At 62.3% G+C, this 54,670-nt stretch carries 58 protein-coding genes, 2 tRNA genes and 1 pseudogene (2 of these 61 running past the window's edge); 30 read left to right on the plus strand and 31 right to left on the minus strand.

Annotated features, from left to right (window positions below):
* Positions 1 to 1,523 carry the 3' portion of a tRNA uridine(34) 5-carboxymethylaminomethyl modification radical SAM/GNAT enzyme Elp3 gene (locus tag ACFQJC_RS00305; protein ID WP_390221250.1) on the plus strand. 124 nt of this gene lie to the left of the window's left edge, so the window shows 1,523 of its 1,647 coding nt (coding positions 125–1,647); its start codon lies beyond the left edge, outside the window; it ends in the stop codon at positions 1,521 to 1,523.
* Between the two features lie 66 nt (positions 1,524 to 1,589).
* Here ACFQJC_RS00305 and ACFQJC_RS00310 read toward each other — a convergent pair whose 3' ends face one another.
* Complete coding sequence (locus tag ACFQJC_RS00310) at positions 1,590 to 2,180, minus strand: hypothetical protein (RefSeq protein ID WP_390221251.1); 591 nt, start codon at positions 2,178 to 2,180, stop codon at positions 1,590 to 1,592.
* 195 nt (positions 2,181 to 2,375) lie between these two features.
* On the opposite strand from ACFQJC_RS00310, the gene ACFQJC_RS00315 reads away from it, so the two are divergent.
* Positions 2,376 to 3,569: a mechanosensitive ion channel family protein gene (locus ACFQJC_RS00315; protein WP_390221252.1), complete on the plus strand. Its 1,194-nt coding sequence runs from the start codon at positions 2,376 to 2,378 to the stop codon at positions 3,567 to 3,569.
* Positions 3,570 to 3,676: 107 nt separating this feature from the next.
* On the opposite strand, the gene ACFQJC_RS00320 is transcribed toward ACFQJC_RS00315, so the two are convergent.
* Both ACFQJC_RS00320 and ACFQJC_RS00325 read right to left on the minus strand, forming a co-directional pair.
* Positions 3,677 to 3,844, minus strand: a complete 168-nt coding sequence (locus tag ACFQJC_RS00320; protein ID WP_390221253.1) for an FmdB family zinc ribbon protein — start codon at positions 3,842 to 3,844, stop codon at positions 3,677 to 3,679.
* 88 nt (positions 3,845 to 3,932) lie between these two features.
* Positions 3,933 to 4,441, minus strand: a pseudogene (locus tag ACFQJC_RS00325) (GNAT family N-acetyltransferase).
* A 90-nt stretch (positions 4,442 to 4,531) separates the two neighbouring features.
* On the opposite strand from ACFQJC_RS00325, the gene rqcH reads away from it, so the two are divergent.
* The 5 genes from rqcH to ACFQJC_RS00350 all read left to right on the plus strand — a co-directional run bounded on the left by rqcH (position 4,532) and on the right by ACFQJC_RS00350 (position 9,918).
* Positions 4,532 to 6,637 carry a ribosome rescue protein RqcH gene (gene rqcH / locus ACFQJC_RS00330; RefSeq protein WP_390221254.1) on the plus strand — a complete coding sequence of 702 codons (2,106 nt, stop codon included), beginning with the start codon at positions 4,532 to 4,534 and terminating at the stop codon, positions 6,635 to 6,637.
* A gap of 174 nt (positions 6,638 to 6,811) precedes the next feature.
* Positions 6,812 to 7,528: a DUF4013 domain-containing protein gene (locus ACFQJC_RS00335; RefSeq protein ID WP_390221255.1), complete on the plus strand. Its 717-nt coding sequence runs from the start codon at positions 6,812 to 6,814 to the stop codon at positions 7,526 to 7,528.
* A gap of 59 nt (positions 7,529 to 7,587) precedes the next feature.
* Positions 7,588 to 8,298, plus strand: coding sequence for a DUF4013 domain-containing protein (locus ACFQJC_RS00340; protein ID WP_390221256.1), 711 nt, complete (start codon positions 7,588 to 7,590; stop codon positions 8,296 to 8,298).
* Positions 8,299 to 8,343: 45 nt separating this feature from the next.
* Complete coding sequence (locus ACFQJC_RS00345; protein ID WP_390221257.1) at positions 8,344 to 9,414, plus strand: mRNA surveillance protein pelota; 1,071 nt, start codon at positions 8,344 to 8,346, stop codon at positions 9,412 to 9,414.
* Between the two features lie 78 nt (positions 9,415 to 9,492).
* Positions 9,493 to 9,918 carry a hypothetical protein gene (locus ACFQJC_RS00350; protein WP_390222312.1) on the plus strand — a complete coding sequence of 142 codons (426 nt, stop codon included), beginning with the start codon at positions 9,493 to 9,495 and terminating at the stop codon, positions 9,916 to 9,918.
* A gap of 10 nt (positions 9,919 to 9,928) precedes the next feature.
* Here the strand turns inward: ACFQJC_RS00350 and ACFQJC_RS00355 are convergent, their stop codons facing one another.
* The 3 genes from ACFQJC_RS00355 to ACFQJC_RS00365 form a co-directional block, all read right to left on the minus strand.
* Positions 9,929 to 10,192, minus strand: coding sequence for a hypothetical protein (locus tag ACFQJC_RS00355; protein ID WP_390221258.1), 264 nt, complete (start codon positions 10,190 to 10,192; stop codon positions 9,929 to 9,931).
* Between the two features lie 53 nt (positions 10,193 to 10,245).
* A complete protein-coding gene (locus ACFQJC_RS00360; protein WP_390221259.1) occupies positions 10,246 to 11,244 on the minus strand; it encodes an ornithine cyclodeaminase family protein in 999 nt (332 codons plus the stop codon).
* Between the two features lie 75 nt (positions 11,245 to 11,319).
* Positions 11,320 to 11,565, minus strand: coding sequence for a DUF8015 family protein (locus ACFQJC_RS00365; protein ID WP_390221261.1), 246 nt, complete (start codon positions 11,563 to 11,565; stop codon positions 11,320 to 11,322).
* A 258-nt stretch (positions 11,566 to 11,823) separates the two neighbouring features.
* On the opposite strand from ACFQJC_RS00365, the gene ACFQJC_RS00370 reads away from it, so the two are divergent.
* Positions 11,824 to 13,137, plus strand: coding sequence for an MFS transporter (locus ACFQJC_RS00370; protein ID WP_390221262.1), 1,314 nt, complete (start codon positions 11,824 to 11,826; stop codon positions 13,135 to 13,137).
* A 42-nt stretch (positions 13,138 to 13,179) separates the two neighbouring features.
* On the opposite strand, the gene ACFQJC_RS00375 is transcribed toward ACFQJC_RS00370, so the two are convergent.
* A complete protein-coding gene (locus ACFQJC_RS00375) occupies positions 13,180 to 13,596 on the minus strand; it encodes a DUF3054 domain-containing protein (protein ID WP_390221263.1) in 417 nt (138 codons plus the stop codon).
* A gap of 21 nt (positions 13,597 to 13,617) precedes the next feature.
* Positions 13,618 to 14,199, minus strand: a complete 582-nt coding sequence (locus tag ACFQJC_RS00380; RefSeq protein WP_390221264.1) for a class I SAM-dependent methyltransferase — start codon at positions 14,197 to 14,199, stop codon at positions 13,618 to 13,620.
* 59 nt (positions 14,200 to 14,258) lie between these two features.
* On the opposite strand from ACFQJC_RS00380, the gene ACFQJC_RS00385 reads away from it, so the two are divergent.
* On the plus strand, positions 14,259 to 14,867 hold the full coding sequence (locus tag ACFQJC_RS00385; protein WP_390221265.1) for a GNAT family N-acetyltransferase: 609 nt from the start codon (positions 14,259 to 14,261) through the stop codon (positions 14,865 to 14,867).
* 53 nt (positions 14,868 to 14,920) lie between these two features.
* Positions 14,921 to 15,901: a flap endonuclease-1 gene (gene fen / locus ACFQJC_RS00390; RefSeq protein ID WP_390221266.1), complete on the plus strand. Its 981-nt coding sequence runs from the start codon at positions 14,921 to 14,923 to the stop codon at positions 15,899 to 15,901.
* Here fen and ACFQJC_RS00395 read toward each other — a convergent pair whose 3' ends face one another.
* On the minus strand, positions 15,902 to 17,254 hold the full coding sequence (locus ACFQJC_RS00395; RefSeq protein WP_390221267.1) for an aminotransferase class III-fold pyridoxal phosphate-dependent enzyme: 1,353 nt from the start codon (positions 17,252 to 17,254) through the stop codon (positions 15,902 to 15,904).
* Positions 17,255 to 17,470: 216 nt separating this feature from the next.
* On the opposite strand from ACFQJC_RS00395, the gene ACFQJC_RS00400 reads away from it, so the two are divergent.
* Positions 17,471 to 18,691, plus strand: coding sequence for an AI-2E family transporter (locus ACFQJC_RS00400; RefSeq protein ID WP_390222313.1), 1,221 nt, complete (start codon positions 17,471 to 17,473; stop codon positions 18,689 to 18,691).
* Positions 18,692 to 18,693: 2 nt separating this feature from the next.
* Here ACFQJC_RS00400 and ACFQJC_RS00405 read toward each other — a convergent pair whose 3' ends face one another.
* Positions 18,694 to 18,981 carry a PadR family transcriptional regulator gene (locus ACFQJC_RS00405; RefSeq protein ID WP_390221268.1) on the minus strand — a complete coding sequence of 96 codons (288 nt, stop codon included), beginning with the start codon at positions 18,979 to 18,981 and terminating at the stop codon, positions 18,694 to 18,696.
* 217 nt (positions 18,982 to 19,198) lie between these two features.
* On the opposite strand from ACFQJC_RS00405, the gene ACFQJC_RS00410 reads away from it, so the two are divergent.
* The gene (locus ACFQJC_RS00410; protein WP_390221269.1) at positions 19,199 to 19,477 is read left to right on the plus strand and encodes an amphi-Trp domain-containing protein; all 279 of its coding nucleotides are present in this window, start codon (positions 19,199 to 19,201) and stop codon (positions 19,475 to 19,477) included.
* Between the two features lie 221 nt (positions 19,478 to 19,698).
* Here the strand turns inward: ACFQJC_RS00410 and ACFQJC_RS00415 are convergent, their stop codons facing one another.
* Entirely contained in the window at positions 19,699 to 19,845 is a 147-nt protein-coding gene (locus ACFQJC_RS00415; RefSeq protein WP_390221270.1) for a hypothetical protein, read from the minus strand.
* A 151-nt stretch (positions 19,846 to 19,996) separates the two neighbouring features.
* Between ACFQJC_RS00415 and ACFQJC_RS00420 the strand changes: the two genes are divergently transcribed.
* Both ACFQJC_RS00420 and ACFQJC_RS00425 read left to right on the plus strand, forming a co-directional pair.
* The gene (locus tag ACFQJC_RS00420; RefSeq protein WP_390221271.1) at positions 19,997 to 20,707 is read left to right on the plus strand and encodes a DUF7117 family protein; all 711 of its coding nucleotides are present in this window, start codon (positions 19,997 to 19,999) and stop codon (positions 20,705 to 20,707) included.
* 41 nt (positions 20,708 to 20,748) lie between these two features.
* Positions 20,749 to 20,988, plus strand: coding sequence for a DUF7385 family protein (locus ACFQJC_RS00425; RefSeq protein ID WP_390221272.1), 240 nt, complete (start codon positions 20,749 to 20,751; stop codon positions 20,986 to 20,988).
* A 62-nt stretch (positions 20,989 to 21,050) separates the two neighbouring features.
* Here the strand turns inward: ACFQJC_RS00425 and ACFQJC_RS00430 are convergent, their stop codons facing one another.
* The 6 genes from ACFQJC_RS00430 to glyA all read right to left on the minus strand — a co-directional run bounded on the left by ACFQJC_RS00430 (position 21,051) and on the right by glyA (position 25,370).
* Positions 21,051 to 21,566, minus strand: a complete 516-nt coding sequence (locus ACFQJC_RS00430) for an NUDIX domain-containing protein (RefSeq protein WP_390221273.1) — start codon at positions 21,564 to 21,566, stop codon at positions 21,051 to 21,053.
* The gene (gene folD / locus ACFQJC_RS00435) at positions 21,567 to 22,460 is read right to left on the minus strand and encodes a bifunctional methylenetetrahydrofolate dehydrogenase/methenyltetrahydrofolate cyclohydrolase FolD (RefSeq protein WP_390221275.1); all 894 of its coding nucleotides are present in this window, start codon (positions 22,458 to 22,460) and stop codon (positions 21,567 to 21,569) included. It abuts the gene before it with no gap.
* A gap of 105 nt (positions 22,461 to 22,565) precedes the next feature.
* Positions 22,566 to 23,141 (minus strand): VIT1/CCC1 transporter family protein, encoded by a 576-nt coding sequence (locus ACFQJC_RS00440; RefSeq protein WP_390221276.1) that lies wholly within the window; start codon positions 23,139 to 23,141, stop codon positions 22,566 to 22,568.
* Complete coding sequence (locus ACFQJC_RS00445; RefSeq protein WP_390221277.1) at positions 23,138 to 23,437, minus strand: DUF211 domain-containing protein; 300 nt, start codon at positions 23,435 to 23,437, stop codon at positions 23,138 to 23,140. The genes ACFQJC_RS00440 and ACFQJC_RS00445 overlap by 4 nt, the downstream gene beginning before the upstream one ends.
* Positions 23,438 to 23,496: 59 nt before the next feature.
* Positions 23,497 to 24,060 (minus strand): hypothetical protein, encoded by a 564-nt coding sequence (locus ACFQJC_RS00450; protein ID WP_390221278.1) that lies wholly within the window; start codon positions 24,058 to 24,060, stop codon positions 23,497 to 23,499.
* A gap of 62 nt (positions 24,061 to 24,122) precedes the next feature.
* Positions 24,123 to 25,370, minus strand: a complete 1,248-nt coding sequence (gene glyA / locus ACFQJC_RS00455) for a serine hydroxymethyltransferase (protein ID WP_390221279.1) — start codon at positions 25,368 to 25,370, stop codon at positions 24,123 to 24,125.
* A gap of 363 nt (positions 25,371 to 25,733) precedes the next feature.
* Between glyA and tbsP the strand changes: the two genes are divergently transcribed.
* Positions 25,734 to 26,561, plus strand: coding sequence for a transcriptional regulator TbsP (tbsP, locus tag ACFQJC_RS00460; protein ID WP_390221280.1), 828 nt, complete (start codon positions 25,734 to 25,736; stop codon positions 26,559 to 26,561).
* 46 nt (positions 26,562 to 26,607) lie between these two features.
* The gene (locus ACFQJC_RS00465; protein ID WP_390221281.1) at positions 26,608 to 28,299 is read left to right on the plus strand and encodes a YcaO-like family protein; all 1,692 of its coding nucleotides are present in this window, start codon (positions 26,608 to 26,610) and stop codon (positions 28,297 to 28,299) included.
* Positions 28,300 to 28,437: 138 nt separating this feature from the next.
* On the opposite strand, the gene ACFQJC_RS00470 is transcribed toward ACFQJC_RS00465, so the two are convergent.
* From ACFQJC_RS00470 to ACFQJC_RS00480, 3 genes are all read right to left on the minus strand, one after another.
* Positions 28,438 to 29,577, minus strand: a complete 1,140-nt coding sequence (locus tag ACFQJC_RS00470) for a DUF63 family protein (RefSeq protein ID WP_390221282.1) — start codon at positions 29,575 to 29,577, stop codon at positions 28,438 to 28,440.
* A 129-nt stretch (positions 29,578 to 29,706) separates the two neighbouring features.
* Complete coding sequence (locus ACFQJC_RS00475) at positions 29,707 to 30,174, minus strand: Lrp/AsnC family transcriptional regulator (RefSeq protein WP_390221283.1); 468 nt, start codon at positions 30,172 to 30,174, stop codon at positions 29,707 to 29,709.
* Positions 30,175 to 30,240: 66 nt separating this feature from the next.
* Positions 30,241 to 31,044, minus strand: a complete 804-nt coding sequence (locus tag ACFQJC_RS00480) for an inositol monophosphatase family protein (protein WP_390221284.1) — start codon at positions 31,042 to 31,044, stop codon at positions 30,241 to 30,243.
* Positions 31,045 to 31,148: 104 nt separating this feature from the next.
* On the opposite strand from ACFQJC_RS00480, the gene ACFQJC_RS00485 reads away from it, so the two are divergent.
* A complete protein-coding gene (locus ACFQJC_RS00485; RefSeq protein ID WP_390221285.1) occupies positions 31,149 to 31,418 on the plus strand; it encodes a DUF8101 family protein in 270 nt (89 codons plus the stop codon).
* A 589-nt stretch (positions 31,419 to 32,007) separates the two neighbouring features.
* Here ACFQJC_RS00485 and ACFQJC_RS00490 read toward each other — a convergent pair.
* From ACFQJC_RS00490 to ACFQJC_RS00505, 4 genes are all read right to left on the minus strand, one after another.
* Positions 32,008 to 32,208, minus strand: coding sequence for a hypothetical protein (locus ACFQJC_RS00490; protein ID WP_390221286.1), 201 nt, complete (start codon positions 32,206 to 32,208; stop codon positions 32,008 to 32,010).
* A 318-nt stretch (positions 32,209 to 32,526) separates the two neighbouring features.
* Positions 32,527 to 32,610: transfer RNA gene (locus tag ACFQJC_RS00495), tRNA-Leu, on the minus strand.
* A 45-nt stretch (positions 32,611 to 32,655) separates the two neighbouring features.
* A complete protein-coding gene (locus tag ACFQJC_RS00500) occupies positions 32,656 to 33,318 on the minus strand; it encodes a high-affinity nickel-transporter protein (protein WP_390221287.1) in 663 nt (220 codons plus the stop codon).
* 51 nt (positions 33,319 to 33,369) lie between these two features.
* Positions 33,370 to 33,528: a hypothetical protein gene (locus ACFQJC_RS00505; protein WP_390221288.1), complete on the minus strand. Its 159-nt coding sequence runs from the start codon at positions 33,526 to 33,528 to the stop codon at positions 33,370 to 33,372.
* Between the two features lie 109 nt (positions 33,529 to 33,637).
* On the opposite strand from ACFQJC_RS00505, the gene ACFQJC_RS00510 reads away from it, so the two are divergent.
* Both ACFQJC_RS00510 and ACFQJC_RS00515 read left to right on the plus strand, forming a co-directional pair.
* On the plus strand, positions 33,638 to 34,123 hold the full coding sequence (locus ACFQJC_RS00510) for a DUF309 domain-containing protein (protein WP_390221289.1): 486 nt from the start codon (positions 33,638 to 33,640) through the stop codon (positions 34,121 to 34,123).
* Between the two features lie 81 nt (positions 34,124 to 34,204).
* Positions 34,205 to 35,050: a M14 family metallopeptidase gene (locus ACFQJC_RS00515; RefSeq protein ID WP_390221290.1), complete on the plus strand. Its 846-nt coding sequence runs from the start codon at positions 34,205 to 34,207 to the stop codon at positions 35,048 to 35,050.
* Positions 35,051 to 35,069: 19 nt separating this feature from the next.
* Here ACFQJC_RS00515 and ACFQJC_RS00520 read toward each other — a convergent pair whose 3' ends face one another.
* Together ACFQJC_RS00520 and ACFQJC_RS00525 are read right to left on the minus strand one after the other, a co-directional pair.
* A complete protein-coding gene (locus ACFQJC_RS00520; protein ID WP_390221291.1) occupies positions 35,070 to 35,519 on the minus strand; it encodes a UPF0179 family protein in 450 nt (149 codons plus the stop codon).
* 25 nt (positions 35,520 to 35,544) lie between these two features.
* Positions 35,545 to 35,925 (minus strand): DUF5820 family protein, encoded by a 381-nt coding sequence (locus tag ACFQJC_RS00525; protein ID WP_390221292.1) that lies wholly within the window; start codon positions 35,923 to 35,925, stop codon positions 35,545 to 35,547.
* Positions 35,926 to 36,419: 494 nt separating this feature from the next.
* Here ACFQJC_RS00525 and ACFQJC_RS00530 point away from each other — a divergent pair, with 494 nt between their 5' ends.
* Genes ACFQJC_RS00530 through ACFQJC_RS00555 form a run of 6 tightly spaced genes read left to right on the plus strand, consistent with a single transcriptional unit; the run spans position 36,420 to position 46,129 of the window.
* The gene (locus ACFQJC_RS00530) at positions 36,420 to 38,492 is read left to right on the plus strand and encodes a PrkA family serine protein kinase (protein WP_390221293.1); all 2,073 of its coding nucleotides are present in this window, start codon (positions 36,420 to 36,422) and stop codon (positions 38,490 to 38,492) included.
* Position 38,493: 1 nt separating this feature from the next.
* Positions 38,494 to 40,770, plus strand: coding sequence for a PrkA family serine protein kinase (locus ACFQJC_RS00535; protein WP_390221294.1), 2,277 nt, complete (start codon positions 38,494 to 38,496; stop codon positions 40,768 to 40,770).
* Complete coding sequence (locus ACFQJC_RS00540) at positions 40,761 to 42,080, plus strand: YeaH/YhbH family protein (RefSeq protein WP_390221296.1); 1,320 nt, start codon at positions 40,761 to 40,763, stop codon at positions 42,078 to 42,080. The genes ACFQJC_RS00535 and ACFQJC_RS00540 overlap by 10 nt, the downstream gene beginning before the upstream one ends.
* Positions 42,077 to 44,083, plus strand: a complete 2,007-nt coding sequence (locus tag ACFQJC_RS00545) for a SpoVR family protein (protein ID WP_390221297.1) — start codon at positions 42,077 to 42,079, stop codon at positions 44,081 to 44,083. The genes ACFQJC_RS00540 and ACFQJC_RS00545 overlap by 4 nt, the downstream gene beginning before the upstream one ends.
* Before the next feature lie 8 nt (positions 44,084 to 44,091).
* A complete protein-coding gene (locus tag ACFQJC_RS00550; RefSeq protein ID WP_390221298.1) occupies positions 44,092 to 44,601 on the plus strand; it encodes a DUF7344 domain-containing protein in 510 nt (169 codons plus the stop codon).
* Positions 44,602 to 44,656: 55 nt separating this feature from the next.
* Positions 44,657 to 46,129 carry a DASH family cryptochrome gene (locus ACFQJC_RS00555; RefSeq protein ID WP_390221299.1) on the plus strand — a complete coding sequence of 491 codons (1,473 nt, stop codon included), beginning with the start codon at positions 44,657 to 44,659 and terminating at the stop codon, positions 46,127 to 46,129.
* A 28-nt stretch (positions 46,130 to 46,157) separates the two neighbouring features.
* Here ACFQJC_RS00555 and ACFQJC_RS00560 read toward each other — a convergent pair whose 3' ends face one another.
* Positions 46,158 to 46,589 (minus strand): disulfide bond formation protein B, encoded by a 432-nt coding sequence (locus ACFQJC_RS00560; protein WP_390221300.1) that lies wholly within the window; start codon positions 46,587 to 46,589, stop codon positions 46,158 to 46,160.
* A 409-nt stretch (positions 46,590 to 46,998) separates the two neighbouring features.
* On the opposite strand from ACFQJC_RS00560, the gene ACFQJC_RS00565 reads away from it, so the two are divergent.
* Positions 46,999 to 47,328, plus strand: a complete 330-nt coding sequence (locus tag ACFQJC_RS00565) for a DUF7344 domain-containing protein (RefSeq protein WP_390221301.1) — start codon at positions 46,999 to 47,001, stop codon at positions 47,326 to 47,328.
* Between the two features lie 328 nt (positions 47,329 to 47,656).
* On the opposite strand, the gene ACFQJC_RS00570 is transcribed toward ACFQJC_RS00565, so the two are convergent.
* The 4 genes from ACFQJC_RS00570 to ACFQJC_RS00585 all read right to left on the minus strand — a co-directional run bounded on the left by ACFQJC_RS00570 (position 47,657) and on the right by ACFQJC_RS00585 (position 51,904).
* Positions 47,657 to 47,731 (minus strand) — tRNA-Glu (locus tag ACFQJC_RS00570).
* A gap of 87 nt (positions 47,732 to 47,818) precedes the next feature.
* Positions 47,819 to 49,795: a 3-hydroxyacyl-CoA dehydrogenase/enoyl-CoA hydratase family protein gene (locus ACFQJC_RS00575; protein ID WP_390221302.1), complete on the minus strand. Its 1,977-nt coding sequence runs from the start codon at positions 49,793 to 49,795 to the stop codon at positions 47,819 to 47,821.
* Between the two features lie 81 nt (positions 49,796 to 49,876).
* A complete protein-coding gene (locus tag ACFQJC_RS00580; RefSeq protein ID WP_390221303.1) occupies positions 49,877 to 50,458 on the minus strand; it encodes a DNA-3-methyladenine glycosylase family protein in 582 nt (193 codons plus the stop codon).
* A gap of 81 nt (positions 50,459 to 50,539) precedes the next feature.
* Positions 50,540 to 51,904 (minus strand): putative ATP-dependent zinc protease, encoded by a 1,365-nt coding sequence (locus ACFQJC_RS00585; protein ID WP_390221304.1) that lies wholly within the window; start codon positions 51,902 to 51,904, stop codon positions 50,540 to 50,542.
* Between the two features lie 118 nt (positions 51,905 to 52,022).
* On the opposite strand from ACFQJC_RS00585, the gene ACFQJC_RS00590 reads away from it, so the two are divergent.
* The 4 genes from ACFQJC_RS00590 to ACFQJC_RS00605 form a co-directional block, all read left to right on the plus strand.
* Complete coding sequence (locus ACFQJC_RS00590) at positions 52,023 to 53,048, plus strand: succinylglutamate desuccinylase/aspartoacylase family protein (protein WP_390221305.1); 1,026 nt, start codon at positions 52,023 to 52,025, stop codon at positions 53,046 to 53,048.
* Positions 53,049 to 53,157: 109 nt separating this feature from the next.
* Positions 53,158 to 53,553 (plus strand): succinate dehydrogenase, cytochrome b556 subunit, encoded by a 396-nt coding sequence (sdhC, locus tag ACFQJC_RS00595; RefSeq protein WP_390221306.1) that lies wholly within the window; start codon positions 53,158 to 53,160, stop codon positions 53,551 to 53,553.
* Entirely contained in the window at positions 53,553 to 53,924 is a 372-nt protein-coding gene (locus tag ACFQJC_RS00600; RefSeq protein WP_390221307.1) for a succinate dehydrogenase hydrophobic membrane anchor subunit, read from the plus strand. The genes sdhC and ACFQJC_RS00600 overlap by 1 nt, the downstream gene beginning before the upstream one ends.
* Positions 53,924 to 54,670, plus strand: the 5' portion of a protein-coding gene (locus tag ACFQJC_RS00605; RefSeq protein WP_390221308.1) for a succinate dehydrogenase/fumarate reductase iron-sulfur subunit. It continues 138 nt past the right edge of the window; the window shows 747 of its 885 coding nt (coding positions 1–747); its start codon is at positions 53,924 to 53,926; its stop codon lies off the right edge, out of view. The genes ACFQJC_RS00600 and ACFQJC_RS00605 overlap by 1 nt, the downstream gene beginning before the upstream one ends.

Raw genomic sequence — 54,670 nt, forward strand, 5'->3', positions numbered from 1 at the left:
ACTCCTCGCCGAAGGTGCCCAAGAACGCCGAAATCCTCCAACACGCGCCGAAGGACCGGCGCGAAGAGGTCAAAGAGGTCGTCCGCCGAAAGCCCGTTCGCACCGCATCGGGCGTCTCGCCGGTGGCCATCATGACCTCGCCGCACATGTGCCCGCACGGGAAGTGTCTCTACTGCCCCGGCGGTCCTGCCAGCGAATTCTCGTCGTCGCAGTCCTACACCGGCCACGAACCCGCGGCCGCCCGCGGCGTCCAGAACGACTACGACCCCTACGGACAGGTCACCCTGCGCCTCGAACAACTCCGCCACATCGGCCACCCCGTCGATAAGGTCGAACTCATCTTGATGGGCGGGACGATGACCGCCCGGAGCCACGACTATCAGGAGTGGTTCGTCAAGCGAGCGTTGGAGGCGATGAACGACTACGACCTCGACAAAGAGCCGGAACCGAAGGAGGGCGAGTCGTTCAAGCCCGACCCCGAGGATGTCGAGTTCAAGTACATCGAGGACGTCATCGCCGAGAACGAGACGAACGACATTCGCAACATCGGGACGACGTTCGAGACCAAACCCGACTGGTGCGACCCCGAGCAAATCGACCGGATGCTCGACTTGGGTGCGACGAAGGTCGAAGTCGGCGTTCAGACCACCTACGAGCGCATCAACCGCGAGATGCACCGCGGCCACGGCGTGCAGGCTTCTATCGACGCCAACCGCCGCCTCCGCGACTCGGCGTTCAAGGTCGGCTTCCACATGATGCCCGGCCAACCGGGCATGACCCGCGAGATGTGTCTCGAAGACTTCCGCCAACTGTTCGAGAACTCCGACTGGCGGCCCGACTACCTCAAAATCTACCCGACGCTCATCGTCCGCGACACCATCACCTACGACATGTGGCGGCGCGGTGAGTACGAACCCCTCAACAACGAGGAGGCTGCCGATATCGTCGGCGAGGTCATGGGCATGATTCCGAAGTACACTCGCCTCCAGCGCGTCCAGCGCGACATCCCTGCGGACTTCATCGACGCCGGCGTCTGGAAGTCCAACCTTCGGCAACTCGCCGAACAGCGCGCCGAGGAGAAGGGAATCGTCCCGCGCGACATCCGCGCCCGCGAAGTCGGGATGAACGAGGCGAACCCCGACCCCGACCGCGTCGAACTCGATATCATGACCTACGAAGTTGCTGGCGGGACGGAACACTTCATCTCGTTCGAGGACCCCGTCAAGGACCTCCTCATCGGCTTCTGTCGCCTCCGATTCCCCGGAAATCCGGTGCGCCGCGAACTCCAGAACGCCGCGCTCGTCCGCGAACTCCACGTCTACGGCTCCGAAGTCGGTATCGGTGACCAGGGCGACTGGCAGCACAAGGGCTACGGGCGCAAACTGCTCGCACAGGCCGAGGAGATGGCCCTCGATGCCGGATTCGACAAGATTTCGGTCATCTCGGGTATCGGCGTCCGGCAGTACTACAAGCAGAAGTTGGGCTATCACCAAGACGGGCCGTACGTCTCGAAGCGGTTGTAGGGATCCGTCGGTCTTTCTCCTCCAGACGTTGCGAGACGAGCGGAGCGAACTTCGGAAACGATGTACTTAGAGTGCTTCGAGCTCGCTCCGTGCACGTTCCGGAGGGACGTCTGTCGCAGCAAGTTCTGCATCGGGATACGACCGAAGGTTGTAGACGTATGCTGGAACGAAGAGCAGAATTCCCCCGACTGCAACTGCGGCATCTAACCGAGTCGCTTCGAGTGCTACCACGAACGTAAGCAGCAGCAGAAACCCGTAGGCCGCCATCTGTCCACGGTCGATTCGTGTCGAAAGTCGGTGTTGATACGCGACCATCTCGTCGCCGCTCGCCCCCGGCATGACGGCGACGTAGGTTTGCCATCCTGCCTTTTGGGAAGTCACGTTCGGTCCGAGGACGGCGAACAATGCGAAGGCGGCCCAGAGAATACCCACTGCGATAGCCCACCGACCCTGTTGCACACCGAACACGAAGAGAAGTCCAAGGAGAGTTGCACTTCCGAGTGCAGCACTGACGAGGGATGCCGTTCCAGCGGCCAGAATCGAGTAGAGTCCCGGCCGTTGCTTCGGGACGTAGACGATATCGACCGATTCAGCCTCGGGTGCGCCATCCGTCCATCGTACACCTCCTATCGTGTATGGTGGTGTTTTCAGGGTCATCTATTTCCCATCACTACCGTCTGGAAATAGTAAATGTCTCGCATCTTATCATTTTACGGACACACCGCGTGTCTCGGTTTAGATGACGGTACTTCTCGGCATTCGATTCTCGCAGTTGATTCTCACTCCGTCACGCTTTTTGACTTTCTACCGAAGCAACTGGTAGTATGGGAGTCTTTGGGGGAGCGTGGTAGGATGGCGGCCACGTGGGTAGAGAGCATCCGTTCGACGCTCGCACAGTTCGTCTCGACAGAGGAACGAATCGGCATCTCCGCGGCACTCGTCGTCCTCGCGCTGGGCGTGGCGGTGTATCTCGCGCCGAAAGTCGTCACGCGCACGGCAACCGAGATTAACGAACGCGTTCTCTCTCACGACCGAATTCCCGACGCCGTGAACGACGTCGCGTGGATGTTCCCGGCGACGGTCGTCGTCAAGACGCTCCAGTTGACCGTCTTCGTCGGCGTCGGCATCTCGTTGCTCTTGCTGTGGGGTTACGAGGGACTCGCCGCGGATATCAGCCTCATCATCGCGCGGGCGATTCCGAACGTCGCTCGTATCGCCACGACCGTCGTCCTCCTCGCGGCGGCACTCGTCGGAACCAACATCCTCGAAGAACAACTCGACGCCTACGCGTCGCAGTCTGACCACATCAACGCCCACCAGCAAGGCATCGCATTCCGCGTCCTGCAGGTGGTCGTCCTCCTCGCAGTCGGGATGGCGACGCTCACCGTCTGGAACTTCGAAATCGGCGGACTCCTCGTCGGTGCCGGATTCCTCGGTATCGTCGTCGGTATGGCCGCCCGCCAGACGCTCGGGTCGCTCATCGCCGGGTTCGTCCTCATGTTCTCCCGACCGTTCGAACTCGGCGACTGGGTCGAAATCGACGGCGCGGAGGGCATCGTTACCGACATCACCATCATCAACACGCGACTGAGCACCGCCGACGGCGAGACGGTGGTCTTCCCCAACGACCGGGTGACGAACGCGAAGATTACGAACCGAACCAAACGAAACCGACTCCGCCTGCGGATGGACGTGGGAATCGACTACGACGCCGACATCGAACACGCCGAAGAAGTCGCCAAAGAGGCCTTCACGGACCTCAAGTTCGTCGAAGAGGTGCCGCAACCGCAGGTCATTCCGACCGCCTTCGGCGACTCCTCTATCGGTCTCCAACTCCGCTTTTGGATTACGAATCCCTCCGCCCCGCGCCGGGCACAGGCGAAAGCCGAGGTGCTCCGGAACGTGAAAACTGCCTTCGACCGCGAAGGCATCAAAATCCCGTACCCGCAGCGCGAACTCCTCGCCCGCGAGGAGGCCGATGGCTTCCAACTAAAGAACGAACGCCGCAGTCAACCCGTCAAGAAGTCGGTTTCGAGCGAAGACTGAACACACGAGACGGAGTCTGTCGAGTCGATTCTCACTTCCCGTCTCAAAAACTGGCGCGCGGATGTATGGCACTCACTACCGCCTCTTAGAGGCGTTTGCGGATGTCCTTAGAGGCGTTCGCGGATGTTGTGTGAACCACACTCTGGACACGCGATTGTCTGTACCGACTGTTCTTTCGAGGTGAACTCGGCGTGGCACACCTCACACTGGTAGTTGTACCGTTTGGTATCGACGGTCCCAAAGAGGGCCTCTTTCAGGGTCTGAATGGCGGACATCTGTCCCACCCACTGCAAACTACGTGACGAATTCGCATAAATTCAATTACATGTTCGTCTCTGCCACAACTATCGTGATTCCAGTACGTCAGAGGTTCTGTTCCATCACGACGTGCGGGATTCCCGCTTCGTCGAATTCGTCGCTGGTCGTCTCGTAGCCGAGCGTCTCGTAGAAGCCCTCTGCGGTGGTCTGTGCGAACTCTACGACCACTACGGTGCCGGCGAGCACCACGCGTAGAAGCCCTCTGCGGTGGTCTGTGCGTGGAGCACGAGCGAGTCGAAGCCAGTCGCGCGGGCCTCCGATTCGAGTGCCTCCATGAGCCGTCGGCCCCAGCCTTCGCCGCGGGCGGATTCGAGGACGGCGACGCGTTCGACCTTTCCGACGCCGGGTTCGTACTCGCGGAGCCGTGCCGCGCCGACTGCCTCGTCGTCGCGGTAGCCGACGAAGTGCGTCGCGTCCGCGCTCGGTTCGTCGTACTCGTCCCACTCCAACTCCTCGTCCACGCCCTGTTCGTCCACGAAGACGGCTTTTCGGACGGCGAAGGCGTCTTCTCGTTCTTCGTCGGTCGAGACGACGCGGACTTCGGTTTTCGACATGCCCGTTGCTTTCGCGGGCGACTACCTGACGGTTGCGCCATGGGCAGACAAACGACATCCCTTTTCGTCCGGCGGTGAAACACCGCGAGCATGGACCCGAAGCGGGAACTCACGAGCGTTGACCTCGCCGCCCTCGTCACCGAGTTGAACCGGTACGAGGGGGCAAAGGTTGACAAGGCGTACCTCTACGGCGACGACTTGCTTCGCCTCAAGATGCGGGATTTCGACCGCGGACGGGTCGAACTCCTGCTGGAAGTCGGCGACATCAAGCGCGCACACCTCGCCGACCCGAAGAACGTCCCCGACGCCCCGGGTCGCCCACCGCAGTTTGCGATGATGCTCCGAAACCGGCTCAACGGAGCCGACTTCGCTGGCGTCGAACAGTACGATTTCGACCGGATTCTCACCTTCAGTTTCGACCGCCCCGACGAGAACACCCAAATCGTGGTCGAACTCTTCGGACAGGGCAACATCGCCATCCTCGACGAGACGGGCGACGTGATTCGCAGTCTCGAAACCGTCCGCCTCAAGTCCCGAACCGTCGCGCCGGGCGCGCAGTACGAGTTCCCGTCGTCTCGACTCAACCCGCTCACCGTGAGTCGTCACGAACTCGAACGCGTGATGAGCCAGTCCGACACCGACGTGGTGCGGACGCTGGCGACCCAACTCAACCTCGGCGGCCTGTACGCCGAAGAACTCTGTACCCGCGCAGGCGTTGACAAAACGCTCGATATCACCGACGCGACGGACGCGACGTACGACAAGGTGTACGACGCGATAGAGACGCTCCGCGAGCAGGTCCGCGCCGGCGAGTTCGACCCGCGAATCTACCTCGACGACGAGGACGAAGTCGTGGACGTGACGCCGTTCCCCCTCCAGGAACACCAGAAGGACGGTCTCAGCGAGGAGGCCTACGACACGTTCAACGAGGCGCTGGACGAGTACTTCGTCCGCCTCGATTTGACCGCCGACGAGCAGGAAGCCACCTCGAACCGACCCGACTTCGAGGAAGAAATCGCCAAACAGGAGCGCATCATCGAACAACAGGAACAGGCGATTTCGGGATTCGACGAGCGCGCCGACGCCGAGCGCGAACGCGCCGAACTCCTCTATGCGCGCTACGACCTCGTGGACGACGTGCTCTCGACGGTTCGGGGGGCCCGCGAACAGGGCGTTCCGTGGGACGACATCGCCGAGAAACTCGCCGAAGGAGCCGAACAGGGCATCCCCGAGGCAGAGGCCGTGACGAACGTCGATGGCGCGGAGGGAACCGTCACCGTCGATATCGACGGCACGAGCGTGACACTCGACGTGTCGATGGGCGTCGAGAAGAACGCCAACCGACTGTACACCGAAGCCAAGCGCATCCAAGAGAAGAAGGAGGGTGCGCTGGCGGCTATCGAAGACACCCGCGAGGAACTCGAAGCGGTGAAGAAACGCCGCGACGAGTGGGAAGCAGACGACGACGAGGAAGAAGCCGACGACGACGAGGAGTACGAAGAGACCGATTGGCTGTCGTTGCAGTCGGTCCCCGTCAAGTCCAGCGAACAGTGGTACGAACGCTTCCGCTGGTTCCGCACCTCCGACGGATTCCTCGTCATCGGCGGCCGCAACGCCGACCAGAACGAGGAACTGGTGAAGAAGTACATGAGCAAGCACGACCGCTTTTTCCACACGCAAGCCCGCGGTGGGCCGGTGACGATTCTGAAAGCGACCGGGCCGAGCGAACCGTCGGTCGAGGTCGATTTCCCCGACCCCTCGCTCGAAGAGGCCGCCCAGTTCGCCGTCTCCTACTCCTCGATTTGGAAAGACGGCCGCTTCGCCGACGACGCCTACATGGTCGAACCCTCGCAGGTGTCGAAGACGCCCGAGTCGGGCGAGTACATCGAGAAGGGGAGTTTCGTCATCCGCGGCGACCGGACCTACTTCGAGGACGTTCCCGCGAAGGTCGGTGTCGGCATCCAGTGCGAGGGTGAGACCCGCGTCATCGGCGGGCCGCCGTCGGCTATCGAACCGCGCGTGGAGGCGATGTTGACGCTCACGCCCGGTCAGTACGCCCAGAACGACGCGGCGAAGTTGTGCTACCGCGACTTCCGTAACATGTTCACCGACCAATCGTTCGTCAGAAAAGTGGCGTCCCCCGACCAGATTCAGGAGTTCCTGCCACCGGGTGGGAGCGCAATCGTGGAAGACTAACGGTCATTCTCGGAACGTGGAAATTCCGGGTATTCAGGTCTAATTGTCAATTATTCGCGCTCTGCGGGTGCAAGATTATATACTTTCTCGTCGTAATGATTTCTGAGCGCAGACACACCTGACTCGATAGTCGCCAGTGGGGCAGTTATCGTCGGCGGCGCTCAGTGACTCACCATGATTTCAGAATCAATCAACTACCTTCGTAACGACGAAGATTGGCTCAAAACCGTACTCATCGGTGGTGTGCTGACCTTCTTCAGCTTCCTCATCGTCCCGGCGTTCGTCCTGCTCGGCTACACGTTGGACGTCATTCGCGCGACTATGCGCGGTGACGAACAACCCCCGGAATTCGGCGAATGGGTGGACATGACAGTCGATGGCATCAAAGGCTTCGCAATCGTCCTCGTCTATTCGCTCATCCCGGCTATCATCGCCATGGTGTTCGGCTTTGCGGGCATCCTCAGCATCGCCGCTGGCGGTGGTGAATCCGGTGCGGCCAACGCCTTCGGCGGCATCGTGACGCTGCTCGGCCTGCTCGTCGCGTTCGTCCTCGGCATCCTCGCGGCGTACGTCATCCCGGCGGCGCTGTCGAACTACGCCGAGACTGACCGCATGGGCTCCGCATTCAGCGTGGGTGAACTGCGGCCCATCCTCACCTCGGGTAAGTACGCCACCGCGTGGCTCATGGCCTTCGTCGTGCTGTTCGCGGCGTCCGTCGTCACCGGTCTCCTGAACGTCGTCCCGCTCCTCGGCTTCGTCCTCGGGTCGTTCGTGACGTTCTACGCGGTCGTCGCCGCCTACTACATCATCGGCACGACGTGGGGCGAACTCCACGAAATCGAGATGATGGAAGACGACGGCGACATGCCCGGCGAACAGCCCGCCGTCTAAGCCTCGGTATTCGACTTTTCGACGGAATATCTAAACCCCCTTGCTGAGTGACTTCATCCATGCTCTCTGATGCACTGTGGTTCCTCAAGCGAAGCGACGACTGGGTCGCCACGACCATCATCGGTGGCGTGCTCTCGCTCCTCTCCGTTCTCATCATCCCGGCGTTCATCCTACAGGGGTATCTCGTCAAGGCTATGCGCGCGGCGGCGAACGGCGAGGAGGCCGCCCCATCCTTTACCGACTGGGGCGAACTGTTCGTCGATGGCGTGAAACTGTTCGTCGTCGGTCTCGGCTGGTCGCTCGTGGTCATCGTCCCGATGATTCTCTTGACTATCGTCCTCGGCATCGGCTCTGCCGCGCTCACACAGGGAGCGACGGACCCGAGTGCAGTCTCGTCGGCCGGAAGTCTTGGACTCGGCATCTTCAGCCTCGTCGGCTTCCTGCTCATCGGCCTGCTCGGTCTGCTCGTGGGCTTTCTCGTCCCCGCGGCGAGCGTGAACTTCGCTATCGAGGGGAATCTCGGCGCTGGATTCGACGTTCGGACGATTACAGGGGCGGCGTTCACGAGCGATTACGTCGTCGCGTGGGTGCTCGCAATCGTCGTCTCGATGGTTCTCGGAACCATCGGCAGTGTACTCAGCATCGTCCTCGTCGGTCTCTTCCTCCTGTTCTACGTCCAAGTGATGACCTACTACCTGTTCGCCCGGGGTTACGCGGACGGACTCGGCTACTTCCCCGGTTCGAGTGAGCGTTCGACCGCGGGTTGGTGAGCGTCGATAGCAGGACTCTTTTCCGTTCCGTGACGACTCACGAGTATGCGTATCGCCAATCGCGGCCGCGGTGAGGAAGGACGCGAGCGAATCTCACTGGTCCCCGAGAACGTAGACGACCTCTGGCACCTCTCGTACGTGCTCGAACCCGGCGACTTGGTCTCCGGCGACACCACCCGCCGCATCCAGCGCGACGACGAACAGATGCGCGACACCGGCGGCGAGCGCGAGCACCTCCACGTCACCATCGAAGTAGAAGACGTGGAGTTCGCTCGATTCGCCAATCGCCTCCGAGTCGGCGGCGTCATCGTCTCGTGTTCGAGAGAAGACCAACTCGGCCACCACCACACGCTCAACGTCGAGGAACGCGCCGAGATAACCATCGAGAAACACTTCAAAGCCGACCAAATCGACCGCATCGAAGCGGCCGAGGCGGCCACCGAGAACCCCGACGTCGCCATCGCAACGGTCGAAGAGGGGGCCGCGTACATCCACACCGTCGCCCAGTACGGCACCGAGGAGTACGCCTCGCTCACGAAACCAACTGGCAAGGGAGAGTACGCCCGCCCGCGCTCCGAACTGTTCTCGGAACTCGGGTCGGCGCTGTCGCATCTCAAAGTAGATGCCATCATCCTCGCCGGACCGGGATTCACGAAGAACGACGCGCTCGATTACCTCCAAGAGAATCACCCCGATGTCGCCGAGAACATCATCACGACCGTCGATACCGCCGGCGTTGGTGACCGCGGCGTTCACGAGGTGCTCAAGCGCGGCGCGGTGGACGACGTGCAGAAAGAGACGCGAATCGCCGAGGAGGCCAACCTCATCGACGACCTGATGGAGAACATCTCGACCGGCGCGAAAGCGGCCTACGGCATCGAGCAGGTCGCCGAAGCCGCGGACTACGGCGCGGTCGAGAACCTCCTCATCCTCGACTCCCGACTACGAGCAGAGCGGCAAGGAAAGGGCGACTGGGACCTCGACATCAACGACGTCATCGACTCGGTCGAGCAGAAAGGCGGCGAAGTCACCGTCTTTTCGGCGGAGTTCCAACCCGGCGAGCAGTTGAAGAACCTCGGCGGCGTCGCCGCGATTCTGCGGTATCGGCTTCAGTAAGCCCGAATTCGTTCGGTTCTCCGTTTTCGGGATAACCGTTTAGCTGTCTGCGGCCGAACACTCTGTGTGCCGCTGCGTATGGCTTCGACGCTCACCGCGCGAGTTGACCGATGGCTCGACCAGGTGTTCTTCGCCGGGTGGGAGATTTCGGTCCTCGTCATCCCCATACTGTGGTTTCTCATCTTCGCGGAGTCGCCGGAAGCGGTGTCGCTGTCGGGGATAACGGCACTCGTCACGAGTTCGGCGGCCGTCGGGACGTTTCGAGGTGGCTACATCGATACCGGGTCGTGGCCGCGGCCCGGCCACCTCCCGTCGCTTCCCGCCCGGTCGGCGTACTACAGCCTCGTCGTCGGCGGGTCGGCGATGCTCGGCGCGATGGCGCAAGTCGAATTCGGGTCGCTCTGGCTCGGCATCGTCGTTCCGACCGTGGCGACGTGCACCTCGCTGGCGCTCGTTCCGAGGGTTCTCGCGCAGTTGCAACGCGTCGCTCGGATGACGGTCTGACCCGTCCACGTCAATCGATGAGGACTAGTATCGTACCCAGAACAGAGAGCGTCGCGGCGAGCCCCACGAGCCAAATCGGGGCGAGAATATCCAGTTCTGCCGCGTCTTTCGTCACGAGTTGAAACACGGCGTTCGCCATGATTCCGAACCCGCCGGCGACCATCAGCACTGCGCCGATGGCGATTCCCTGCGAAGCCAGTGACTCGAGACCGGCGATGCCCATACCCATCCCTGCGATACCGAACAAGAAGTGAGAGAGAACGGCTCGGTCCATGTTCGACCCTTCAAGTGAGTAAATGAAAACAGTTCTGGCAGTCGGCCTGACGACTATTCGCCCGTCAGCGACTCGCTCGCCGGAGAGAAATCGATAGTCGTTCCAAGGTCCTCGTCCCGGGCTTTCTCGTAGAGCATGTACGCGGCCGCGACGGTTTCGATACCGGTCCCGCCGCTATCGAAGACGGTAACCTCCTCGTCGTCTTCGCGTCCTGGGACCGACCCCGCGACCACGTCGCCGAGTTCGGCGTAGATGTGGTCGTCGTCAACGACACCCTCGTCGCGGGCGAGGAGGAACGACCCGGCGTCCATCAGGGCGCGTTCTCGGAGGTCGGGGACGTACTTCGCGCGCTCGATGGTCGTCGCGTCCAGTTCGCGTTTCTCGGGGTGGTACTGGCCCATCGCGGTGACGTGCGTCCCGGGTTCGAGCAGGTCGCCGTCGAACACCGGTTCGGCCGCCGTCGTCGCGGTGACGACGATATCCGCGCCTTCGACCGCCGCGCCGCTGGAAGCGACGGCCGCGACGCTGGCGTCGAGCACGCGGTCCATCTCGCCCGCGAACGCTTCGCGGCTCTCCTTCGTCGGTGAGTACACCCAGACGCTTTCGAGGTCGCGGACGGTGGCGAGCGCGCGGAGTTGCCCGCGTGCCTGCGGACCGCTCCCGATGAGTGCGACCGTCGAGGCGTCTTCGCGGGCGAGTTCGTCCGCGGCGACTGCACCCGCCGCACCGGTCTTGAAGGGGTTCATGCTCGCGCCATCGAGGAGCGCGAGGGGTTCGCCGGACGCCGAATCGAACAGCGGCGTCATGAACCACGCGTCCTCCGCGCCGAATCCGGCCGAGTACATGTAGCCGCCCATCGCGCCCGTCTCGGGAAGGACTGCCGCGTACGTGGTGAACATCCCCGGTGGGTCGCGGTTGAGCAACTTGGTTCGGGGTTCGGCGGGCGCGCCCTCGCCGCGCTGTCGATAGCCGTCGCGGACGGCATCGACGTACTCGCCGGGCGTTGCGAGACCCTGAACGTCTTCGCTCGTCAGAAATCGAGTAGTGGTCATGTCACGGTGCACGTGACGAACGGTGAAAACCCTGCGGGCCTCACCGAAAACAGTCGAGAAGGCCGGTTAGTGAGATTAGTCCGCGTCGAGAACGGCGGGTCCCGGGCGTTCGGCCGTGGCAGCAGATGCAACGGGACTAGGTGACGGGGCGGATTTCGAGGGGCCATTGATGAACAGTGCGTGTCCCGTGAGCAGTGCTGCGACTCCCGCGGCCATCGGAACGGCCATCGTGACGTTCAGTCCCACGACGACGAGTGCGCCAGTGATGCCGAGGAGTGCAAGCGGAATCAGCCCAAGAATGTAGTCGTAATATCCCGTCATAAGATATCTATATGTACGTAGCTAAGCGGTATAATTCTTTCCCATAGGCCACTGATAATCTCGCTGTGGGTTTAGAATCACATTCTCATAAGTTATGAGGCGGTAAATCACCAGACAACGCGGGGTTAAACAGTGCATATAATGACCACTACAACGGCAAAACGAGTTGTGAACGAGTCGTGAACAACCACGCGCCACTCGTGGCACGGCCTGCCGCAACTCCACATCGTTAACCGTACTCGTGTCGTGCGAGCGCATGTGAATCGAAACGACCGCGAAATCGTCTCGTTGGTGAGTCTCGCTCACGGGATGGTTCACACCTACGAACTCTCTATCCCGATTTTCGTCGCCATCTGGCTCCGTGAGTACACCACCATCGGCCTCGGCTTCTCCTCTCTTCCCGTCACGACCGCCTCACTCGGTGTGATGACGGGGGTCGGCTTCGCACTGTTCGGTTTAGGAGCGCTCCCCGGCGGCATTCTCGTCGATCGATTCGGCTCGAAACGACTCATCGTCGGCTGTCTCGTCGGGATGGCCAGCGCGTTCGCCATCCTCGCTATCTCCCCGAACCTGGCCGTCGTCGCGCTCGCGCTCGTCATCTGGGGTATCGCCGCGAGTATCTACCACCCGGCGGGGCTTCGACTCATCAGCACCGGCGTCGAAGAGCGCGGGTCCGGCTTCGCGTACCACGGCATCGCGGGCAACATCGGCATCGGTTTCGGTCCCTTCGTCACGGCGCTCTTGTTGCTCTTTTTCGACTGGCACGTCGTCGCCGGCGTCCTCGCCATTCCGGCGTTCGTCGCGGCGCTCGTCGCAACCCGCGCCGACTTCGAAGAACAGGCCGCCGTGGCTACTGCAGACGGCGGCGACGACGGCGACGATAAGAGCAGCGCGGGCGTCTCGTCGCTCGGCGAGTTCGTCACCCAATCGAAGGGTCTCTTCCTCGGTGGCTTCGCACTCGTGTTCTTCGTCGTGATGTGCTCCGGTCTGTTCTACCGCGGCGTCACGACGTTCCTCCCGGACCTCATCGGCGGCGTCCTCGGCATCCAACCCGTTCCAATCTCGGAGTTCTTGCCCGCGTCGCTCGTCCCCGGCGACTCGTCGAACGCACCCACGCTCGACGTGGAACTCTACGTCTACGCCGGACTCCTGACCGTGGGCGTCTTCGGCCAGTACGTCGGCGGCAAACTCACCGACCACATCCGAACCGAGCGCGGCCTGCTCATCGGATTCGGCTCGCTCGCGGTCATCGCCGTCGCGTTCATCCCGGTCGCCCAACTCGGCGTCGTCCCGTTGCTCGTCATCTGTGCGTTCCTCGGGTTCTTCCTCTTCCTCGTCCAACCGCTGTACCAGGCGACGGTCGCGGAGTACACGCCCGCGGGCTACCGCGGTCTCTCCTACGGCTACACCTACCTCGGCGTCTTCGGCGTCGGCGCGCTCGGCGGCGCTATCGCTGGCTACGTCCTCAGCGTCGCCTCGCCGAACGAACTCTTCTACGTGCTCGCCGGGTTCGGTCTGACGGGTGCGCTGCTCAGCGCGGCGTTGTTACGAAGAAAGCCTGCACCCGCCTGAGCGGGCGCGTAGCGGTCGAGTTCTAAAATTCGATGCCGTTTCTCAGACGAGGCGGAAGTACACCGTTCGCCAGACGCCGAGCGCGAGCGACCCGAGGACGAGCATCACAGCGATGAAGATTGGGTCGGCACCGCCGTCGAACAGCGGCGTCCAGCGGATGACTGCGCCGAGAATCGCGGCGACCAACCACGACCGAATCCCGAGCGGCACGGCCGACTTCGCGGACTCGGCAGCGCCGGGTGAGTACGCACCCAAGAGCGGTGCGACGATGGCCCACGCGAGGAGGAAGGGAACCGCGGTCAGCACCCATCCTGCGGGGTCGGTCGAGAGGTACGAGACGCCGTTGTGGTTGATGACGCCGACGGTCACGAGGAGGAAGATGACGAGGATATCGCCCACTGCGAGGGGGAGTGCCCCGGCATCGAGTCGCTCCTCTAAGAAGGACGTCGAAGTTGCCATACACCGAAATTCGTCGCCCCCCTAATGGCTCTCCCGTTTTTTCCCCACGACGGTGTACTCGAAGCCGCCTTCGACCACCTCGGCGTCCAACCCCGCTTGTTCGAGGAATCGCGTGAGTTCGCCGGGTGCGGAAAACGCCGACCCGAACCCGACGAGTTTCTCGGCGAGTTCGAGACCACGGCCTCGCACCGTCCCCGGGTCGAATTCCTGTATCACGAACACCCCGCCCGGCCTGAGGACGCGAACGACCTCGTCCGTGACGGTTCGCTGGTTCGGCATGTGGTGGAAGGCGTCCACGACGGTGACGGCGTCGAGCGACTCGTCGGCGAAGGGGAGCGACCGCGCGTCACCCTGCACGCAGTCGAGGCCGCGGTTCGACGCGCGGCCGAGCATGCCCGCCGACCGGTCGAATACGAGCGGGTCCGAGACTGGCAGCGCCAGCGTCGCTCGCCCTGACCCGCCCCCGATATCGACCACGCGCTCGATTTCGCCGTCGGCCTGTGCGAGTCCGGCCGCGAGTGCGTCGCGCTCGGCGGGGGGCATGACGAGGTCGTACAGCGGTGCGAACCGGTCGAAGAACCGAACGTCGCCAGCGCCGTGCATGCTCGATTCCACCACTCGGTCAGGGAAGGTTCTTGCGCGTCGCTCCCCTTCGCCCCGATATGGAGTTCGCAGTGCTCGGATGGCCGGCCGACGGGCCGCGACTTCGACTCGACTATCGGCGCTTTACCTACGCCGGGAAGTTCATCACGACGAAGACGGGGAAAGCCGTCCTCAGCGACCCAGAGGCTCCACTGCCGCCGCTTTCTGACGAGCGTCCGCCGCCGGCAGACGGCCCGGAACACCTCGGCGAACTCCGAGACGACGTGCTCGCGGCCGTCGCGTTCAACGAGGACCGAACCGATTCGGACACGCTCTGGATTCGCTACATCACGGTTCGACGCGACCGACGCGGCGAGGGACTCGGACCGGTACTGCTCTCGAAGTTCGTCGATGCGGCGGCCGAGTACGGCTACGACAGATTGCGCATTGCGACGAACAACCCCTTCGCCTACGAAGCGTGCCACAAGGCGGGCTTCGGGTTCACGGGGCGGGAAACCGGTCTCGCAGAACTCGTCTTGGAGCGTCCGACAGACCGTCCGGCGAGCGTCTCGAAGGAGACCTATCAGTCTGGCTTAGACCGCTACCGGGCCCGTGACCTCGGTGACGACGAACACGAGTTTCTGGCGAGTCGAAAAGGCGCTGACCCGCCCGTCGTGGCCGACGAGTAGGTCCGACGCGCCACTCGGGCGATTCAAATCCGTGGCGTGCGAACGCCGACCTAATGGGAAATGCAGACCTTCGAAGCCTCGCCGCACTGCGCGAGGTCTCCTTCGACGACGTGGCCGGGAGCGTGGTCGCCGTCGATGCGCACAACTGGCTCTATCGGTATCTGACGACGACGGTCAAGTGGACGAACAGCGGGAAGTACACGACGAGCGACGGCGAGGAAGTCGCCAACCTCGTCGGCATCGTCCAGGGCCTACCGAAGTTCTACGAACACGACCTGCGACCCGTGTTCGTCTTCGACGGCGGCGTCACCGAGATGAAAGACGACGAGGTGGCAAAGCGGCGAGCGCAACGCGAGAAGGCCGAAGAACGCCTCGAAGAGGCCCGAGAAGCGGGCGACGCTATCGAGGCCGCACGGATGGAAGCGCGAACGCAGCGACTCACGAGCACGATTCAGGAGACGAGTCGGGAACTCCTCGCACTCCTCGACGTGCCGGTGGTCGAAGCACCCGCCGAGGGCGAAGCACAGGCCTCCTACATGGCCCGCAAGGGCGATGCCGACTACGTCGGGAGCGAGGACTACGACACGCTCCTCTTCGGTGCGCCCTACACCCTGCGCCAACTCACGAGCAAGGGCAATCCCGAGTTGATGGACCTCGACGGGACGCTGGAGAAACACGACATCACGTGGGAGCAACTCATCGACATCGCCATGCTCTGCGGGACGGACTTCAACGAGGGCGTCTCCGGCGTCGGCCCCAAGACGGCCGTCAAAGCCGTCAAAGAGCACGGCGACCTCTGGGGCGTCCTCGAAGACCGCGGCGAGCACATCCCGAACGCCGACCGCGTGCGAGAGTTCTTCGTGGACCCGCCGGTCACCGACGACTACGACATCGACTCGGACTACTCGCCCGACGTCGCGGCCGCCCGCGAGTACGTCACCGAGACGTGGGAAGTCGATGCCAACGAGGTCGCACGCGGCTTCGAGCGCATCGAAGAGTCGGTGACGCAGACGGGACTGGACCGCTGGACGTAGTTAAGAAGCGTCCTCGATAGCGTCGAGGAGCATGTTCGCACCGAGGTCGATTTCGCGCTCGGTCACGTCGAGCGGCGGGAGGATTCGGAGCACCTTGTAGCCGCACGAGAGGGTGAGCAGACCGCGTTTGAACGCCGCGTCCTGCACCGCGTTCCGGCGCTCCGGCGTGTCGAATTCGACGGCGAGCAGGAGACCCTTGCCCCGGACGTCCACGACCGAGTCGGGGGCGCTGTCGCGGATGGTCTCTTTGAACTGGCGGCCGCGGACGACGGCGTTGTCGAGCAGGTCGTACTCCTCGATGGCGTCGAGGGTGAGGACGCCCTGCATCGAAGAAAGCACGTCGCCGGCACCCCACGTCGAGGAGATGCGACTGGTCTCAGAGGGGAAGATGTCTTTCTTGGAGATGGTCGCGCCGACGCGGAGGCCCTTCGCGGCGCTGATAACGTCGGGTTCCATCGGGTAGTGGTCTGACCCCCACATCTCGCCGGTTCGGCCCACGCCGGTCTGAATCTCGTCGGCGATGAGCGTCAGGTCGAACTCCTCGACCACGGCGGCGAGTTCGTCGGCGAACGCGTCCGAGGGGAATCGGTAGCCGCCTTCGCCCTGAATCGGTTCGACGATGATGTAGGAGACTTCGTCGGCGTCGATGTGGCCGCGCTTGGGGTCGAGTTTCTTCCTGAGCTTCGAGGCGGCCGAGTGCGGGTCGGAGAAGAACCCGCACGAGCACGTCTCGGGCGAACAGGTTCGGTCGTCGCAGAAGGGCACGTCGGTGATACCCGAAATCTCTGGGTAGTCGCGTCGGTAGACGGACTTCGAGCGATTGAGCGAGAGCGCACCGAGGGTCCGACCGTGGAACGCGCCTTCGAACGTGATGCCGTACTTTCCGCCGTCAGAGTTGTCGTAACAGATTTTGATGGCGTTCTCGACGGCCTCGGCACCGGAGTTCGAGAGGAACACGGTGTCCATGCCGTAGTGGCTCGTGAGGTCGGTGAGGCGGTCCATGAGGGCGGCGGGACCGGGGAACTGCTCGTCGCCGGGGGCGTTGCCATCGCTCACGTAGAAGTCTTGGCCGGCGATTTTGATGGGGTCGATGAGGTCGAACTCCGCCATCGGCTCCATAATCTTCGGGTTGTTGTAGCCGAGCGGGGCGGCCGCGACGTGGCTGGTGAAATCGAGAAGCACGTTGCCGTCCACGTCGGTACAGAAGGGGCCTTCGGCGTCTTCTGTGATATCCCAGACGAAGTCGTAGACGTAGGTACTCGGCGCTGCGTGTTCTCTGTGGTACGAAACCCACTCCTTCGCACGCGGCCCGGGCAACGTCTCGACACGGGGAACCACCGTCTCTCGGTCCATGCGCCTCGCTACGGAGACCCATGTGTTAAGATATTCGTTGTCAATGGGGTAGATTCTGCCAAAGGTCGGTGGAGTCGGGCGAAAAACCGCGGGTAAATTGGCCGCTTTAGTGCAAACGAGCGTCCGTCACACATCTGTTAGGTCCGCGATAGTTTTTTCTCATCTCCCTCTCGCCGTGATAGTATGACATTCCGCGACATCGACCGGTCCCGCGCGATGTGGTGGGTCCTGGCTCTTATCTTCGCCGGTGCGCTCGTCTACGTCGTCTATTCGTTCATCGGAACCGTCGTGTTCGGGTTGTTCATCTACTACGCGACGCGACCCATCTATCGCCGTCTCAGGCGTCGGATTTCCCCGCCGAGTCTCGCCGCGGCAGTCGCGCTGTTCGCGCTCGCACTCCCCGCGCTCTTGCTCGTCTTCTACGCCGCGACGATTGCGCTCCGCGAGTTAGTGAAGTACGCCGACCGATACTCGGCCGGCGACGTTCCAATCGACCTCGCCGCCTACGGCATCGACTCCGAGATACTGGACAGCATCGCCGGTCCGCAGGCGCTTCTCGAATACGACTTCGAATCCCTTCTTACGCCCGAGACGCTGGCGTCCGTGTTCGACTCGCTCGATTTCGCAACGAGCACGCTCGCGTTCCTCGGCATCGGTGCCGTCCACCTGTTCGTCATGGTTGCCTTCGCGTTCTACTTGCTCCGCGACGACCACCGTCTGTCGCGGTGGGGTCGCTCGATGTTCGCCGACGACCGAGGCATCTTCGAAGCCTACATGCGCGCGGTCGATACCGACTTCAACCACATCTTCTTCGGCAACATCCTCAACGCGATTCTCACGGGAACCATCGGCGTCATCGCCTTCTCCCTGCTGAACATCCTCGCGCCGCCCGGCGTTCGTATCCCGGCCCCCGCGCTCATCGGGTTGCTCGCGGGCGTTGCCAGTCTCGTTCCAGTCGTCGGGATGAAACTCGTCTACGTTCCCGCCGCCGCCTACATGGGCATCCAGACGGCGGTGTTCAACCCGCCAGCGCTCTGGTTCGTGGTCCTCTTCGTGGCCGTCTCGTTCGTCATCGTCGATACGATTCCGGACCTCGTGCTCCGCCCCTACGTCTCGGGGCGCGGGCTCCACACCGGTGCGGTGATGATTGCCTACACCTTCGGTCCGCTGCTGTTCGGGTGGTACGGCATCTTCCTCATGCCGATGATACTCGTGTTGGTCGTCAACTTCGCGCGACTCGTGCTCCCGGAACTCATCGCTGGAAAGCCGATTCAACCGTACACCGTCGATCCGTCGTATCTGGTGGAGTCGCCGCTGACGACTGCGGATATCGAAGAAGAGGTTCCGTCTGAAAACGGAGAATCCACAGAGACGACCGATAGGGTGCGTCAGAACCGAGACCCTCGTTCGTCGCCCGATTCGGGTGACGACGACTGAGTTTACGCTTCGAAGTCTTCCGGGATGTAGTCGGCTTCCCAGTCTTTCCGCGCCTTGATTTCGCGGCGTCCGCGGCGAGTCAGCGTGTAGTAGTTGGTTCGGCGGTCACGCTGGCCCTTGTCCACGAGACCCTTCTCGACCAGCGTATCGAGGTTGGGGTACAGTCGTCCGTGGTGAATCTCTTTCTCGTAGTATGCTTCGAGTTCCTCTTTGATTGCCAGTCCGTGCGGTTCTTCGAGTCCGGCAATTACGTACAGTAGGTCTCGCTGGAATCCTGTCAAGTCGTACATCGGTAAGGTCGAATCGTATCTTATTGTCTGATTAAAATAAATATGTCGCAATGAGTTCGAGGAATTCGGCCTGATACGGGTAGCTACCGGCAAAGTTCCGCTTTCTAATTGTGTAGTGCAAGTTACCAATCACTCCGTTCGACTGTTTCGAGCAGTGGATATGTCCGCCACTGGATGACTCCACTGGCTTAAGATGATTGCGCGCGTACGTTCTCGTATGCCTGAAGAAACCGTGTTCAGCACCGAACTGAAAGAAGACCGAACTGCAGTTGCGGCGTACCTCCGCGACGTCGCCGACAAACTGGAGACTGGCGAGTTGACGCTCCGCGCAGGGAGTCAAGAGAGCACGCTCTCGGTTCCCGCGCGAGTGACGTTCGAAGTGAAGGTCGAACACGAAACCGACGCGACGGGAGCCATCAAGGAACGCAGCGTCGAGTTCGAACTCGAATGGAAAGACGGCCAGACAGACGACGCTACCGGTCTGGAAATCGAGTAGTACAGAAAGGAAAGCAGGCCGTGCCGGAAAATGCCGGCACGGCGTGCCGCCCTGAATTGGTCCCCGCTGACGCTTCGGCCCTCCAAAGCGAAGCGTCACATTCCGCTACCGTTCGGTTTCACTTAAACATAACGACGGATGGCAACGCTTGACAGCATGACGAACTTTCACCACCAGTAATCGTTCGTACCCCAAGCGACCAGCCCGAACCCGTCGGACGGTCACATGTGCTCTTCTTCGAGCACCCATCCGAGCGCGCGCTTGTAGTGCGTCAGAAGCTTCCGTACGCCCTCGTGGCGCATGTCTTCGGAGTCGAGCTCGTCCTTCAGAAACTCGTACTGCTCGCGGACCTCTGCTTCGCTTCGCATACCCACACTCACACACGGAGCTATGTAGTCTTCCGGAATCGTATCCGTCGAACAGCAGTTCTGGATTCGCTTATTCTCACCGCTGGAATCGTTTTTTGGACTACAGCCACCGTGTCGCCGGGCTTTTGCGCCGGGCCGAAGAATGAGGCGTATGGAGATTCGCGGCGAACGTGAGTGCAAATCGTGCGGCAATCAGTGGTCGTACTACGAGACGGGCAGCGTCTCCTGTCCCGAGTGCGGCAGCATGCGAAGCGTCGGCGTCGGCGAGCGTGCGGTCCACACGGCCTCGCAGGACCCGCTCGACGTGACTGCGCACCAGACGACGATTGCAGACCAGTCGATTCGCGCGGCGGCACCCGACCTCAAATCGGACCTCCGCGACTACGTTCGGTCACTCGGCTACATCCACGGCGGCGAGTTGCTCCCGCTGGACGACACGTCGCTCGTCGCGCACGAACTGCTCCACGCCGTGGACGTGTTCGCGCGGTCGAACCGGCCGACCGACGACGAGGAACTCTACGTTCTCACGCTCCTTCGCGGGGCGAACGAAGGCACGCGCCCCACACCGAACGAGGTGCCGTCGTCGATGGCCGAGGCACGCGGACTCGCGTACGCGAACGCCGTCGAACGCTACCGTCGAAACCTCTCGACGTGGCTCGATTCGCACCCCGACAAGGAGGCACGACGAACCGTCGAATCGCTCGCAACCCACGTCAAGCGCGCCGAAGCACTGGAGGGTGCACTTTCGCTCGACGAGTCAGAAGCTCTCGTCGCGGCGGCCAACGGTCTGCACTCCTATCTCACCGACGACGACCTCGACGCGCTGGCCGACGCCCGCGACAGACTCGAACGCCTCTCCTGACTCACCGAACGTTTTTGCCCCCCGCTCACCCTTCGCCAGCAATGGCAGCCACCTTCGACATCCACGAGGTTCGACACCGGGTGAAGATGCTCCGCGATACGGGCACGACGATGGTCGTCGAAAACCGCGACGGCGTCGCCTGTCCCGCGTGTGGTGACGCGTTCACCGAACTCCTGATTTCGGAAGCGGCGAACCACAGTTTCGACGTACCCCCACAGACGCGGTTGTGCGTCCACAACGAGACCGAGACGGGGCGCGTGTTGATTGCGACCCACCAGTAGGAGCGAAGAGAAGAGAAGAGAAGAGAAAAGAGAGAAAGAGCGCGTCAGTCCGACGAAAACCCTCAGTCCGACCCGAGATACCGAACCAAGTCTCGGTCGAGCGTATCCTCGGGGAGCGTCTCGAACCATCCGATGTCGGTAATCGACTCGTCTTCCAAGCCGGGGTCGTCGGTGAGTTCGCCCTCGAAATCGACGCGGTAGATGGCGAATTTGAACGCTCTGGAGTCGCCGTCGAAGGTGAACGTCTGTTCGGTGACGCATTCGAGTTCGGTCACGGTCGTCGCCAATCCCGTCTCCTCGCGCATCTCCCGAACCAGCGCGTCTTCTCGACTTTCACCGGGTTCGACACCGCCACCGGGGAGCACCCACTGGCCGTCTTGCCGAACGAGCAGGACGGAATCGCCGTCGGTACAGACGCCGGCGACTCCCCACGAGAGACCGCCGTCGATTCGTTCTTTGATACCTTCGAACGAGGACTCTGCGACCGCTCGACTGGTCTGTCGGCGAATGACGCCTTCGTCATCGACGTGCCACTCGCCGTCGATGTCGAGGTCGAAGTCCACGCCGGGGTCTGTCATCTACGGCAGGTCCACGTCGATGTCCGCCGCTTCGGCGGCCGCTTTGACCGTGTTCCAGAGGAGCATCGCGCGGGTCATCGGGCCGACGCCGCCGGGGACGGGCGTGATTGCGCTGGCCTTCTCTTTGGCCGACTCGTACTCCACGTCGCCGACGAGTTCGTAGCCCTTCTCGTTGTCCGCATCGACGCGGTTGACGCCAACGTCGATGACGACTGCGCCCTCGGAGAGCATGTCGCCGGTGACGAGTTCCGGGACGCCGACGGCGGCGATGACGATATCGGCCTCGCGGGTCTTCGCGGCGAGGTCCTCGGTGCGAGAGTGGCAGACCGTGACCGTCGCGTTGCCGCCGACCGCCTTCTGGATGAGGAGGTTCGCCATCGGCTTGCCGACGATGTTGGAGCGCCCGACGACGACCACGTCTTTGCCCTCGGTATCGACCTCGATGGATTCGAGGAGTTTCTGGACGCCGTGGGGCGTGCAGGGTTTGAAACGCGCGTCGCCCGCGACGAGGCGGCCGACGTTCTCGGGGTGGAATCCGTCCACGTCTTTGGCGGGGTCGATTTGTTCGAGAACCGCGCGGTCGTCCACGTGGTCGGGAACGGGCATCTGGACGAGGATGCCGTGTACGTCGTCGTCCGCGTTGAGGTCATCGACGACAGAGTAGAGTTCGTCGGCGGGCGCGTCGGGGTCGAGTTCGTAGTCGAACGCCTCGATGCCGACCTCCTCGCAGTCGCGCTGTTTCATCGCCACGTACGTCTCGCTCGCGGGGTCGGTGCTCATGAGCACGGTGGCGAGGCCGGGCGTGACACCCTCGGCCGCGAGCGTGTCGATTGCATCCGCGAGACCGGCGCGAATCTCCTCGGCGACTTCGTTGCCGTCGATGATGGTGGTCATGGTCCAACAGGCGTCGGCAACCCATTTCAAACATTCGAATTCGTGAGTATTCTTCGTTTCAAAACCGAGTAAATATGCAGACCTGTGTATACTCTTGGTCAGTACTCATCCACCGAACAACAGGTTCACGGCGGCCACGGCGACGCCTGCGAGTGCCATTCGGAACCCCGCGACGTACCAGCGCTGGCCTGAAATCGACCCCATATACGACCCAAAGATGAACAGGATGCCCGTTCCGAGCGCGACAGATACGACTGTGGCCGTCACCATCGAATACAGCGACCCAACCGCCAGAAACGGGAGTAATGGGACGACGATACTGATGACCGGGCCGAGACCACTCGCCACCGCGTTGACGACTCTCGCCGCCGTCTTGTCGCGTTCGAGCGACGTTCCACCGAGGTCGGTGAGCATCGCGTCTTCGATGCGACTCAGTTCGGCCTGTTTCTCCGCCCGCTCTATCTCCCACACGCTCCACACCCCGGACGTCGTGAGACCGATGGCGGCACCGAGTCCGATTTTGACGACCGTCGCGCCGTCGGTGACGCCGGTGAGAAACGCCCCGATGACGACGCCGATGCACGTCAGCGCCCCGTCGAACCCGTTGGAGACGAGGTAGCGCCGCGAAATCGCACGAACCTCAGGATTGCCGACCACCGAGACGAGGTCGCGCGGTGTCACGGCGGCAACCAATCTTGCGGGTGGTCTCGGGATTCCACCATCTCCTCGCCGACGACGACTTCGTCGATGGAGTGGACGGTTCCCCCGAGGTTCGTGATGTGGTGTTCGACTTCGTCGACGTCTATCGCGTCACCCTCGACGACGAGTCTGATGTTCTGTACCTCTCGGTCCATCTCGAGAAGCATCGCGTTCGTCCCGCGAACGCCAGTGGCGGACGAAATCTCTCGTGCGACGTCGACGATGGACGGTTCGTGCGGTTTCAGAACGTCGAGGACGAGTCGGCGAATCGGTGCCATAGTCTCGTGAGCGTACGACACCACCGGCAATAGTGTTATGCTGCTGACCCTTGGTCACCTCAACAACTCACGTCGGCGAACGACTGCGGGTCTGGACCTTGTTGGACGGCACGTGTCTCGCCGGATTCCAGGTTCACCAACATCGCTTGGCCGCCGTAGCCGTGGGTCTGGTCGTGGCCGCGGACGACCACGCACGGTGTTTCGGCCGGAATCGAAATCGTCTCCGAGCGCGTGAACTCTTGGGTCCCGTGGGCGTGGAGCAAGTCCCTGCGCCCGAGTTCGGTTCCGTCCAATGTCTCGACCTGCCACCAGTTCGCGTAGCCGTCTTCGCCGTCGTCATCATGCAACAGGGTGACGTCGAATCGGTACTCCTCGCCCTGCTGTTCGAATTCGACGGCCATCACGTTCGCTTCGCGGAGGTCGAGGTCGTCGGCTGCTGTGTCTTGTTCCATCGCTTCCTCCGTCTCACCCGTCTGCTCCGTTTCTGTCGCTTCGGTGGTCGTCGCCTCCGCAGCAGGTGCTCCGGTCTCCGCATCGTCACTCGCTCCATCATCCGTCGAGGTGCACCCCGCGAGCGCGACACTCACCATCGAGAGCGTTCCGAGATACGTGCGTCTACGCATCGACTCCGCATACTACGCGCTATGTCATCAAAAAAGACGGCCGTCGGTGCGTTGCCGGTGCGTTACTCGTACAACGGGTGGTCGTCACAGAGTTCCTGCACGCGCTCGGAGACTTCCGCGAGGACGTCCTCGTCGTCGTGGTCGTTGACGACCTTCACGATGAGTTCGCCGACTTCCCGGGTCGCTTCCTCGTCGAAGCCACGCGTCGTGAGCGCGGGGGTGCCGGCGCGAATGCCGCTGGGGTTGAACGCCGAGCGCGTCTCGCCCGGAACCGTGTTGGCGTTGAGGACGATACCCGTCGATTCGAGGGCTTCCTCTGCCTCGCCGCCGGTCAGGTCCGGGTGCGAGTCGCGCAGGTCAACGAGCACGAGGTGGGTGTCGGTGCCGCCGGAGACGACGCTCAGACCGTGCTCTTCGAAGGTGTCGGAGAGGACTTTCGCGTTCTCGACGACCTGTTCGGCGTACTCGGTGAACTCCGGCTGGAGGGCTTCTTTGAAGCCGACTGCCTTGCCCGCGATGTTGTGCATGAGCGGACCGCCCTGACCGCCGGGGAAGACGGCGCTGTCGATGTCTTTTGCGTACTCCTCGTTGCACATGATGATGCCACCGCGACCGGCGCGGATGGTCTTGTGGGTCGAACCGGTGACGAAGTCGGCGATGCCGACCGGCGAGGGGTGGACGCCCGCCGCGACGAGACCCGTGATGTGGGCGATGTCGGCGAGGTGGAGCGCACCAACGTCGTCGGCGACGTCCTGAATCGTCTCCCACTCGACGGCGCGCGGGTAGGCGGAGTAGCCCGAGACGATGATGTCGGGTTCGAACTCAGCGGCCTTCTCGGCGAGTTGGTCGTAGTCGATGTAGCCCGTCTCGGCATCGACTTCGTACTGCTCGACGTCGTAGAGTTTGCCCGTGAAGTTCGCGGGGTGACCGTGGCTCAGGTGGCCGCCGTGGGTCAAGTCGAGCGAGAGAATCTTGTCGCCGGGTTCGAGCATGGCGAGGTAGACGCCCATGTTCGCCTGCGTGCCGGAGTGGGGTTGGACGTTCACGTGCTCTGCGCCCCAGAGCTCCGTGGCGCGCTCGATGGCGAGGTTCTCGACGTCGTCGGCGTACTCACAGCCAGCGTAGTAGCGCTTGCCGGGGTACCCTTCGGCGTACTTGTTCGTCAGCGCGCTGCCTTGGGCTTCGAGAACCGCTTCGGAGACGTGATTCTCGGAGGCAATCATGGCGAGTGTGTCGCGCTGCCGCTCGACCTCTGCTTTGAGGGCCGCTGCCGCATCGGGGTCAACGTCGCGGACGTGGCTGTAGTCCATACGTACTATCCATGTCAAATACGGCATAAATGTGTCTTCTTTGGCGACGACTGCCGCTGTTGTGATACACAAATTTGCACAAGCAACCCCATGTCACACCGGCACAAATGCACGAACACGTTGCCTGGATTTCAGCAAAAGGTTCTCACCGTCGTCTGTGGGAGGAGTTCGAGGGGTGAGGTGTCTCGCCCGCAGACCCTCCGATTTGCTCGAACCATGGTTTTCCCACGCGAATTTCGACGTAAAATTTCGTACGCCTGTCGCTCAATTCTCGAAAAAATCACTTGTTACAATACCCACTGGATACCGTTCTGATTTCCGAGTTACGGTAATATTAAATATTTATCTGGTGATAATCAAGGTATGGCGATTCGTTCTAATCTGCTCGCAGAGGGCGTAGAAGACATCATCAGGTCAGTTCTCGATTCGACAGACGAAGAGGTCCTCATCACGAACCCAACCGCGGAGGTCATCGAGGGACTCGTCGATGTCGCAACTGGCTTCGGCGGCGACTTGCCAACGATTCGACTCGTCGCCGACGAAGCCGTGTTGAAGGACGTTATGGACGACTTTATCATCGCGTCCAACGCGGCCGACCTCGTCTCCGAGGGAACCGTCTCGATGCGCACCGCGGGCGAAGACGTGGAGAACACGCTCTTCGTCACGCCGAACTCGGTGGTCGCACTCGTCGCCGCGGGCGGCAAGGTCGCCGGTCTCGTCACCGACGACTCGGACTTCGTCGCCACCGCGTTCGACGCACACCGCGTTCGCTGGGACGACGCACCCGAGTTCAAACTCCGAACACCGCCGCTTTCGCGCGTCCGTGAGACGCTCAGCGAGGACATCGGTGACGACACGCGAGACGACTTCGACGCCGTCCTCTCGTCGCTCACCTCCGCCCGCGGCGACGGCAACGGGTTAGACGAAGTGACGATTTCGCTCCTCGTCGCCGCTCGGAACGAGGTGCTCCTCTACGACATCTCGAAGTGGGGCGAAGACGTTGGTATCGCCAGCAAGGCGACGTTCTCGCGCACCAAGACGAAACTCGAAGACCTCGGTCTCATCGCCACCGAGAAGGTCCCCATCGACGTCGGTCGTCCGCGTCTCCGCCTTAAACTCGGCACCGACCAACTCGCCGACGCAGACCGCGACGACCTCGCAAGTGTCGCCCAAGAACTCCTGAACGGATAAGCGAAGACCCCGCCGCTTTTTCTCCCTCGCGTTCGTCGAACGGGGCATGATTATTGGACTCGCCGGGAGCGGTCCCGCCGCCGAGTCGATTCGCGCGGCGTGCGCCGATATCGACGCCGAAGTACGGGAGGCAGACCCCGAGAACCTCGACGCCACCGACCTCGGATTCGTCGTCGCACCCGCCGGAAGCGACGCGTTTGCCGTCGCCGACGACGCTGCAGACCGCTGGCTCGCCGTCGAAATCGGCGGCGTCGGTGGACACGCCGTCTCCGACGTCGATGCTGCAGTCGCCGCGTTCGACGCCGAGAGCGCTCGCTACCGCGACCTTCGGCGTCGAGTTGCCTCGACCACGGAACCAGAGGGTCGTCCTTCAGGCGACCGTGCGGCGGTTCGACTCGCCGGTGCAGTCGCTGGCCGACGCGGAATTGCACTCTTGTCCGGCGCGGATGTCGCCGGAACGGTCGTGGAAGTTCCCGGCGCGGAACGCTCGGTGCTTCCGCTTCCCCTCCCTGCGTCGGGTTCGCGTGACAGAACGCTCTCGCGCGAGTTTCGTTCCGTCTCGCTCGACGACGCGATTTCACGCGCGGAATTGGCCGTCGATGACCGCGTCGGCATCGTCACACAGGTCGGCGAGCGCGAGTCGTTCCCGTTGCCGTACTACGTTGCACAGACCGCCGATACGACCGCGTACGCCGACAGTCGTGCCGCAGAATTGGCTGGCGGGGCCGCCGCTGGGTGGGACGAAGCCTACATGAAGGCACTCGGCGAGGCGCTCGAACGCTATTCTGCGGGCGTCTACCGAGCGAGTGAGTTCGCGGTTGCGCCCGCATCGAACCGCCCGAGGGCCGTCTCCCCGAGTCGATTCGTCCGCCCCGATTCGTATCGCGCTCCCGACCCGCGCGAGTCGATTCAGTGGGTCGAGGGCGAGCATCTCGCAACCGGAGATGCCGTCTCGCTTCCTGCGGAGTTCGTCCACTACCCGCCGCCGAGCGAGCGCCACAAACCCGCGATTACGACGGGACTCGGACTCGGGAACTCCGGTGCCGAAGCGATTCTGTCGGGCCTGTACGAGACTATCGAGCGCGACGCGACGATGCTCGCGTGGTACTCGACGTTCGACCCGCTCGGACTGGACGTCGAAGACGAGACCTTCCAGACGCTCTGTCGGCGTGCACGGTCGGAGAATCTGGAGGTGACGGCGCTGCTCGTCACCCAGGATATCGACGTTCCCGTCGTCGCCGTCGCTGTCCACCGCGACGACGAGTGGCCGAAGTTCGCAATGGGTTCGGGTGCGAACCTCGACGCGAATGTCGCAGCACGGTCGGCGCTCTCCGAGGCGCTCCAGAACTGGACCGAACTCCGCGGGATGGGTCCCGAAACTGCTTCGCAGCAAGGCGGCGCAATCGCTACCTACGCCGACTTCCCGGCGAGTGCACGCGAGTTCGTGACGCCCGATGCGACGATTCCCGCAGAGTCGGTCGGACCGGACGTGGACGACGGTGCAGAAGAGTTGGAGATGGTGGTCGAACGCGTCGCCGACGCCGGTCTCGACGCGTACGCGGCACGCATCACACCGCGCGATGTCGAACAGTTAGGCTTCGAAGCAGTGCGCGTGCTGGTTCCCGAAGCGCAACCGCTGTTCATGGGCGACTCGTTCTTCAGTGACCGCGCCGAGTCGGTACCGCGAGAACTCGGGTTCGAACCGCGGTTGGACCGCGAGTTCCACCCGTTCCCGTAAGGGGCTGACAGCCGACACAACTGCTCGTACGGCGGTGTGCCGGACACCCGCAGGCCGCCGCACGGTCTTCTACTCGAAGATGTGCGGTCTGGCCGCGGCTTTGGTTATGAACCTTCGGCGAAAATCGAGTATCTCTGCTCAGACGCCGAACGTCGCCCGGAGCATGTCGCGCGTGCCGGGACCGAGACCGACCGCGAGGACGGCGATGAGGAGGAGAATCGCGTAGCGTGGACTGTCCTCGAAGATTCGGTCGTCGAAGACCCACACGACGAGCGTCGCGGCGACGAGTTTCACGAGGAGGAACGGCCACGCGTCGCCCGTGATAGCGAGCACTCCCGCGGGGAGCGTCGCGGCGGTGAAGTCAACGACGGCCTGATTCACGGGGTGTTTGGCGACGAGGTTCGGGCCGGCACCGATTGCGGTCATCCAGTCGAGACCGATGACGTTCGCCACGCCATCGACGGCGTGGCCCCAGATGATGACGAGACCGATGAGTCCCGTCCCGAGGTTGACTTCGGGCGCGAAGCGCTCGACGAGCACCCACGTAATCGCGGCGGCGACGGTCGAACCGACGAGGATGACGACGAGCACTTGCGGGTAGAACGTCGCCCCGTTGATGCCGCTCACGCCCGCCCAGAGGAGATAGAGGAGCGAGAGCGCGAGGACGCCCACCCCAGCCGCGAACAGCGGCTTCACGTAGTCGTCCACGAGACCGTTTCGCTCGGCGGTGACGCTGGCGACGACGGCGACCAAGGTGATGACGAAGACGGTCACGTAGATGACCGGGCTGATGACGAGCGTGTTCACCGGATAGGTGATGAGCGTATCCGCGGCCGCCGACGCGTCGTTCACGTCCTCGATGACGCGGAACGCGCCGCCGAAGAACATGAACGGGATGAGTGCGAAGAAGAACCGCGGCTCGTCGCCGATGTCGAGGCGGCGCAAGAGAAACACCACGCCGGTGAGCGCGACGATGAGCGTGACCATGTAGCCGATTTCGGAGACGAGCGTGTAGCCGGGATAGGCGACTGGTTCTGCGGCCGCGGCACACGCGGCGGCGCTATCGAGATACTGGGTGACGCCGTCGGGGCGAATCGCACAGACCGCGGAGTTCGCGTCCGCTTGGACCGGTCCCCAGAAGTAGTGCCAGATGAAGCCGTCGTAGACGACACGAGGGAAGGCGAGTGAACCGCCGACGAGGGCGACGAGGATGGCGACGACGCTCAGCCCCCACAATCGCTCGGGGCTGACGCCAAGTCGCGCGGCTACCGTTGACATACGCGAAACCCCGGTGGCGGGCTTGTTTAGGGTTCCGGTCTTTTGCACGCGCCAAATGGTGACGTGGCGACTGCGAATGGTGCTGCAAACTCCGGCAGCGTGGAGGGAATCAGAGCGACGAGTGTCGAACTAGGGTTCGCTGGGTTCGTGAATCGGCAACACCGGGTCGTCGTACTCGGTGCCGAGGATGACCATCGTCTGGGAGCGCGAGAAGCCTTCGAGTTCGGCCACGTGGTCGAACATCAGTTCGCGGAGTTCGTCCGTGTCCCTCGCGTACACGCGGAGGATAACGTCCCACTCGCCGGTCGTCAGGTGAATCTCTTGGACGCCTTCGATGTCGCGGAGTTGCTGGAGAGCCTCTTTTTCGTGGCCCTGTTTGACGCGAAAGCCGACGAGCGCGGAGGTTCCGAGTCCGACCGCGCGCGCATCGACGCTGGCGTGATAGCCTTCGATGACGCCTGCGTCTTCCATCCGTCCGACTCGGTCGTGGACGGTCGCACTCGACATATCGATGCGTCTGGCAATCTCGCTGAAGGGCGTGCGTGCATCCTCCATGAGAATTCGGAGAATGGCCCTATCTGTCGCGTCGAGGTCCATAGCGATTGTTCTGCGGGCGACGACTTGCACCTTGCGGATGAATCCTGAGAGACAGTAGCGTGGACGTCATGCAGAACGGTCGGCGATATCGCGGGCGGCGGCGAGCACGTCGTCGTGGACGTGGCCGTTCGAGGCGACCATCCCGTCGGAGTCGTGACGCCAGTCGTCGCCGTCGAGGTCGGTGACGGTCCCGCCCGCCTGGCGGACGAGATACGCACCGGCGACAGAATCCCAGGAGTTCGCGCGCTTGTTCGTGATGACGCCGTCCAGCGAGCCATCGGCGAGCAGCGAGAGACAGACCTGCATGCTACCGTAGCGCCGGAGGTCGCCGAACCGCGAGACGATTGCTTCGGTGGCGGCGGCGTACTCGTCGCGCTCTTCGAAGTTCCACCAGAACGTCGGGACGACCGTACACAACTCGGGGTCGGTGCGTTCGCTCACGGATATCTCCTGGCCGTTGCGATACGCGCCACGCTCGTCTGCCGCGTAGAGGTCTTCGAACGCGGGCAGTGCGTTGGCCGCGGCGACCGGCTCGCCGTCCACGAGGGCGGCGACCGATGTGGCCCACATCGGCACGTCGCGGACGAAGTTGTTCGTCCCGTCGATGGGGTCTACAATCCACGAGGGACCGGATTCGGGGACCACTTTGAGTTCGTCGTCTTCCTCGCCCACGACGGGTTCGTCCGGGAAGGCGGCGTGGATGCGCTCGACGACGCGACGCTGTGCATCGCGGTCCGCTTGGGTGACGACGTCGGTTTTCCCGCCTTTCGTCTCCACGTCGATGCCGGTTCGGAAGGCTCGGTGCGCGACTGCACCGCCGTCGCGCGCTGCGCGTTGGGCCCGGTCGGCGCGGGCGTCCAATTCGTTCATAGGGTGGCTTCCGATGGGAGCGGCCTATATCCATCGCCCCGACCGATGGCGTCTCGCATGGCGATTATCGAGGTTTATCACGAAGCGAATCCAACTAGCGGGATATGCCGGACAGTTCCGACGTTCCGGATACCGTGTCCGAAACACTCGTGACGGCGCTCAAGGAGGCCCGGGAAGGCGTTCGCTCTGGTGACGTCGCAACCGCCCGCGAGCGAGTGGATGTCGCAGAGCGCATTATCCGAACGCAGCTCCCCGAGTCGGACGTCGCGGAAACACTCACTTTTGGACTCGAGGCTGTCGATCGAACCGCGGCCGACGAACCGCTCGTCGCCTCGGAGTACCTTCGCTCGATGGTTCAACTGCTCACAGAATAGCACCGTCGCTCACGGAGCGAATATCGAAGAAACCAGAAAGCGCAATTAGAACCCGGACGGAAGACGTTTTCCACAACCCTCACGGCCTTTTTCGGTTTGCACCGACTTCCCGAACTCCGATTTCTCGTGGTCCGGTACTTGGCCTTCCCGCTACTCATTCAAGAGTAGTTAGCGGGGCTGTTGCGGTTCCTCTTCGGCACTTTGACCTCGTCTTCCTATTACGAAAGACTCGGTGTTCGTGACGACCCCATTCCTCCCCATCTTGCGATGGGTACCATCTTTGACGCTTGCGCGCCGCCGATTGGATTCGGTTTGGTCATCCGGTACGCCCTTGCGTTTCCGGCAACACTATAGTACGACGCTATACATAATGAATGTTTCTTAAGGTTTTGGAACAATCAGAATTTCCTGATAGTCACGTTAACGTGTATTTAGAGGTCAGCGTCAATTATATTTTACATGTCATAATTCGTATATTTGTCCATCCGTTTACAGCGTTCGTTCCTCTAGAGACGCTCTCCCATCCGGCGACTTTCACCGGAAACGTGGTCTGTTGCTCCCATGTGACACAGAAGTGAGACCGAGGGTATCAGTGTCGCGGCGGTGGGTGTGCGACAGCCTCGCGGACAGCGAACACCACGACACCGAGGACGACCAGCGATGCGACGAAGAACTCGATTGCGGGTGTGCTCCCCGTGTTGACCCAGATGAGAATGTCCTCGAACTCCAAGAGGAAGAAGAGAAACACGACGAGGAGTGCTCCATGTTTGCCGATGTGGAGGTTCACCATGTGTGTAGATGGAGCGGGCAGCGACTTTGTTCTCTCGGCGAGTTCGGGCGGTGGACTAGTGTAGTGGTCGCTGGGTGAGAAAGGAGGGATTTTGAACGTCGTGGGGCGGTCGTCTCACGTACTCAGGCTCACTTCGTCGTAACGGAGTAGCGAGAGGAGGGATTTGAACACCGTGAGACGACCGTCTCACGTATCAGGCTCACTTCGTTCGTAACGGAGTAGCGAGGGGAGGGATTTGAACCGCGGTCGCAACAAGTTGCTCCCTGATTCAAATCCCTCCGTGGCGATTTCTCTGCTCACTATCGTTCGCAGCAGAAATGCGAGGGGAGGGATTTGAACCCACGGACCCCTACGGGAGCGGATCTTGAGTCCGCCGCGTTTTCCAGACTTTGCTACCCTCGCGCATCTCAAGGTAGGACGGGCAGTCTGCTAAAACGTTCCGAAATGTTAGACGACGACGCCGACCTGTTCGAGGACGAGCATCCCTCCGACGGCGACGCCGACGACGCCCGCGACGGCGCGGAGGACGCGGGTCCCACCGACTTGCATCGAGCGGTCCCAGAGGAGCGACACCGTCGCCATCGTCGCAACCGTCAGGACGGTGAACGCTCCGAGGAAGGCAATCGCCTGCCCCATCGCGGGTGCCGCAGAGACCATGGCGATGACGAGCGCACCACTGCCCGCGAAACCGTGGAGGACGCCGACGGCGAACGACTCACCGTGAACGTGCGAGTGGTCGGCACCGAGCGAGAACCCGCCGACCGAGAGGTGCTTGTGTGCCCTGCTATCGTGCTCGTGCGAACGAAGCGTCGGGAGTTCGACGTCGGCGGCGCGGAGGAGCATTCGTGCGCCGAGCAGAACGAGCACTCCACCGACGACGATTTCGAACAGTCGCGTCACCGACTCCGGGAGGTGCACGCCGAGCGCGACGAACGCCAAGCCGATAGCCGCAATCGGAAGAGAGTGTCCAATACCCCACGACGCACCGACGATTCCCGGACGGTCGCCGTCCCCTTCGACCATCGTCGCAACTGCTGCGAGGTGGTCCGTCTCCAGCGCGTGGCGAACGCCGATAACGCCTCCCGCAACGAGTGCAGATGCAAGTGCCATACCTCTGTGACTGGTGACCACCCCTAAATAGGGCCTGAATCGCGGCCGTTGTTACCGGCCGGGAGCCAATCGCCGTGCTTCGAGGTAGGCGAGCAAACAGTCGTAGTCACAGAACGACCCCGTCGAAATTCGCATCCCGCTCCGAAGCTCTTCGATGAACACCGGTTCTGCGTATTCAACCTCGTTGCCGCAGTAGGCGCACTCGGTCATGATACTAGTCGGCCTCGTATCAGCATGAACCTCTGGCTTTCGCTGTCAGGTCTGCTTGGACTCCGAGCGTGGCCGATGGAATTACTGGGGTTGCCGACACCTATAGTCCATGGACGAACACACCCGCGACCCGAGCGTCGCCCCGCCGCTCGGGAACCCGACGGGGTGGGACCAGGACCGACGAGTGTGGGAACACGCCACCCTCCGCAGAGCCGTCGAACACGGCATCAGACTGTTCAACTCCAGCGACTTCCACGAGAGCCACGATTGTTTCGAAGACGAGTGGTACAACTACGGCGCGGGAACCACAGAGAGCGCTTTCCTCCACGGGATGGTACAGGTCGCCGCGGGCGCGTACAAGCACTTCGACTTCGAGAACGACGTGGGCATGCGTTCGCTGTTCGAGACCGCCCTCGAATACCTCCGGGGCACACCCAGCGATTTCTACGGCGTCGATGTGGACGACATCCGCGAGACGATGCGCGCCGCACTCGACGACCCGACCGTCCTCCACGGGTGGCAAATCACCCTCGACGGCCACCGGGCGACTGCCTATCCCGCCGACTACGACTACGTCGAACACCTCGACCACTGAGACTGATTCTGACAACCCTCCGAGACCTTCTCTGTCCCGTGAATCTTAACAGCCTTTACCCTCCAGTGCAAGGTCCGTTCAATGCGTATCTACGAACTCGGTGACGGCACGCCCGAAGTGTCAGTCGTCGGGTCTATTCACGGCGACGAACCGTGTGGTGCGCGGGCAATCGAGCGGTTCGTTGCGGAAGACCCCGACGTCGAGCGTCCGGTCAAACTCATCGTCGCCAACGAGGAGGCGCTCGAAGCGGACGTTCGCTACCTCGACGAAGACCTGAACCGGGCCTTTCCCGGCGACCCGCACGCCGACTCGCACGAGCGACGACTCGCCCACGACCTCGGGCGCGAAGTCCGTGAGACGACGGCGTTCTCTATCCACTCGACGCAGTCCTTTGCCGAACCCTTCGCCATCGTCGATACCGTCGATGCGGTCGCGCGCGCTATCTGTCCGCGACTCCCGGTCGAGTACCTCGTGGAGACCAACAACTTCGCCGAAGGCCGACTCATCGAACACGCCCACACTATCGAAGTCGAAGCCGGACTGCAGAAATCCGACCAAGCGGCGGACAACGCCTACTGGCTGATTCGCGCGTTCCTCACCGCGACGAACGTCCTCCCGGCCCCGACGGTCACGAGCGACGGCAGCGGCGGCGACGACCCGATGAGCGCCGACCGACCGAACCTCGGTCTCGACGAAGACGACTCGCTCGACGTGTTCCGCCTGCTCGAAAAGATTCCCAAACCCGAGGCCGACGAGTACGAGGTGTTCGCAACCAACTTCGAGGAAGTGAGCGAAGGCGAGGCGTTCGCCCGCGCCGACGACGAGACGTTCGTCGCCGACCGAGACTTCTACCCCATCTTACTCTCGGCGTACGGCTACGCCGACATCTTCGGCTACGCCGGCGACACCATCGGGCAAATTTCGTAGGCTGACCGCAGTTCGACTCTTACTCGTCGGCCGCTTCGAACTCCACGAGGGTCAAGGTTCTATCCAGATAGCAGTGGTCGTGTGGCGGGTCACCGATGACTTCACGGATACGGTACTCTTGGTCGAACTCGGCCCCTTCGGGGACACAGTACTGGTGGCTCGGGCACTCGGTGTGGGGACAGGGACCTTGGAGGCTGGCCTTACTCCCCGAGAATGCGCCTTTCGAGGGGACGTTCGCCTGCACTGGGACGGGTTCGACTTCGACGGCGCGAACGCCCTCGTCGTGGACCGCACAGTCCAGCAGTTGGGTGTTCTCGCGGACGCCGACGACCTGATAGCGGACGCCTTCGGTGAGGTTGAGACACTGTTGTCGATACGGACAGCCTTCGCAACCGGAGGACTCTCCGTGGTAGACGAATTCCGTGCCGGGGTCGGTGAGGCGGCCACCAATGAGCGTAACGGAGGTCATACTCGAAGATTTATCTGCAGGTGGGTTAAGACTCCCGCCCGGTCAACTCGTCGAGTTTGTCGAAGTAGTCGGGTCGCGGCACCTGATACAGGCCGCGGTAGTCGATTTCGCCGTCCGAAAAGCGCTGTGCGAGTTCCGCCGCACCGTCGATGGCCGCCTCGCGCGTCTCGAACGCCACGACTTCGGCCTCTATCTCCGGTTCCATGTAGAGGACGGCGTGCCACGTCGAGGTTCGAACCTGCGTCGCGCCGGGCCGTTTGGCCCGAGAGCCGTTCCAGACGAAAATCGTCGGCATGCACTCCGAGGGGAAGTTGCTCTCGTTGAACACGTCGGGACGGTAGGCGAGGATTCGTCTCCCACCCGCTTCGTCGTTCCACAGCGTCCATCCCGCTGGCAGTTCGCTCATACCGGCTCTTTTCACGCTTCCGGCGTAAGCCTCTCGCTGTCGTCTCGCTCGAACGCCGGAATAACAGTCAGTGAATGTACACCTGATGACTGACTGACTGGATTAACGACACCCCTACCGCACTGAATCTTCGATTAAATCGGCAGACTCCACGAACATTGGTGAAAAAACGGTTCGGTATCTATGTGGAACAGACGATATTTTGGTCAACAAACTGACCGTAGTCGCAGAAAGCGTTATATGCTAACGTCTCTCATTGAGGAACAGTCTCGGTCACCGGACCGAGCGAGTCGTGTCGCACACTGTCATACGTGAACCGCCGATTCTGTCGCCTGCCGTAGTGTTGTTGTGAGCGTGTAGCACGGCGACGATTCCGGGCACTCCTATCGGCCGACACGGCCGGGAAATGGGTGTTCTGGCGTCGTCTGCGACCTGCGTTCGCAGGTCCGTCGCCCCCGTCTCCGGACGGATGGTCCAACGAGGCTCCACGAACAATGAACGGCGAAATGGAAACACTCGCAGACCTCAGCAAGCATTACCGGGATTCGGTTCCCGCCGACCTCAGAGAAGCAAACAGCTTCGAGTGGTACTTGGAAGAGGTCTACGAAGACCCGAAGATTGCTCGTAACGCCCACCAACGCGTGGCGGATATGTTCGACTTCTATGGCACCCGCTATGACGAAGATGCGGGCGTCGTGGAGTACCTCATGGCGTCAGAAGACCCCCTGCACGACGGGGAGAACGTCTTCTACGGCCGCGAAGTGCACGAGTCGATACACGAATTCGTCAACAAGGTGAAATCAGGGGCTCGCGGCCTCGGCCCCGAAAAGCGCATCAAACTCCTCTTGGGACCGGTCGGTTCAGGCAAGTCGCACTTCGACTGGCTGTCTCGACGCTACTTCGAGGACTTCACCATGCGCGACGAAGGCCGGATGTACACCTTCCGATGGACGAACCTGTGTGACATCATCCGCGACCAAGACCCCGGTGACAACGTGGTCAAGTCGCCGATGAATCAGGACCCAATCGTGTTGCTTCCGCAGGAACAGCGCGATATCGTCATCGAGGGGTTGAACGAGAACCTACAGGCTCCGTACACCATCAGGAACGACCAGGCGCTCGACCCCGCTTCGGAGTTCTACATGGACCGGTTGCTCGCACACTACGACGACGACCTCGAATCCGTCCTCGAAAACCACATCGAGATTATTCGACTCGTCGCCTCCGAGAACAAGCGACAGTGTGTCGAGACCTTCGAACCGAAGGACAAGAAGAACCAGGACGAGACGGAGTTGACCGGCGACGTCAACTACTCGAAACTCGCGGTCTACGGCGAGTCAGACCCCCGCGCGTTCGACTACTCGGGCGCGTTCTGTAACGCCAACCGCGGCATCTTCTCCGGCGAGGAACTGCTGAAACTCCAGCGCGAGTTCCTCTACGACTTCCTGCACGCCTCGCAGGAGCAGACTATCAAGCCGAAGAACAACCCGCGAATCGACATCGACCAGGTCATCGTGGGGCGGACGAACATGCCCGAGTACCGCGAGAAGAAAGGCGACGAGAAGATGGAGGCGTTCAACGATAGGACGAAACGAATCGACTTCCCGTACGTCCTCGAATACGAGCAGGAAGCCGAAATATACCGGAAGATGCTCCGCAACGCCGACGTTCCGGACATTCACGTCGAGCCACACACCCTCGAAATGTCCGGCCTGTTCGGCGTGCTCACGCGCATCACCGAACCCGATTCGGACACCATCACGCTCGTCCAGAAGGCGAAAGCCTACAACGGCGAGTTGGACGACGGCGACGACATCGACGTTCGTAAACTCCGCGAGGAGGGCGAGGCGAAAGCCGACATCGCCGAGGGCATGGACGGCGTCTCCGCCCGGTTCATCGGCGACGAGATAGCCGAGGCCATCATGGACTCGACCCACCGCGGCAGAAAGTACCTCTCGCCGCTGTCGTCGTTCACGCACCTCGAAGAGAACCTCGAAAACCACGGGTCGATACCCGAAGAGAACCTCGGGCGCTACCACCGCTACCTCGAGATGGTCCGCGAAGAGTACAAAGAGCGCGCCATCGAGGACGTGCGCCACGCCCTCGCCTACGACATCGACGAGATTCGCCGGCAGGGCGAGAAGTACATGGACCACGTCATGGCCTACATCGACGATGCGACGGTCGAGGACGAACTCACCGGCCGCGACCAAGACCCCGACGAGAAGTTCCTGCGCGCAGTCGAAGAGAAACTCAACATCCCCGAAGACCGCAAAGAGGACTTCCGACAGGAAGTCTCCAACTGGGTCTCGCGCCGTGCGCGCGAGGGAACCTCCTTCGACCCGCAAGACAACGACCGCCTCCGCCGCGCCTTAGAGCGCAAACTCTGGGAAGACAAGAAGCACAACATCAACTTCTCGGCACTCGTGAGTGCCAACGAACTGGACGACGACGAACGAAGCACGTGGGTCGATGCGCTCGTCGAACAGGGATACTCGCGCGACGGTGCCCGAGAGGTGTTAGAGTTCGCTGGCGCGGAGGTGGCCAAGAGCGAACTGGAAGCCTGATATGCACGACTACATCCACGACGCGGACGAGGTTCTTCGCGGCACCTACGAGGAACCGATGAGCCTCGCCGAATACGTCGAAGCGTCGTTCAGGTCACCTTCCATCGCCTCACACGCGTCGAAGTACCTCCTCGAAGCAATCGAGTCGATGGGGACTCGAACCGTGGTCGAAGAGGGCGAAGAGAAGGCTCGCTATCGCTTCTTCGACGACCCGTCGAACGACGGCGAGCACGCCGTCCTCGGCAACACGGACATCCTCAACGCCTTCGTTGACGACCTCCGAACCATCGCCGCCGACCGCGGCAAAGCAGAGAAGATAATCTGGTTCGACGGGCCGACCGCGACTGGCAAGTCCGAACTCAAGCGCTGTCTCATCAACGGCCTGCGCGAGTACTCGAAGACGGACGCCGGCCGCCGATACACCGTCGAGTGGAACATCGTCAACGCGGCCGACACCCGAGGGCTGTCGTACGGCGGCGAAGTCGAGTCCGAACGCGAGGAGGACTGGTACGAGAGTCCCGTCCAAGCCCACCCGCTGTCGGTGTTCCCCGCTGACGTTCGAAAGCGCCTGCTCTCCGACCTGAACCGAACCAACGGGACGGACATCGACGTCGATGTGGACGAAGAACTCGACCCGTTCTGCCGGGAAGCGTACAACTTCCTCGAAGAGATGTACCGCAGAAACGGGAAACAAGACCTGTTCTCGTCGGTCTCGGACCCCAAACACCTCCGGGTGAAGAACTACGTCGTCGATGTCGGCCGCGGCATCGGCGTCCTTCACTCCGAGGACGACGGGTCGCCGAAAGAGCGCCTCGTCGGGTCGTGGATGCCGAGCATGCTCCGGGAGTTGAACTCTCGGGGGCGAAAGAACCCGCAAGCGTTCAGCTACGACGGCGTGCTCTCGCAGGGGAACGGCCTCCTCACCATCGTCGAGGACGCCACCCAGCACGCCGACCTCTTGCAGAAGTTGCTCAACGTCCCCGACGAGGGCCACGTCAAACTCGACAAGGGAATCGGGATGGACATCGACACCCAGTTGGTCATCATCTCGAACCCCGACCTCGACGTGGAACTCGACAAGTTCGCCGACAGAAACGGACGCGACCCGCTGAAGGCCCTCAAGCGTCGGCTGAACAAACACGAGTTCCGCTACCTGACGAACGTCTCGCTCGAAGCCGAACTCATCCGACGGGAGTTGACCAACGAGACGAGCGTCTGGACCGACGACCCCGAAACCGTGTACGAACGAGTCGCAGAAGCAATCGCACTCGACGTCCGCGAAGGGCCGGGTGCGGTGCACCTCCGCGAACTCGCACCGCACACCGTCGAGGCGGCGGCGCTCTACAGCGTCGTCACTCGATTAGATTCCGACGACCTGCCGCGCGACCCAGACATGGAGTTCTCGCTGGTCGAGAAAGCGATGCTGTTCGACCGCGGCTATCTCCAGTCCGGCGACGAGCGACGGGATATCTCGGAGTTCACGTTCGAAGGTGAGACCGACGGCACCCACGGCATCCCGGTGACGTTCACCCGCGACGTGATAGCCGACTTACTCCACGAGCGCCCGGACAGACACCACCAGACACTCGACGTCGCCGCGGTGGTCATGCCGACGGACGTGCTCGACGCGATGGCGAACGAACTCTCCGATGCGCCGGTGTTCTCGCGCGGCGAGGCCTCCGAGTACGAGAGTCGCATCGCCATGGTCAAATCGTACATCTTCGACAGACAGGAGGCGGACGTGCTCGACGCGCTGCTCGCCGACAAGGTCGTCCAGCGCGAGACGGTCGCCGAGTACGTCGAACACGTCTTCGCGTGGGCCTCGGACGACCAAATCGAGACGGAACACGGTCGTATCGACCCCGACCCGTTGCTGATGAAACTGTTCGAGACCGAGCACCTCGGCCGGTTCGACGAAGACGAGTACTCGGGCAACACGCCCTCCGAGGACGTCGAAGCCTTCCGCAACGAGAAGGTCATCACCGCGCTCAACCGCTACGCGTGGGAGAACCGCGACGAGGGCTTTACCATCTCGAACGTGGACCTGACGGAGATTCCGGTCATCAAGACCGTCTTGGAGACCCACGATTGGGACGACGTGCGCCGCCTGTTCGGCGACCTCGACCCCCGGCAGTGGGAAGACCCGCCGACCAACACCGAGACCGAGCGCGTCAAAGAACGAACCATCGAGGAGATGAAAGCCCGCGGCTACACCGCGGCGTCGGCCGAACTCACCAGTCGCGCCGTCATGAAGGAGGTGAGCCACACGTGGGACTGAGAGAAGACCTCGAACGATTCCGTGAAGTCGGCGAAGAGCGCCGCGAAGACCTCAAAGAGTTCATCTCGTACGGTGACCTCGGCGCGTCGGGCGCGAAAGACATCAAGATACCAATCAAGGTGGTCAACCTCCCGGAGTTCAAATACGACCGTCTCGACATGGGCGGCGTCGGACAGGGACAGGGCGGGACCCCAGACGTGGGTCAACCCGTCGGCCCACCGCAACCGGCACCCGGCGAGGGTGACGAGGGCGAACCCGGCGAAGAGGGGGCCGAACACGAGTACTACGAGATGGACCCCGAGCAGTTCGCCGAAGCGTTGGACGAAGAACTCGGTCTCGAACTCGAACCGAAGGGCAAGGAGGTCATCGAGGAAGTCGAAGGGGACTTCACCGACATCACTCGCGTCGGCCCGCACAGCACGCTCGACTTCGAGCGCCTGTTCAAAGAGGGTCTCAAGCGCAAACTGGCGATGGACTTCGACGAGGAGTTCGTCCGCGAGGCGATGAAAGTCGAGGGCACGACGCCCGAACAGGTCTACCACTGGTGCCGCGACCAGCACATCCTCGTCTCGCTCACGTGGATCGACGACGAGTGGACGCGCATCCCCAAGGACGAACTCGACAAGTGGGCCTCCTTCGAGGAGATGGAACAGAACGTCGAGCGAACGACGACGGTCCAGCGCATCCGCCGCGACGGGCTGAAGGAGATTCCGTTCCGCCGCGAGGACGAGCGCTACCGTCACCCCGAGATTATCGAGAAGAAGCAATCGAACGTCGTGGTCGTCAACATCCGCGACGTCTCGGGGTCGATGCGCGAGACGAAGCGCGAACTCGTCGAACGCACGTTCACCCCGCTCGACTGGTACTTGACCGGCAAGTACGACCACGCCGAGTTCGTCTACATCGCCCACGACGCGGAGGCGTGGGAGGTCGAACGCGACGAGTTCTTCGGCATCCGCTCGGGCGGCGGGACGCGCATCTCGTCCGCTTACGAACTCGCCGCCGAGATTCTCGAAGAGCGCTACCCGTGGCGCGACTGGAACCGCTACGTCTTCGCCGCGGGCGACTCCGAGAACTCCTCGAACGACACGAAAGAGCGTGTCATCCCGAAGATGGAGCAAATCGAGGCGAACCTCCACGCCTACGTGGAGACTCAGCCCGGTGGCACCGCCATCAACGCAACGCACGCCGAGGAGGTCGAACGGAGCCTCGGCGACGAAGACAACGTCGTCGTCGCGTACGTCTCCACGCCGGACGACGTCATCGAGGCCATCTACCAAATCCTCAGCACGGAGGCGACCGCAGAATGAGTTTCAGAAAACACCGCAGAGACGCACAAAAAGAGGCCGCGCGCCTCGCCGAACCCGTCCGCGAAGCGGGCGCGCTCGCCAAGAAACTCGGGTTGGACCCCTATCCCGTGAACTACTGGGTCGTCAACTACGACGAGATGAACCAACTCATCGCCTACGGCGGCTTCCAGCGTCGCTACCCACACTGGCGGTGGGGGATGACCTACGACCGCCAGCGCAAGACCGACCAGTTCGGCATGGGCAAGGCGTTCGAAATCGTCAACAACGACGACCCGTCGAACGCCTTCCTCCAGGAGTCCAACTCGCTGGCCGACCAGAAGGCCGTCATCACCCACGTCGAAGCCCACTCGGACTTCTTCAAGAACAACCAGTGGTTCGGGCTGTTCTCGGAGGAGGGACTGAACGCGGCGGCGATGCTCGAACAGCACGCCGAGACCATCGAACGCTACATTCAGGACCCGGAAATCAGCCGTGAAGACGTCGAGCGATTCATCGACGCCGTGCTCTGTCTCGAAGACAACATCGACCAACACCGGTCGATTCGTGACGCCGTCGCGGGCGACGACGAGCGCATCCCGCGCGACGTTCGCTCGCAACTGGACAGTCTGAACATCTCCGACGACGTGCGGCGCGAGGTGTTCGACGAGGAGTGGCTCGACCAGGTTGAGGAGGCAGAGCGCGAAGCCGCGAAGCTCACCGCCCCCCGGAAGGACATCCTCGCGTACCTGCGCGAACACGGGATGTACTACGACGAGGAGTCGGAGAAGGCAGTCGAGATGGAACCGTGGCAGAAGGACGTACTCGACATGCTCCGCGAGGAGTCCTACTACTTCGCCGCCCAGAAGATGACGAAGGTCATGAACGAAGGCTGGGCGGCCTACTGGGAGTCGCTCATGATGGGCGACGAGCACTTCGCGGGGACTGACGAGTTCATCACTTACGCCGACCACCAGTCCAAAGTCCTCGGGTCGCCCGGTCTCAACCCCTACAAACTCGGCAAAGAGCTGTGGGAGTACATCGAGAACGTGACGAACCGCGCCGAAGTCGCGGACAAACTGCTCCGCGTCAAGGGTATCACGTGGCGGAACTTCAGCGAGGCCATCGACTTCGAGGAGGTACAGCAACTCCTCGAAACTGACCCCGCTATCCATTCGGTGCGTTCCGAGACGCTCGACGAGCTCGCCGACCTCGGCGCGGACGACCCGCGAATCGACCACGAGATGCTCGACCGCGCGCTCTCGGGCGACGAGTCGATTGACGTAGACCGGTTCCCGTGGAAAGTCCTCAGCTACGAGGGGATGGCCGAGCGCCACTTCTCACTGGTCAAGCCGCAGAACCGCGGCTTCGTCCGGCGGATTCGACGCTCCGAACTCGAACAGCTCTCGCGGTACATGTTCGACGACGAAGTGTACGACAGCGTCGAGGAGGCGCTCGCAGACGTGGACAAGACCGCCGGCTGGGACCGCATGCGCGAGATTCGAGAGAGCCACAACGACGTGACGTTCCTCGACGCGTTCCTGACCGACGAGTTCGTCCGCACGAATCACTACTTCGCCTACGAGTACTCCCGGTCGTCGCGGCAGTTCCACGTCTCTTCGACCGAGTACGAACAGGTCAAAAAGAAACTCCTGTTCCAGTTCACCAACTTCGGCAAGCCGACCGTCGTCGTCTACGACGGCAACTTCGACAACCGCGGTGAACTCCTGCTCGGCCACCAGTACAACGGCGTCATCCTCGATATGAAGCAGGCCCGAGGCGTGCTCGAACGCCTCTACGACCTGTGGGGGCGGCCGGTCAACCTGATGACCATCACCAAGGAGTTCGACGAACACGAAGTCGAAGTCGCCCGCCGCCGCGGGCGCGAACCGACGCCGACAGAACGAGGCATTCGAATCCGCTACGACGGAGACGGATTCGACGAACACGACCTCGAACCGGAACTCGAAGCCCGTATCGCCGCCAGCGACGTTGACTACGACACCAAGCCCGAGGAGTGGCTCTAGGTGGGCCGATGGCGAGTGAAGCGACACCGTCGCCGCTCGACGACGCCGTCGTCCACGACGTGCTCAGGAACGAGCGGCGAAGACTGGTGCTCGAACAACTCCGCGACGAGGTGAGTTCGCAGTCGGTCGGCACGCTCGCAGAACACATCGCCGAAGTCGAATCGGGCGAGTCGCCGCCGCCGAAGAACGTCCGCCAGAGCGTCTACATCTCGTTACACCAGACGCACCTGCCGAAGCTCGACGCGCTTCACATCGTCTCCTACGACTCAGTGCAAAAAGAGGTGACACTGGGGTCACGAGCGGACGAACTCGACGTCTACTTCGACGACCCGCCGGTCGGCGCGCTCGCCGCGATGAGTTTCGTCGCCTGTCTCATCGGTCTCGTGCTCGTCCTCGGGAGTTGGATGCAGGTGCCGGTCATCACGAGCATCGACCCGCGACTCATCGCCGTCATCGCGCTCGTCGTCGCAACCGCGGTCACTGGTGCGGAACTCACCGCGGGACCACGTCGCTGGTAGGGTCCCTATTTTCGCCACGCAACTCAAGTACACCCGTTCCTAAGCGCCGCTGCGCATGTCTCACACAACGTCGCTCGTCTGGTTCCGCCGCGACCTACGAGTGCACGACAACGAGGCACTGGTCGAAGCCTGTGCCGCCGACAACGCGGTCCCAGTCTACTGTTTCGACCCCCGAGACTACGGCACCCGACCGTACGGCGGGAGCGAGAGCTTCGAGTTCAGAAAGACGGGACCGCATCGCCTCCGATTCCGTCTCGAATCGGTCGCCGCTCTCCGTGACGCACTCAGAGACCACGGCACTGACCTCCTCGTCCGGGTCGGGAGACCCGAACACGTCGTCCCCGAACTCGCCACCGCGGTCGATGCCGACTTCGTGACGATGCACACGTGGCCGACGACCGAGGAGTTGCAGGTCGAAACGGCAGTCAAAGACGCCCTCGTCGAGGCTGGTATCGACGCCCGACGCTACTGGGGCCACACGCTCACCCACCTCGACGACCTGCCGATGGACTACAGGGACCTGCCAGACACGTACACCACGTTCCGCAACGCCGTCGAACAGGGCGTCCCGATGCGCGAACCACTCCACACACCTGCGATTCCGTCGCTTCCCAGTGATGCACCCGAATCGGGCGCGATTCCCGACCCCTCCGACCTCGACCCGTCGTTTTCGGCGGACTCTGAACTTCCGGCTCCGCCTGCCAAATCTGTCCTCCCCTTCGACGGCGGCGAGAGTGCGGCCCTCGAACGCGTCGAATCGTACATCTGGGACGGCGACCACCTCCGCGAGTACAAACAGACGCGAAACGGGATGCTCGGTGCCGACTACTCTTCGAAGTTCTCGCCGTGGCTCAACGAAGGCTGTCTGTCGCCTCGCTACGTCCAATCCGAGGTCGAGCGCTACGAGGACGCCCGGGTGAAGAACGACTCGACTTACTGGCTGACGTTCGAACTTCGCTGGCGCGACTTCTTCCAGTTTCAGTTCGCCAAACACGGCGGCGACTTCTTCCAGCAGGGAGGGATTCGCCACCGAACCGATATCGATTGGCGTGACGACGAGGCGCAGTTCGAGCGCTGGACCGCCGGTGAGACTGGGATTCCGTTCGTCGATGCCAACATGCGCGAGTTGAACGAGACGGGCTACATGTCGAATCGGGGTCGGCAGAACGCCGCGTCGTTTCTCGCCAACAACCTCCGGCTCGACTGGCGGCGCGGTGCGGCCTACTTCGAGACGCAGTTAGTCGATTACGACCCGGCGGTGAACTACGGCAACTGGGCCTACATCGCCGGGGTCGGCAACGACTCGCGGGACCGCTACTTCAACATCAACAAGCAAGCAAAGCGGTACGACCCCGATGCGGCGTACATCAAACACTGGCTGCCGGAACTCGACGCGCTTCCGCCGGCGTCCGCTCGTGCGCCGTGGAGACTGACTCCAGAGGAACGAGCCGACTACGGAGTCCAGTTGGGTGTGGACTATCCGGAACCGATGGTCGAACTCGAAGCGTCGTACGAGAAACTGCGATAACGAGCGCGTGACTGGAGTCGAGAACCGCTCAGACGCCCCACGCGTCGTTGCCGTCGCCACCGAGGAAGACGACACCCACGAGCAGGAACGTGATGAGCACGAAGGCGATAAGCGAGAGGCGCGGGATGGTGAGTAGGCCGCCGAGCATCTCGTACTGGATGCTCGTACACGGGCCGCCGACCGTACAGGTCGCGCCGGGTGCGACCTGTAGATAGGTGTGGTACCCCGCGAGTGCGACGCCGCCGAGCGAGAGCGGAAGCACCGTCTTCCACACCGCCTCCCGGTCTTCGACGGCGGCGACGCCGAGGACGACGACGAGTGGGTACATCAGAATGCGCTGGTACCAACAGAGGTCACACGGCATCAGTCCCAGTCCGAGACTGAAGTAGAGACTGCCGCTGGTCGCCGCGAGCGCGACGAGCGTCGCGGCACCGAGGAGTGCTCGCGTCCTGTCGGTCATCGAGTCCTCCGTGGGTGGCGCGTCGGTCGTGTGGCGGCGCTCGATTCAGTCCCAGTGGCCGACCTGCGGTTGCGTGTGCCTCGGGTGTGCGTTCCAGCGTGCACGATAGACAGAGACGACACTGCCGACAAAATAAATCCAGCGACCACCCAGCAGTCGCTCAGTGTGTGAGAACAGCGCCGTGCCGTCGGGGGACGACCGACGACCGACGCCATCGTGCCTACTCGGGCACAGAACGACCATACACCGAACCGGTGCGTATGAACGGGTGGCGGCACGTGTAATGAACGTTGTGCCGAATTCAGCCCCACCGGACCATCCTATTTAGCTCAATTTCCCACTTTCATACACACTTCGCCCATTCGATTTATACTCCTACGTGTCGTCTATTTGACCCGAAGTTGCACTCATGCCATCCCTCAAATCACTCACCGACCACGACGAACTCCTGAACGAGGCGTTCGACGCACTGGGCCACGAATACCGACGGCGAGTCCTCTATCGATTAGCCGAAGACGGCGAACTCTCCGGAGAGTTCTGTTCGACACCGGTGTTAGGCGAACAGACTGACCCCGATATCCTCAGTCTGCAACTCTACCACGTCCACCTCCCGAAACTCGACACTGCTGGCTTTATCGATTGGGACAGAGATGGCGGTTCGATTCGTCGCGGGGAACGGTTCGAAGCGGTGGTTCCGCTGTTAGAGATGCTCGCCGAGCAAGACGACAGACGGGTGTGAGTTTGGGGGTGGGAGGGCAGTGGTTTTTGAAAGAGGATCGGGAGGGAATTTGAACGCTGTGAGACGGTCGTCTCACGTACTCACGCTCGCTTTGCTCGCGTGAACGTCACTCGCAACGAGTTGCTCCCTGATTCAAATCCCTATTTTCGCATTCACAGCTTCACAGTCCAAGCGACACGCACAGCGGTCGCTTGGAAGGTAGTTCAGCAGAGAAATGCTCGGTAGGGGATTTGAACCTCAGTCGCTCCACTCGCTTACGCTCGTTTCGCTCCCTGATTCAAATCCCTACACTGCGCGCTCTTCTTCGTCACGTTGTTCCTCAGAAGAGTGCTCGGTAGGGGATTTGAACCCCTGTCCTCGGCTCGAAAGGCCAAGATGATTGGCCGGACTACACCAACCGAGCCAACTGCATTCACGAGTGACCGCCGGATTAAATTAAACGTTGCGTTCCGCCACGGCTTCGAGTGAGAGACCCACTCACGGGTAGCGATTACTCGCCTTTGAACTCGGGGTCGCGGTCGCTCGTGAACGCGGCGATGCCTTCCATCAGGTCAGACGTGGTAAAGACCAGTCCGAAGGCCTGTGCCTCGACTTCGAGCCCAGCGTCTGTGTCGTCCCAGCCACTTTGCATAGCGCGCTTGGTGTAACGTTGGGCAATCGGCGGCCCCTGTGCGAACTTCTTGGCGTACTCGAACGCCTGGTCCACGAAGTCCTCGTTCTCGAAGATTTCGTTGACGAAGCCGAAGTCGGCCATCTCCTCGGCGTCGTAGCGCTCGGCAGTGAAGATAATCTCCTTTGCGCGACCCATACCGACGATTCGCTGGAGGCGGACCGAGCCACCCCATCCGGGGATGAGACCCAGTTTGTGCTCGGGCTGGCCGAACTCCGAGCGCTCCGAGGCGACTCGAAGGTCGGCGCACATGGTGAGTTCCATCCCGCCACCGAGACAGAACCCGTCGATGGCGGCGACGACTGGCATCTCGACTTCTTCGAGTTTCCCGAAGGTGTGCTGGCCTTTTCGAGAGAGTTCGGTGCCAGTAATCGCATCCGGGCCGCTCGCAGCGACACTCGTCACGTCTGCTCCAGCGGAGAACGCCTTGTCACCGGCACCGGTGAGGAGGATTGCACGAACCTCGTCGTCGTCATCGAGGATGTCGATTAGCTCGCCGAGTTCGTCGATCAGGTCGGTGCTGATAGTGTTGAGGCGGTGCGGGCGGTTGAGCGTGATGTGACCGACGCCTTCGCGCACGTCAACGAGGAGGTTCTCGAACTCGTAGTCGTCGCCCTCGTCGGAGTCGTCGTCGTAGAAGCCAGCGCCCGAGTCGGCGCGCTCGCGGAGGTACTCGACGGCGTCGTACCGTGCGGCATTGGTTTCTTCGAACAAGCCGTCGAGCGTCTCGACGAGCGTCTCCAGTCCCGTGGCGTCGGCCATCTTCGCGGGACCGTCGGGGAAGCCAGCGCCGAGCATGACCGCGCGGTCGATCGCCTTCGGACCGGCGACGTCGTTGCCGATGAGACCGGCGACTTCGTTGGCCATGACGGCGAGCAGGCGGTTCTTGACCGATTCGCTGCCTTCGCCGTGGGGGACGTGCGCGCCCTCGCCGGACTCGTAGTCGTAGAAGCCTTTGCCGGTCTTCTTGCCGAGGTTGCCCTCCTCGACTTTCTCGGAGAGGAGCGGGCACGGTTCGTAGGCGTCGCCGAGGACTTCGTGCATGTATTCGAGGACGTGATAGCCCACGTCGATGCCGACCTGGTCGGCGAGTTCGAACGACCCCATCGGGAGACCCATGTCGTACTTGGTCGTGGAATCGACTTCGGCGACGGTGGCATCACCGGACTCGACGATCCACGCCGCCTCGTTCATGAGGGGGACGAGGATGCGGTTCACGATGAAGCCGGGACTGTCCTTGTGGACGCGAACGGGCGTCTTGCCCATCTCTTCTGCGAGGTCCTCGATGACGTCGAGCGTCTCGTCGTCGGTGTGCTTGCCCGAGATGACTTCGACCAGTGCCATGCGGACCGGCGGGTTGAAAAAGTGCATCCCGCAGAAGCGCTCGGGTCGGTCGGTGACTTCCGAGAGTTCCGTGATGGAGAGACTGGAGGTGTTGGTAGCGAAAATCGTGTGGTCGGGGGCGTTCGCTTCGAGTTCCGTGTACACCTCCTTCTTGATGGACATCTTCTCGGGGACGGCCTCGATGACCACGTCGGCTTCGGCGACCGCCTCGCCGAGGTCAACGACGGGCGTCACGCGGTCGAACGCGGCGTCGGCCTCGTCCTGCGTGAGTTGGTCCTTCTCGGCGAGTTTGTTCAGCGACCACTCGATTTGCTCGTAGCCTTTCTGGACGAACTCGTCTTTGATGTCGCGGAGGACAACATCGTATCCGGCGAGGGCGGCCACTTCGGCGATGCCGTGGCCCATGTTGCCCGCGCCAAGAACGGTGATGGTGTTGATATCGTCTACCTTCATGGATGAACGTTACAGTGTGCATTGGTTTCAACATTTCCCCTGAGTGAAATGTAAACTCCTGCTAAGTTTAGAGTCGAGAATTCAGTCCACCGCGCGCCACAGATAGCGACTCGCATAGCTTCGATACGGGTGCCACGGCTCGGCCCGCTCGCGCAACTCGCCGCGGGTCTGCGAATCGGCTTCGAGTCCGAACACCTTCTCCATGCCGCGGCGGATGCCGAGGTCTTCGACCGGGAAGACGTCCTCGCGCGCGAGCACGAAGATGAGGAACATCTTGGCCGTCCAGACGCCGACGCCGCGAATCTCGGTCAGCGACTCGATGACCTCGTCGTCGGACATCGCGTGCAGGTCGTCCGCAGAGAGCCCGTCCTGGAACGCTTCGGCGACGTTGCGGACGTACTCGGTCTTCTGCTTGGAGAGACCACAGTCGCGGAGCACCGCGATGTCTGCTGCGAGGATTCCCTCGGGTGTGACCGTCACCGCGTCGAACATGCGGTCACGAATCGTCGCGGCCGCCGACGTGGAGAGTTGCTGGTTGACGATGGAGACGACGAGTCGTTCGAACGGCTCCGACGAGGCTTCGAGTTCCATCGGGCCGTGCGATTCGACGACTGGTCCGAGGTGTGGGTCAGCTTTGAGTGCCTGATAGGCGTCCTCGCTCATGGGCGACTCTACTCGTGGCCCCGAGAAAAACACCGGCGTCGAAGCCGGTCCAAAAAATACCGTGCCGACAGCGGACTCGCGTTATTCGAGCAGTTCTTCTTCTTCGTCGTCTTCGTCGCGGCGGGCGTCACCGTCCACACGGCGGCGAACGTCCACGCGGTAGTGCTGGAGGATGTCGCGGCCGAGGAGGAGCGGGTAGTCCATGTGCGAGCGGTCTTCGACGCTCGCGGTGACCGTGTGCTGGGTGCCGCCGATACCGATGACGAGGTCCACGACGGGGCGGGCTTTGCCGCGCTTGAGGCTCCCGGACTTGACGCGCGTCATGCTCTTGATGGGACCCGCGCCGATTTCCGCGGCGAGGCTGGTGTCGATGCTCGTCCGGGTCGCACCCGTGTCTGACTTTGCGAGCGCCTGCTGGGAGCCGCTGGTCCCGTTGACGACGACTTCCTCGATGTAGCCGATGAGCGGCGATTCGCCGTCGCGGATGGGCGACTCCGCCGGGAGACACGAGGGCGTCGAGTCGTCGAGCGTGGCCGCGAGTTCTTCGACGCGCTCGTCGTCAACCGCACCGCCGACGCTCTCGATAGCGAGTTTTGCGATGTACGGTGCCGGACTCTTGCCCGTCGCCTTGTAGAGACCTTTGAACCCGGCGGTCGGGTTGGCTTCGAGGACGAACCAACCGTCGTCGCCTTCGACGAGGTCCACGCCGACGTAGTCGAGACCCATCACGTCGGCCGTGTAGAGTGCGGTCTCTTTGGCCTCGTCGGGAAGTTCGTCGGTTGCGTTGAGCACGTCGCCGCCGAGTGCGACGTTCGTCCGCCAGTCGCCCTCGGGGGCGTAGCGGTACATCGCACCGATGATTTCGCCGCCGACGATGTAGACGCGCAGGTCGCGGTGTTTCTCGTCGTCGCGGTCGATGAGTTTCTGCAAGAACGCCTGTCGTTTCCCGACTTTCGGGTTGACGGGCTCGGTGAGGTCAACCTTCCACGTGCCACCGCCGTGCGTACCGATGGCCGACTTGTAGACGCCGACCTCGCCGAACTGCTCGCGGCCCTGGTTCAGTCGGTCGTTCGAGAGCGCGAGCAGTGCGTCCGGCGTCTTGATGTTCCAGTTGGCCAGCGTCGCGGCCGTGGCGAACTTGTGGACCGCCGTCAGGACGGCGTCCGGTTCGTTGAGCATCGGTCGGATGCGGTTGAACGTCGTCGCAAGACCGAGCAACTCCGCCGGCTCTTCGGTGTTCGAAAGTAAGAGTCGATTCGCAATGATGTCCACCTCGGGTTCGACTGTCACCTCTCCGTCTCTGATATTCACCGCCGTGTTCTCCTGTCGGAGCCACACCGGTTCGTGGCCTAAATCCTCGACAGCATTGAGAATAGCCTTCGTCTCCTTGCTGTTGTGCAGCGAAAGCACCCCGACGCGTACTGCGTCGCCGTTGTTGGTGGACATACTATGTGATATCTGCCTGGTTTCAAAGGCGTGACGGTCACGCGCCGCCGTGTTTGGGGTTCTCGATGTCCCGCGATTTCCTGCCACAGTTTATAACACTCGACTCCTATCGTGTGGCATGGCCGACAACGAGGCCTTCACCTTCAACGGGGGCAGGGTCGAGCCGGGCGAAACCCAAGATATCCGCTACGGTATCTCCGAGACCTATCTCGGCGACCCGGTTCGTATCCCCGTGACGATCATCAACGGCGAACGAGGTGGGCCAACGGTATTTCTCTCTGCGGCGGCGCACGGTGACGAACTGAACGGCATCGAAGTCGTCCGCGAGGTCGCCTACGAGTGGGACCTCGCCGACCTCGCCGGCACGCTCGTCTGCATGCCGGTGTTGAACGTTCCCGCGTTTCTCGCCCAACAGCGATACCTCCCAATCTACGACCGCGACTTGAATCGCTCGTTCCCCGGGTCGGAAACTTCCACGGGCGCAAAGCGCATGGCACACCGTATCTACCAGAACTTCATCGCGCCGTGCGACCTCGGCATCGACTTCCACACGTCCACGCGCGGGCGAACCAACATGCTCCACGTCCGGGCGGATATGACCGACCCCGCGGTCGCGCGACTCGCCAACGCCTTCGGGTCGCACGTCATCATCGACAGTTCCGGCGCGGACGGGATGCTCCGAACCGAAACGTCGGCGCGGGGCACGCCGGCTATCACCGTCGAGATGGGCGAGGCACACCGATTTCAGCGCGAACTCATCGACGAAGCGCTCGCGGGCGTCGAGAGCGTCTTCGCGGAGTACGGTCTCCGCGAGACCTCGACGGTCAACTGGCCCGGTTGGCGGACGGTCATCTCGGACGAGAACGAGAAGACGTGGCTCCGAGCAGATGCGGGTGGTATCGTCGATATGCACCACGACCGAGGCGCGCTCGTCCACGAGGGCGACCGAATCTGTACCATCACGAACCCGTTCAAAGACGACAACGTGAACGTCGAAGCACCGTTTACGGGTCTGCTCGTCGGGGTGCTCGAAAACCCGGTCGTCTACCCCGGAAACCCGCTGTGCCACCTCGTCGAACTGAAAGACAACGTGCGACGCGTCGTGGAACGAGAACAGTCGCCGAGCAGCGAAACGCCCATTTAAAACAGACACTGCGGTCAAGAACACACCCTGTGCGGCGATTTTTGCTGACAGTGACGCTGGGACGTACACGTAAATACTATAGCATCCCGGTCCTGACCTGCACAGGAGTATGAGTCAGTCTTACAATCGGGGGCTCATCGAAGACTTCGGCCGATGGCGGGAGTTTTCGGCTGGCATGTGGGCCTGGATATTCCACAAGTTCACCGGCTGGGTGCTTGTGGGCTACCTTTTCACCCATATTGCCGTGTTATCGACGGCCCTCTCGGGCGCGGCGCCGTACACGACCACGATTCAGGCGCTGGAGAGCCTGCTTATCGTTCGAATTCTCGAAGTTGGACTGCTCGCAGTGGCGGTGTTCCACATCCTCAACGGACTGCGACTCCTGTTCGTTGACCTCGGCGTTGGCCTGGAAGCACAGGACAAGAGCTTCTACGCCTCGCTGATGCTCACGGGTGTCATCGTCATTGCGAGCGTTCCGACCTTCCTGTCGGGGGTGAGCATCTAATGGCAGAACGATACACGTCCTTCAAGCCAGGTGGACGCCGGTGGCTGTGGCAGCGCCTCACCGCCGCGTTCCTCGTCATCGTGTTGGCGTTCCACTTCTTCCTGCTCCACTTCGTCTACCACGCCGACGAAGTGACCTTCGCCCTCTCGCAGGCGCGAATGGAGCAGTTGACGTACTTCTCGCTGATGATTCTGTTCCTCGTCACCGCGACGTTCCACGGCGTCAACGGCGTCTACAACGCGCTCGTCAATCAGGGTCTCTCCGGGACCCGCAAGCGCGCTGTGCAGGCCATCCTCGGCTTCGCCAGCATCGTCCTCATCGTGCAGGGCGTCCGGACGGCACTCGCGTGGGCTGGAGGTGTTCCGATCTAATGAGTACGCAAGTTCCGAAGCAAACAGAAGAGGAAGAATCGTCCGCCGAAGTCGTCCCCGCGGGACAACAAAAGCGCGAGGCGAAAAAGCGCGAACGCGCCGCTCGCATCCAAGAAGAGCGCGAAGCGGAAGCCGAAGAGAAGGCACGCTCGAAGGACGACACGTACCACCTCAAGGTCTTCCGCTACGACCCCGAAGTCGAAGGGAAACAGGAACCCCGCTTCGACGAGTTCTACGTCCCCTACAAGCAGGGAATGACGGTGCTCGACGCCCTCATGTGGGCGCGTGACCACTACGACTCGTCGCTGACGTTCCGCCACTCGTGCCGACAGGCGATCTGTGGCTCCGACGCACTGTTCGTCAACGGGTCGCAGCGACTCGGGTGTAAGACCCAGTTGTCGGACCTCTCCGAGCCAGTTCGTATCGAACCGCTCCCGCACGCCGAAGTCGTCAAAGACCTCGTCGTCGATATGGAGCACTTCTACGACCAGATGGAAGCCGTCGAGCCGTTCTTCCAGACGAACTCGCTCCCAGAGGGCGAACTCGACGAACAGCGACAGTCCCGCGAGAACCGCGAGAAGGTCAAGATGTCCACGCGCTGCATCTGGTGTAGCGCGTGTATGTCCTCGTGTAACATCGCCGCTGGCGACAACGAGTACCTCGGTCCCGCCGCCATCAACAAGGCCTACCGCTTTGCGATGGACGAGCGCGAGGGCGAGGACATGAAACAGCGCCGCCTCGAAATC

It is taken from the genome of Haloferax namakaokahaiae (assembly GCF_042663225.1).
In the GTDB taxonomy this organism is placed as follows: domain Archaea; phylum Halobacteriota; class Halobacteria; order Halobacteriales; family Haloferacaceae; genus Haloferax; species Haloferax namakaokahaiae.

Coding starts and splice junctions, on each gene's coding strand:
- ACFQJC_RS00310 (WP_390221251.1), bottom strand. CDS start 2,180: ATGACCCTGAAAACACCACCATACACGATAGGAGGTGTACGATGGACG.
- ACFQJC_RS00315 (WP_390221252.1), top strand. CDS start 2,376: ATGGCGGCCACGTGGGTAGAGAGCATCCGTTCGACGCTCGCACAGTTC.
- ACFQJC_RS00320 (WP_390221253.1), bottom strand. CDS start 3,844: ATGTCCGCCATTCAGACCCTGAAAGAGGCCCTCTTTGGGACCGTCGAT.
- rqcH (WP_390221254.1), top strand. CDS start 4,532: ATGGACCCGAAGCGGGAACTCACGAGCGTTGACCTCGCCGCCCTCGTC.
- ACFQJC_RS00335 (WP_390221255.1), top strand. CDS start 6,812: ATGATTTCAGAATCAATCAACTACCTTCGTAACGACGAAGATTGGCTC.
- ACFQJC_RS00340 (WP_390221256.1), top strand. CDS start 7,588: ATGCTCTCTGATGCACTGTGGTTCCTCAAGCGAAGCGACGACTGGGTC.
- ACFQJC_RS00345 (WP_390221257.1), top strand. CDS start 8,344: ATGCGTATCGCCAATCGCGGCCGCGGTGAGGAAGGACGCGAGCGAATC.
- ACFQJC_RS00350 (WP_390222312.1), top strand. CDS start 9,493: ATGGCTTCGACGCTCACCGCGCGAGTTGACCGATGGCTCGACCAGGTG.
- ACFQJC_RS00355 (WP_390221258.1), bottom strand. CDS start 10,192: ATGGACCGAGCCGTTCTCTCTCACTTCTTGTTCGGTATCGCAGGGATG.
- ACFQJC_RS00360 (WP_390221259.1), bottom strand. CDS start 11,244: ATGACCACTACTCGATTTCTGACGAGCGAAGACGTTCAGGGTCTCGCA.
- ACFQJC_RS00365 (WP_390221261.1), bottom strand. CDS start 11,565: ATGACGGGATATTACGACTACATTCTTGGGCTGATTCCGCTTGCACTC.
- ACFQJC_RS00375 (WP_390221263.1), bottom strand. CDS start 13,596: ATGGCAACTTCGACGTCCTTCTTAGAGGAGCGACTCGATGCCGGGGCA.
- ACFQJC_RS00380 (WP_390221264.1), bottom strand. CDS start 14,199: ATGCACGGCGCTGGCGACGTTCGGTTCTTCGACCGGTTCGCACCGCTG.
- ACFQJC_RS00385 (WP_390221265.1), top strand. CDS start 14,259: ATGGAGTTCGCAGTGCTCGGATGGCCGGCCGACGGGCCGCGACTTCGA.
- fen (WP_390221266.1), top strand. CDS start 14,921: ATGGGAAATGCAGACCTTCGAAGCCTCGCCGCACTGCGCGAGGTCTCC.
- ACFQJC_RS00395 (WP_390221267.1), bottom strand. CDS start 17,254: ATGGACCGAGAGACGGTGGTTCCCCGTGTCGAGACGTTGCCCGGGCCG.
- ACFQJC_RS00400 (WP_390222313.1), top strand. CDS start 17,471: ATGTGGTGGGTCCTGGCTCTTATCTTCGCCGGTGCGCTCGTCTACGTC.
- ACFQJC_RS00405 (WP_390221268.1), bottom strand. CDS start 18,981: ATGTACGACTTGACAGGATTCCAGCGAGACCTACTGTACGTAATTGCC.
- ACFQJC_RS00410 (WP_390221269.1), top strand. CDS start 19,199: ATGCCTGAAGAAACCGTGTTCAGCACCGAACTGAAAGAAGACCGAACT.
- ACFQJC_RS00415 (WP_390221270.1), bottom strand. CDS start 19,845: ATGCGAAGCGAAGCAGAGGTCCGCGAGCAGTACGAGTTTCTGAAGGAC.
- ACFQJC_RS00420 (WP_390221271.1), top strand. CDS start 19,997: ATGGAGATTCGCGGCGAACGTGAGTGCAAATCGTGCGGCAATCAGTGG.
- ACFQJC_RS00425 (WP_390221272.1), top strand. CDS start 20,749: ATGGCAGCCACCTTCGACATCCACGAGGTTCGACACCGGGTGAAGATG.
- ACFQJC_RS00430 (WP_390221273.1), bottom strand. CDS start 21,566: ATGACAGACCCCGGCGTGGACTTCGACCTCGACATCGACGGCGAGTGG.
- folD (WP_390221275.1), bottom strand. CDS start 22,460: ATGACCACCATCATCGACGGCAACGAAGTCGCCGAGGAGATTCGCGCC.
- ACFQJC_RS00445 (WP_390221277.1), bottom strand. CDS start 23,437: ATGGCACCGATTCGCCGACTCGTCCTCGACGTTCTGAAACCGCACGAA.
- ACFQJC_RS00450 (WP_390221278.1), bottom strand. CDS start 24,060: ATGCGTAGACGCACGTATCTCGGAACGCTCTCGATGGTGAGTGTCGCG.
- glyA (WP_390221279.1), bottom strand. CDS start 25,370: ATGGACTACAGCCACGTCCGCGACGTTGACCCCGATGCGGCAGCGGCC.
- tbsP (WP_390221280.1), top strand. CDS start 25,734: ATGGCGATTCGTTCTAATCTGCTCGCAGAGGGCGTAGAAGACATCATC.
- ACFQJC_RS00465 (WP_390221281.1), top strand. CDS start 26,608: ATGATTATTGGACTCGCCGGGAGCGGTCCCGCCGCCGAGTCGATTCGC.
- ACFQJC_RS00470 (WP_390221282.1), bottom strand. CDS start 29,577: ATGTCAACGGTAGCCGCGCGACTTGGCGTCAGCCCCGAGCGATTGTGG.
- ACFQJC_RS00475 (WP_390221283.1), bottom strand. CDS start 30,174: ATGGACCTCGACGCGACAGATAGGGCCATTCTCCGAATTCTCATGGAG.
- ACFQJC_RS00480 (WP_390221284.1), bottom strand. CDS start 31,044: ATGAACGAATTGGACGCCCGCGCCGACCGGGCCCAACGCGCAGCGCGC.
- ACFQJC_RS00485 (WP_390221285.1), top strand. CDS start 31,149: ATGCCGGACAGTTCCGACGTTCCGGATACCGTGTCCGAAACACTCGTG.
- ACFQJC_RS00490 (WP_390221286.1), bottom strand. CDS start 32,208: ATGGTGAACCTCCACATCGGCAAACATGGAGCACTCCTCGTCGTGTTT.
- ACFQJC_RS00500 (WP_390221287.1), bottom strand. CDS start 33,318: ATGGCACTTGCATCTGCACTCGTTGCGGGAGGCGTTATCGGCGTTCGC.
- ACFQJC_RS00505 (WP_390221288.1), bottom strand. CDS start 33,528: ATGACCGAGTGCGCCTACTGCGGCAACGAGGTTGAATACGCAGAACCG.
- ACFQJC_RS00510 (WP_390221289.1), top strand. CDS start 33,638: ATGGACGAACACACCCGCGACCCGAGCGTCGCCCCGCCGCTCGGGAAC.
- ACFQJC_RS00515 (WP_390221290.1), top strand. CDS start 34,205: ATGCGTATCTACGAACTCGGTGACGGCACGCCCGAAGTGTCAGTCGTC.
- ACFQJC_RS00520 (WP_390221291.1), bottom strand. CDS start 35,519: ATGACCTCCGTTACGCTCATTGGTGGCCGCCTCACCGACCCCGGCACG.
- ACFQJC_RS00525 (WP_390221292.1), bottom strand. CDS start 35,925: ATGAGCGAACTGCCAGCGGGATGGACGCTGTGGAACGACGAAGCGGGT.
- ACFQJC_RS00530 (WP_390221293.1), top strand. CDS start 36,420: ATGAACGGCGAAATGGAAACACTCGCAGACCTCAGCAAGCATTACCGG.
- ACFQJC_RS00535 (WP_390221294.1), top strand. CDS start 38,494: ATGCACGACTACATCCACGACGCGGACGAGGTTCTTCGCGGCACCTAC.
- ACFQJC_RS00545 (WP_390221297.1), top strand. CDS start 42,077: ATGAGTTTCAGAAAACACCGCAGAGACGCACAAAAAGAGGCCGCGCGC.
- ACFQJC_RS00550 (WP_390221298.1), top strand. CDS start 44,092: ATGGCGAGTGAAGCGACACCGTCGCCGCTCGACGACGCCGTCGTCCAC.
- ACFQJC_RS00555 (WP_390221299.1), top strand. CDS start 44,657: ATGTCTCACACAACGTCGCTCGTCTGGTTCCGCCGCGACCTACGAGTG.
- ACFQJC_RS00560 (WP_390221300.1), bottom strand. CDS start 46,589: ATGACCGACAGGACGCGAGCACTCCTCGGTGCCGCGACGCTCGTCGCG.
- ACFQJC_RS00565 (WP_390221301.1), top strand. CDS start 46,999: ATGCCATCCCTCAAATCACTCACCGACCACGACGAACTCCTGAACGAG.
- ACFQJC_RS00575 (WP_390221302.1), bottom strand. CDS start 49,795: ATGAAGGTAGACGATATCAACACCATCACCGTTCTTGGCGCGGGCAAC.
- ACFQJC_RS00580 (WP_390221303.1), bottom strand. CDS start 50,458: ATGAGCGAGGACGCCTATCAGGCACTCAAAGCTGACCCACACCTCGGA.
- ACFQJC_RS00585 (WP_390221304.1), bottom strand. CDS start 51,904: ATGTCCACCAACAACGGCGACGCAGTACGCGTCGGGGTGCTTTCGCTG.
- ACFQJC_RS00590 (WP_390221305.1), top strand. CDS start 52,023: ATGGCCGACAACGAGGCCTTCACCTTCAACGGGGGCAGGGTCGAGCCG.
- sdhC (WP_390221306.1), top strand. CDS start 53,158: ATGAGTCAGTCTTACAATCGGGGGCTCATCGAAGACTTCGGCCGATGG.
- ACFQJC_RS00600 (WP_390221307.1), top strand. CDS start 53,553: ATGGCAGAACGATACACGTCCTTCAAGCCAGGTGGACGCCGGTGGCTG.